This is a genomic window from Pseudomonas sp. RIT-PI-AD, from assembly GCF_025642785.1.
Taxonomy (GTDB): domain Bacteria; phylum Pseudomonadota; class Gammaproteobacteria; order Pseudomonadales; family Pseudomonadaceae; genus Pseudomonas_T.
Genome location: NZ_JANZKU010000015.1, coordinates 56,360 through 112,039, shown reverse-complemented (window position 1 = coordinate 112,039; position 55,680 = coordinate 56,360). Strand labels below are relative to the sequence as shown.

The following is a 55,680-nucleotide window of genomic DNA, read 5'->3' as shown; positions in this document are numbered from 1 at the left end:
CCACCAGCGGCCCTGGTAGAAACCGAGGGGCGCGTACTCGATCTTGTCCTTGAAGTCGGTGTGGAAGTAGGTCAGGCCGAATGCCCAGCCGTCGCGGTCGAAGGACACGCCGATTTCCTTGTTGGTGCTGATCTCCGGGGCGAGGTCGGGGTTGCCGGCCATCCAGCAACTGCCGGTGACGTAGCCCAGCGGGCGCAGCGAGCCGCAGCCGCGTCCGCGGGAGTTGGTCGCCGCGCCGGCACTGCCTTCCTTCAGGCTCGGCGCCCGGAACCCCTTGGAGACGCCGCCGCGCAGGGTCCAGTCGGGGTGCGGGTGGTAGACCAGGTAGGCCCGCGGGCTGTTGTGGCTGCCGTATTCATCGCTGTGGTCGAAGCGGTTTCCGAGGGTCAGCGCCAGGTTTTCCAGGAGGTAAAGCTCGTCCTCGACGAAGGCCGCCGAGTAGTCGCCTTCCAGGGAGGAGCCGGACACCGGGCGGCCCTGGTAGTCCACCGGGACGGTGCCGAGGGTATCGGTGTTGGTCAGCTCCTCGCGTTTCCACTGCCCGCCCAGGGTCAGGCGTTGCCCCACCAGCAGCTCGAAGGGAATGTTCAGGCTGCCCTCGAGGATCTTCTCGCGGGCCTCGGACTTGCCCTCGCCGATGTCGTTCTTGAAGGTGTTCAGGTAGGCGTCCAGCTTCGACGAGCCGAAGTCCCAGTCGCCGGTGTGGGACAGGACGAAGCTGTCGCGGGTCAGCTTCTCCGCGCCAAAGGCCGCCGCAGCGGTCTCTTCGTACTCGCCGAAGGTCTTCTTCGAGCTCCAGGAGCGCTCCACGCCGTGCACCGCCTCGAACGACAGGTTCTGCCGGTCGTCGAGCTTCCAGTCCAGCAGGGCATTGAGGCTCTGGTCCTTGGCGCCGCCCGCGCCGACGTCGTACAGGTATTCGCCGTTGGCATCGCGCGGCAGGTCGATTTCGTCGGAGGCGCGGCGCGTCACGTTGGCCCCCAGGCGCAGGCCCAGGCTGTCGGTCAGCGGCCCGGACAGCGTCGCGCCGGTCTGGGTGGTCTGGCCACGGTCGGAGTCCTCGGGGACCGTCAGGTTGGTGTTGATCGAGCCCGACCAAGTCTTGGCCACCTTGCGGGTGATGATGTTGATCACCCCGCCCATGGCGTCCGAGCCGTACAGCGAGGACATCGGGCCGCGCACGACTTCGATGCGCTCGATCATGTTCGGCGCGATCCAGTTCAGGTCCTGGCGGCCCAGGTCGCGGCGGTAGTGGGTGTCCGCCGAATTGCCGACCCGTTTGCCGTCCACCAGGATCAGCGTGTACTTGTCGTCCAGCCCGCGCAGCTTGATCTTCGATTGCTCGCCGACCGGCCCGAAGCCGCCGGTGACGCCGGGGATGCGGCGCAGCAGGGTATTCAGGTCGTAGACCGGCTGCCGCTCGATTTCTTCGCGGCCGATGACGCTGACGCTCGCGGGCGCATCCTTCACATCCACCCCGGCGCCGGAGGCGGTGAGGAAGATCGCGTCGAGTTCGACGGCGTCCTGGTTGTCGGCCTCGCGGTTCTCCCGCTCCTCGGCCAGGGCGGAGGGCGCGATGAACGCCGTGCAGGCGGTGAGGCACAGGGTGTTCAGGAGGGCAGGTGAAAACTTCATGCAATCAGTCCTTTGTGTCTCCGCCGCACGCGGAGGGAATGCTCAAGGGAGGCGGACTGTAATGCAAATAGTTATCATTTAAAAGCGCGCAATCCCGTGCCTGACCGCTCTAGCCCGCGGCCCGCGGGCAGAGGTGCGGAATCCGTTTCAGTGAAGGCATCGAGGATCGGCGCGACGCGAGACCACCCGCGCGCCTCGGCGGTCGGGCCGAAGCGGCCCAGGGAGGCGGGGAGTCCTCGACGAAAAGCGGTTCGTCGCCGAGGGCGACCAGGCGAGGGAAGGGCCCGGACGCCGCGAGGCGGCGTCCGCGGTGGCCGGTGCCTAGCGCAGGGCTTTCCAGCCTTTCGAGGTCATCACGGCCTTCGCCTGCTCGACCCGGGCGGCCAGGGTCGGCTCGTCCAGGGGACGGTTGGCCAGGGCCTCGAGTTTGCTCAGTTCGCCGTACAGACGATCGGCTTCCGGCAGCTCGAGGCTGGCGCGCGCGAGGCGCAGCCAGACCAGCAGGCGCTCGAGGCGCGGCAGTTGCTCGGCGAGGTCCTCCGGCTGCTGCTGGTAGCGCTTGAGCGGCAGCTCGGCGGCCTCCTCGGCCAGTTGCCGGGGCAACCATTTGCCGAGGGGCGCGCTGCCCTGGCGTTCGCCGCGCGGGGTGCGGCCGACGCACCAGCCGCGGTTCAGCAGCCAGCGCGAGGCGTCCAGGGAGAAACGGCCCCAGCGGGTGCCCTGCAATTCCTCGGCGAAATCCTTCGGCGCCTGCTGGCGCACCCGTTCGTCGTCCTGGCCGGCGCGCAGGCGCGGCCGCCAGTCGGCCAGCAGCGCATCCAGGGTTTCCCGCAGCCCGCGGCTGCTGGCGCGGGGCGCGGCCTGGCCGAGGCTGCCGAGCAGGGCGCGCAGGTCGATCAGTTGGCGCAGCCAGTCTTCCAGCAACTTCCAGTGGCCGTTGAAGCGGTACTGTTCGGCGAGCCGCTGGCTGCTGCCGAGCAACTGCCAGGCGAGGGCGGCGAAGACCGCGTCGAGGCTGTGCGCCGGGTCCACCTGCGGCAGCGGCAAGGCCAGGGCATAGCTGTCGGCGTCGAACAGCCGGTAGCCGCGCTCGGCCTTGCTGATGTCGCAGGGCATCAGCGGCAGGTCGGCGGCCAGCTCCGCGGCCAGTTCCAGCAGCGCGTCGGGCTCGCCCTGGCGCAACTCCAGCTCCAGCTCGCAGATTTCTTCCTCGCGGCCTTCGACCACCACCTTGCCCAGGTCCAGGGCCGCTTCGATCATCACCTTGGCCTTGCCGCGGCCCCAGGCGATGTCGGCGCGCTGGCGGACGAAGTCGGTGGTGAAGATCGGCTGCAGGCTGGACTTGTCCAGGTCGGCGAGGCTGGCCGGCCAGCAGTCGTCGGTGAGCTTGTCGAAGTCCAGGCCGTCGCTGTCCAGGTACCAGTCCCACTCGTTGCGTTCGGACAGCCCGGCCACGCTCTGGCCGCGGCTCTTCAATGTCTGGATGAACTGCTCGCCGTCGCGGCGCAGGCGCAGCGCGACCCTGGCCTTGGCCAGGTCCCGCGCGGGGGTGTCGAAATAGCGGTTGAACAGCGCGTGGGTCTGCCAGCCGGATTTGTTGCGCTTCTTCAGCGCCGGGTGGTCGCGCAGGGCGTCGAGGGTTTCGCGGCTGACGCGCAACTTGATTTCGGTTTCTTTCTGCATGGGCTGCTGCGCCTCTGTTGGCAGGCGAATGGGTGGCTGGGGTCCGGCAGTGGAAGCCGCGTCACGCGGACTTCCCGCGGAACCTAGGACTGACGTTGGTTGCGCGTGCTGATCGGCGGATGCCCCCGGGTGTTTTCCACCAGGGTAGAGACATGCCGTGAGATATGGATGTGCCCGGCCGGGATGTCTTTGTTGACGAAGGACGCGGCGGCGATGGCGACGTCGTCGCCGATGCGCAGATTGTCGCCGATGATGCAGCTGTTGGCGCCGACGGAAACGTTGTCGCCGATGACGATGGGGCCGCTGTCGTCGTGTTTCTGACCGATGGTGGTGTTCTGGAACACGCTGAAATTCCGCCCGATGATCGCTTTGCGGGTGATCACGATGCCCACCGGGTGGGGAATGAACAGCCCTTCGCCGATCTGCGCTTCCAGCGGGATCTCGATGCCGTAGCGTTCGCCCAGGCGGTCGTTGAGGCGGCGTGCGCGGCTGCGCCAGAAGCCGCCGCGGGCGAACAGGAAGAGCGAGAGGCGGTACCAGAACAGGTAGCGGTAGCGCGCGCGCTGGCGGTACTTGCGCCACAGGCGTTTCCAGGTGAAGCGCTTGTGCTCGCCGCCGATGAGCTCGATGTGCCAATAGCGTTTGAGTTGTGCGAACGTCATGATCGTTTGGGGTCGAAAAGAACCGCGTGACTATACAGGTTTGCCGGCCATGCCGGGCGGCGGCCAGGGTTCGGCCCCGCCGGGCCGGGCGCGGTTCCCTCGCCGCGCCCGGTGCCCCATGATGCCGCCTTGTCCCCGGAGGAAACGACGATGCCGTTGCCCACCCTCAAAGACCGCTTCGCCGCGCTGATCGCCGCGCCTTCGGTGAGCTGTACCCAGCCCGACCTGGACCAGAGCAACCGGCCGGTGATCGACCTGCTGGCCGGCTGGCTCGACGAACTGGGTTTCCGCTGCGAAATCCAGGCCGTGGCGCCCGGCAAGAGCAACCTGATCGCCACCTACGGGCAGGGCCCCGGCGGCCTGGTGCTGGCCGGGCATACCGACACCGTGCCCTTCGACGACGCGCTGTGGCGCAGCGATCCATTGCGCCTGCGCGAGGCCGACGGGCGCTGGTACGGGCTCGGCAGTTGCGACATGAAGGGCTTCTTCGCCCTGGTCATCGAGGCGGTGGGCGAACTGCTCGACCGGCCTTTCCGCCAGCCGCTGCTGATCCTCGCCACTTGCGACGAGGAGAGCTCGATGGCCGGCGCCCGCGCCCTGGCGCAAGCCGGGCGGCCGCTGGGGCGCGCCGCGGTGATCGGCGAACCCACCGGGTTGCGCCCGGTGCGCCTGCACAAGGGGGTGATGATGGAGCGCATCGACATCCTCGGCCAGAGCGGGCATTCCTCCGACCCGTCCCTCGGCCACAGCGCCATGGAGGCCATGCACGACGCCATCGGCGAGCTGCTGGCCCTGCGCGCGCAATGGCAACGCGACTACCGCAATCCGCAATTCGGCGTGCCGCAGCCGACCCTCAACCTCGGCTGCATCCACGGCGGCGACAACCCCAACCGCATCTGTGGCCAATGCGCCCTGGAGTTCGACCTGCGCCCGCTGCCGGGCATGGACCCGGAACCCCTGCGCGCGGCGATTCGCGACAAGCTGCGGCCGGTGGCCGAGCGGCATCGCGTGCGCATCGACTACAACCCGCTGTTCGCCAGCCTGCCGCCCTTCGAGCAGAGCGCCGATTGCGAGCTGGTGCGGCTCGCCGAGCGCCTTACCGGGCACCGCGCGGAAGCGGTGGCCTTCGGCACCGAAGCGCCGTATCTTCAGCAACTCGGTTGCGAGACGCTGGTGCTCGGCCCCGGCGACATCGCCTGCGCCCATCAGCCCGACGAGCACCTGGAGTTGGCGCGCATCGAGCCGAGCGTGCGCCTGCTGCGCCGATTGATCGAACATTACTGCCTGGAGCCGTGGACGGGCTGAAGCCGTCGCGACTTCGTTCGTCCGTTCTGAAAGCCCGCCTCGCGGGCACGTCCGCCGTACCGACCGACCCGAGGAGTTTCCGTAGATGTCCCTGCGACGACGATGAACGCGCCGCCCCCTGCGGCCGTCCCGCTTCCGCACCGGGAGCGGCGGTCCTGATCCGCCCCCTCGCCACCGTTCGACAGGCTCTCGGAACCATGCACGACTACGTCAACTGGCTACGCCACGCAACGCCCTACATCAACGCCCACCGCGACTGCACCTTCGTGGTGATGCTTCCCGGGGAGGGCGTCGCCCACCCGAACTTCGGCAACATCGTCCACGATCTGGTGCTGCTGCACAGCCTCGGCGTGCGCCTGGTGCTGGTCCACGGCTCGCGCCCGCAGATCGAGGCGCGCCTGGCCGCCCGCGGGCTGACCCCGCGGTTCCACCGCGACCTGCGGATCACCGACACCCCGACCCTGGAGTGCGTCATCGACGCGGTCGGGCAATTGCGCATCGCCATCGAGGCGCGCCTGTCGATGGACATGGCCGCCTCGCCGATGCAGGGCTCGCGGTTGCGGGTGTCCGGCGGCAACTTCGTCACCGCGCGGCCGATCGGCGTGCTCGACGGCATCGACTACCACCACACCGGCGAGGTGCGGCGGATCGACCGCAAGGGCGTCGGCCGGCTGCTGGACGAGCGCTCCATCGTGCTGCTCTCGCCCCTGGGCTATTCGCCCACCGGGGAAATCTTCAACCTCGCCTGCGAAGACGTCGCCACCCGCGCGGCCATCGACCTGGGCGCCGACAAACTGATCCTCTTCGGCGGCGAGCGCGGCCTGCTGGACGCCAACGGCAAGCTGGTGCGCGAACTGCGCCCGCAGCAGGTGCCGGCGCACCTGGCCCGGCTCGGCGGGCAGTACCAGGCGGAACTGCTCGACGCCGCGGCCCAGGCCTGCCGCGCCGGGGTCAAGCGCAGCCACATGGTCAGCTTCGCCGAGGATGGGTCGCTGCTCACCGAACTGTTCACCCGCGACGGCGGCGGCACCCTGGTGGACCAGGAGCAGTTCGAGCAACTGCGCGAGGCGAGCATCGAGGACGTCGGCGGCTTGATCGACCTGATCAGCCCGCTGGAGGAACAAGGCATCCTGGTGCGCCGTTCGCGGGATGTGCTGGAGCGGGAGATCGGCCAGTTCAGCATCGTCGAGCGCGACGGCCTGATCATCGCCTGCGCCGCGCTCTACCCCATCGCCGATTCGGATTGCGGCGAGCTGGCCTGCCTGGCGGTCAACCCGGACTACCGCCACGGCGGGCGCGGCGACGAATTGCTCGAACGCATCGAGGAGCGCGCCCGGGCCCTCGGCCTGAAAACCCTGTTCGTGCTCACCACCCGCACCGCCCACTGGTTCCGCGAACGTGGCTTCCAGCCCAGCGGCGTCGAACGCCTGCCCGCCGCCCGCGCGTCCCTCTACAACTTCCAGCGCAACTCGCAGATCTTCGAAAAGGCCCTGTGAAGGCCACGGGCGTCCCGATGGGCGCCCGCGGTTGTCCGGCTTCTTCGACGCCTCTAGAACGGTGCGTCCAGCCCTAGGGCAGGATGGCGAAGACCCGCGCCGGGAACCCGGTGCCGCGGGCGATTTTCGGGAAGCTCACCACGGCCAGGGCGCCGGCTTCGGGTACCTGGTCGAGGTTGGCCAGGAGCTCGATCTGGTAGTGGTCGGTGCCGAGCACGTAGGACTCCAGGGAGTAGTCGTCGCGGCTGGTGGCGATGCCCGGGTCGGTGTCGGTGGTTTCGTGGCCCGAGGCGGTGATCTTGCGGGTCTCGTAGAGGTAGACCAGGGCTTCCTTGCTCCAGCCGGGGTAGTGGGCCACGCCCTTGTCGTCGGCGTTCTGGATCTTCGCCTGGTCCGGCCAGCGCTTCGACCAGTCGCTGCGCAGCGCCACGAACGCGCCCTCGGGCACCGCGCCGTGCCGGGCTTCCCAGGCTTTGACGTCGGCCAGACTGATCACGTAGTCCGGGTTCTTTTCCACTTGGGCATGGATATCCAGCACCACCAGGGGCAGCAGCTGTTCCTTCACGTCGAGCTGCTCGATGCTGCGCAGCCCTTTGTGGAAGTGCACCGGCGGGTCGACGTGGGTGCCCCACTGCCCGACGTGGCTGTACAGCTCGACCTGGAAGCCGTCCTTGTCGATGGTGTAGAGCGTCTTGCGCTGGGCGTCCTCGAAACCCTTCCAGTGGGGGACTTGCTCGTCGTAGGTGTGGGTCAGGTCGACCCAGGTGTGCGTCTTCAGGCTGGCGTAGGTGTCCCACAGGCCGGGTTGCGCGGCGTTCGCCAGGAGCGGGAGGCTGGCCACGGCGGCGAGCAGGGCTTGGCTCAAACGATGGTACTGCATCTGCGTTTTCCCCATGATGGAAGGCGGTCGCGCCGGTCGGCGCCGAGCCACTCAGAACATAAATGGAGGAATGTCATGTCGTCTAAGCACTTGATCGAATATGCAAATGCCAGCCAGGAGGTTCGCGAGGTGTTCGACGACATCATGGCGACGCGCCAGGTGGAACAGGTGAACAATTTCTGGAAGGCCCTGGCGCGACATCCGCAAACCCTGCGGCGCACCTGGAGCAGCATCAAGGAGGTGATGGCGCCGGGCGCCCTGGATCCGCTGACCAAAGAGCTGATCTACCTGGCGGTGAGCGTCACCAACAACTGCGAATACTGCATGGCCTCCCATGGCGCCGCGGCGCGCAAGGTGGGCATGGACGAGGCGATGTTCGGCGAATTGCTGGCGGTGATCGGGATGGCCAACGAGACCAATCGTCTGGCCAATGGCTACCGGGTGCCGGTGGACGACGCGCTGCGGGACGCGGATTGAGGCGGGCTCAGCCCACCGCCTGGAGCTTGTCCTGTTGCTGTGCCTGGCCGTCGTCCCAACCGGCCTCCCAGGCGGCCGCCAAGACATCCGCGGGGTAGGGTTGCAGGCTGGCGGGCTGGCCGGTGAGGCCGGCCATGTAGCCCTGCTGGTACGCCTTGTTCAGGGTTTCCAGGCTCCAGTGGCGATCATTCTCGGTGACGACGGCCGGTGACGGCATAAGCGCGACTCGCAACGAAGGTTTCCCCATCCTAGCCGTCGGTTTTCCGTCATGGCAGGGCTGTCGTGTCGCCCGAGGGCATGGATTGTCGTTTTTGTGACACCGCTCTCGCCGGGGGCGAGAAGCCTTCGAGGAAAGGGCACCGGAAGCGCGGAGGAGGGTCGTGGCGTACGAGGCCGCCGCGGACGTCGTCCGCGGCGGCCCGCCGATCAGACGCTGAGCAGGCCGAGGATGCTGGCCTGGTAGGCGGCGACGAAGGTGTCGAAGTCGCCGCTCGACGCGGCTTCCAGTTCGGCCTGCTCGGTCAGCGATTGGCTCGCCATGGCGTCGAAGTGCGCCTGTTCCGCGGCGCTCATCGGCTTGCTGCGGAAGTACTCGGCGTGGGCGCGGCTCTGGCGCAGGGCGAACTGGACGAAGCTCTCGCCACTGGCGCGCAGGTCCGCCAGCACCCGGGCCGACGGCGTCAGCTCGGGGTTCTCCAGCTTCGCCCACTGGGCGGCCAGAGCGCTGCGGTGACTGTCGCCGCCCTGCACCTGGTCGAGCAGCTCGGACAGGGCGCCGATCCGCTCCAGCAACTCGCCGGCCCAGGCATGCAGTTCGAGCGCTTGCCCGCCCCGTTGCAGGCGCAGCCCCGGACGCCGGCCTTCCTTGACCACGCGCTGGAAATTGTCGGTGCTGGCGCGGCATTCGTCGCCGGCCATCGGCGGGCTGTCCTGCAACGCGCAGTACAGCAGGAAGGCGTCGAGGAAGCGCGCCTCGGCCAGGTCGATGCCCAGCGGCAGGTAGGGGTCGATGTCCAGGCAGCGGACCTCCACGTACTGCACGCCGCGGGAGAGCAGCGCCTGCAGCGGACGTTCGCCGGTGTAGGTGACGCGCTTGGGGCGGATGCTCGAGTAGTACTCGTTTTCGATCTGGATGATGTTGGTGTTCAACTGCACCCACTCGCCGTTGCGCTGGGTGCCGATGGCCGCGTAGGGCGGGTAGGGCGTGGAGACTGCCTGGCGCAGGCTGTCGAGGTAGCTGTCGAGGCTGTTGTAGCAGGGCGTCAGGCCGGCCTGGGCGTTGTTCTGGTAGCCCAGGTCGCTCATCCGCAGGCTGGTGGCCCAGGGCAGGAACAGGGTGTCGGCATCCAGGCTGTCGAGCTGGTGCGGGCGGCCGCGCAGGAAGTTGCCGTCCAGCGCCGGCGCGGCGCCGAACAGGTACATCAGCAGCCAGCTGTAGCGGCGGAAATTGCGGATCATCGCGATGTAGCGCGCGGACTGGTAGTCGCGCGGGCTCTGGGTATCGCCTTCGAGGCCCTGCAGCAGCGGCCACACCGCCTCGGGCAGGGAGAAGTTGTAGTGGATGCCGGCGATGCACTGCATGGTCTTGCCGTAGCGCACCGCCAGGCCACGCCGGTAGACGTGCTTCAGCCGGCCGATGTTGGAGTCGCCGTAGCGGGCGATGGGGATCACTTCCTCGGGCGGCAGCCGGCCCGGCATCGACGGGCTCCACAGGTACTCGCCGTCGAGCTTGCTGTAGGCGTAGCGATGCACCTTCTCCAGCTCGTCGAGGGTCTGCGCGGCGTCGACGTGGGTGGGCGTGATGAACTCCACCAGGGCTTCGGAGTAGTCGGTGGTGATCTGCGGGTGGGTCAGGGCCGAGCCCAGCGCGCGCGGATGATCGGTGAGCGCCAGTTCGCCCTGGGGGTCGACGCGCAGGCACTCGCGTTCGATACCGTGCAGACACTGGCCGAGCAGCGACAGGTTGGCGCGCTCGCCCAGGACAGCCAGGCGGCGAGAGAGAAGATCGCTCAAAATTGGAATTCCTTCACGCGTCGATCGCCTCACTATGGGGGTGGATCGGACGCTCTACAAGGTCGAGGACGCAAATGCGTTGTCGCTTCGTCCCGGGTGGGAAAAGGCTTACACCAGACGCCTCGCCCTGAGAAGTCGGGCGGGCGCCGCGTTCCGGGCGAACCGGCGGACTCTCGGCAAGGCGGGCCCGCCAGGGGCCCGCCCGCGGCTCACTTCTTCTTGATCTGCTTAGCGTTGGCGAACAACGAGGCCATCGCTCCGCTGGCCGGCGCCGCGGCGGCGCGCGGTGCGGGTGCGGCGCGGGGGGCCGATTGGCGCGAGCCGCCACGGGGCCCCTCGACCTTCTCGCCGGGGGTGTCGCCCATGCGCATGGACAGGCCGACGCGGTTGCGCGGGATGTCCACCTCCATGATCTTGACCTTGACGATGTCGCCGGCCTTGACCACTTCGTAGGGGTCCTTGACGAATTTTTCCGAGAGCGCCGAGATGTGCACCAGGCCGTCCTGGTGCACGCCGATGTCGACGAAGGCACCGAAGTTGGTGACGTTGGTCACCACGCCTTCCAGCACCATGCCGGGCTTGAGGTCCTTGAGCGTCTCGACGCCGTCCTGGAATTCGGCGGTCTTGAACTCCGGGCGTGGGTCGCGGCCGGGCTTGTCCAGTTCCTTGAGGATGTCGGTGACGGTCGGCAGGCCGAAGCGCTCGTCGGTGAAGGCCATGGGGTCGAGGCGCTTGAGGAAGGCCGAGTCGCCGATCAGCGAGCGGATGTCGCGGCCGGTGTCGGCGGCGATACGCTGCACCAGGGGGTAGGTCTCCGGGTGCACCGCCGAGGCGTCCAGCGGATTCTCGCCGTTCATCACGCGCAGAAAGCCGGCGGCCTGTTCGAAGGTCTTCTCGCCGAGGCGCGCGACCTGCTTCAGGTCGGCGCGGGTCTTGAAGGCGCCATGGGCGTCGCGGTGGGCGACGATGTTCTGCGCCAGGGTCGCGTTGAGCCCGGAGATCCGCGCCAGCAGCGCCGCCGAAGCGGTGTTGACGTCGACGCCGACGGCGTTCACGCAGTCCTCCACCACCGCGTCCAGGGAGCGCGCCAGTTTCAGCTGCGACACGTCGTGCTGGTACTGGCCGACGCCGATGGATTTCGGGTCGATCTTCACCAGCTCGGCGAGCGGGTCCTGCAGGCGCCGGGCGATGCTCACCGCGCCGCGCAGGGACACGTCGAGGTCGGGGAACTCCCTGGCCGCCAGCTCCGAGGCGGAATACACCGAGGCGCCGGCCTCGCTGACCATCACCTTGGTCAGCTTGAGTCCGGGCAGCTTGCGGATCAGGTCGGCGGCCAGCTTGTCGGTCTCGCGGCTGGCGGTGCCGTTGCCGATGGAAATCAGGTCCACCGCGTGCTTGGCGCACAGCTTGGCAAGCACCGCGAGGGTGCCGTCCCAGTCGTTGCGCGGCGCGTGGGGATAGACGGTGGCGGTGTCGAGCACCTTGCCGGTGGCGTCGACCACCGCCACCTTGCAGCCGGTGCGCAGGCCCGGGTCGAGGGCCAGGGTGGCGCGCGGACCGGCCGGGGCGGCCAGCAGCAGGTCGTGCAGGTTGCGGGCGAACACGGTGATCGCCTCGTTCTCGGCCTTTTCCCGCAGTTCGCCGAACAGGTCGGTTTCCAGGTGGGTGTAGAGCTTCACCTTCCAGGTCCAGCGCACCACCTCGCCCAGCCATTTGTCCGCGGCACGGCCCTGGTTGGCGATGCCGAAGCGCTCGCCGATCATCGCCTCGCAGGGGTGCATGCTGCCCGGCAGCTCGTCGCCGACCTTCAGCGCGGCGCTGAGCACGCCCTCGTTGCGCCCGCGGAAGATCGCCAGGGCGCGGTGGGACGGCGCGTTGCGCAGCGGTTCGTCGTGTTCGAAGTAGTCGCTGAACTTGGCGCCTTCCTGTTCCTTGCCGGGCACCAGGCGCGCGGCGAGGGTGGCGTTGTCCTTGAGGAAGCCGCGCAACCGGGCGAGCAGGTCGGCGTCCTCGGCGAAGCGTTCCATGAGGATGTACTTGGCACCTTCGAGCACGGCCTTGGCATCGGCGAAGCCTTTTTCCGCGTCGACGAAGCGCGCGGCCTCGGCTTCCGGGTCCCGTGTCGGGTCGCCGAACAGCGCGTCGGCCAGTTCGCCGAGGCCGGCCTCCAGGGCGATCTGGCCCTTGGTGCGGCGCTTCTGCTTGTACGGCAGGTAGAGGTCTTCCAGGCGGGTCTTGGTGTCGGCCAGGTTGATCTCGCGGGTCAGCTCCGCGGTCAGCTTGCCCTGTTCCTCGATGCTGGCGAGGATCGCCGCGCGGCGCTCGTCCAGTTCGCGCAGGTAGCGCAGGCGCTCTTCGAGGTGGCGCAGTTGGGTATCGTCGAGGCTGCCGGTGACTTCCTTGCGGTAACGGGCGATGAAGGGCACGGTCGAGCCTTCGTCGAGCAGGGCCACGGCGGCGGCGACCTGTTGCGGGCGGACGCCCAGCTCTTCGGCGATACGGGTATTGATGCTGTTCATGAACCACCTGACGGATTGAAAAACAGGCCGGGCCTGGCGCAAAAAGGGCGGCATTATAACCATGCCCGGCGGCCCCCGCAGGACGCCCGCCCCCGACCTCGGGCCGGCGGGTGCTCCCGGAGGGGAAAAATCTGCTAACAATGGGCGTCGCGGCGCCGGCCGGCACCTGGGTCATAATGCCGCCCTGTCCTGTCTGGGAGATCCCATGAGCACCACCGCATTGCCTGCCGAGGGCGAAAAGATCCTGGTCGTCGACGACGACGCGCGGCTGCGCCGCCTGCTCGAACGCTTCCTCGAAGAACAGGGCTACCGCGTGCGCGCGGTGGAGAACGTCGAGCAGATGGATCGCCTGCTGTCCCGCGAGCTTTTCCACCTGCTGGTGCTCGACCTGATGCTCCCCGGCGAGGACGGCATGTCCGCCTGCCGCCGCCTGCGCACGGCGAACAACCAACTGCCGATCATCATGCTCACCGCCAAGGGCGACGAATCCAGCCGCATCCAGGGCCTGGAGCTGGGCGCCGACGACTACCTGGCCAAGCCGTTCAACCCGCGCGAGTTGCTGGCGCGGATCAAGGCGGTGCTGCGCCGCCAGGCGCCGGTGGTGCCGGGCGCGCCGGCCAGCCATGACGAAACCGTGCGTTTCGGCGACTACGAGCTGTTCCTGGCCACCCGCGAACTGAAGCGCGGCGACGACGTGCACATGCTCACCACCGGCGAGTTCGCCGTGCTCAAGGCGCTGGTACAGCACGCCCGCGAGCCCCTGACCCGCGACAAGCTGATGAACCTGGCCCGCGGCCGCGAATGGGACGCTCTGGAGCGCTCCATCGACGTGCAGATTTCCCGCCTGCGCCGGCTGATCGAGCCGGACCCGTCGAAGCCGCGCTACATCCAGACGGTCTGGGGCGTGGGCTACGTCTTCGTGCCGGACGGCAACAAGTGAAGCCGGCGCCCGCGCCGGAGGCCGCGCGCTGATCCGCCAGGCCCGGTTCTCCTCTCGCCGCCCCGTCAGCCGCAGCGCTGAAAGGCGCCGCCGGCGGTGCCAGGCTGGGCATCGCGGCTGTTCCTCCCGCGTTCCCACTTCGGCTTCGATCCCATGAAAACCCCCGTCTGGTTCCCGCAAAGCTTCTTCGCCCGCACCCTCTGGCTGGTGCTGGCGGTCGTGCTGTTTTCCAAGGCGCTGACCCTGGTCTACCTGATGATGAACGAGGACGTGCTGGTGGACCGCCAGTACAGCCATGGCGCGGCGCTGACCCTGCGTGCCTACTGGGCGGCGGATGCCGACGACCGCGACCACGTGGCCCGCGCCGCCGGCCTCAACCGGGTGCCGCGTACCCAGGTGCCGCCGGGCGAGCAGCATTGGCCCTACAGCGAAATCTTCCTGCGCCAGATGCAGGCCGAGCTGGGGCCGGAGACCGAGGTGCGGGTGCGGGTGCAGAGCCCGCCGTCGCTCTGGGTGCACGCGCCCAACCTGGGCAGCGACTGGGTGCAGGTGCCGCTCTATCCGCACCCCTTGCGCGGGCAGAAAATCTGGAGCGTGCTTGGCTGGTTCCTCGGCATCGGTTTGCTGTCCACCGCGGCGGCCTGGATCTTCGTGCGCCAGCTCAACGCGCCGCTCAAGCGCCTGGTGTTCGCCGCCCGCCAGCTCGGCCAGGGACGCAGCGTGCGCCTGCCGGTGAGCGAGACGCCGAGCGAACTGACCGAGGTGTACCGCGCCTTCAACCAGATGGCCGAGGACGTGGAGCAGGCGGCCCGCGAGCGCGAATTGATGCTCGCCGGGGTGTCCCACGACCTGCGCACGCCGCTGACCCGCCTGCGCCTGTCCCTGGAGCTGATGCGCGAGGACAGCGAGCTGACCGAGGACATGGTGCGCGACATCGAGGACATGGACGCCATCCTCGATCAGTTCCTCGCCTTCATCCGCGACGGCCGCGACGAGCGCGTCGAGGAACTGGACCTGGCCGAGCTGGTGCGCGAGGTGGCCGCGCCCTACAACCAGCAGGAAGAACACGTGCACCTGTACCTGGAGCCGCTGCCGCCGTTCCCGCTGCGGCGGGTGTCGATCAAGCGCCTGCTGGTCAACCTGATCGAGAACGCCCTGCGCCATGGCGGCGGCGGTGTCGAGGTGGCGGCCTTCATCGCCGGCGACAGCTCCGCGCCCTACATCGTGCTCAGCGTGCTCGACCGTGGCCAGGGTATCGACCCGGCGGAGCTGGGCGACATCTTCAACCCCTTCATACGCGGCGACCGCGCTCGTGGCGGCAAGGGCACCGGCCTCGGCCTGGCCATCGTCAAGCGCATCGCCGCCCTGCACGGCGGCAGCGTCGAACTGCGCAACCGTGCCGGCGGTGGCCTGGAGGCCCGCGTCTGCTTGCCCCTCGGCCTGCTGCTGCCGCGCGACGCGGTTTGAGGGCCGGGCTCAGACAAGGGAAGCCGCATGCCTGACCTAGCGCTCGGTGCCTGCCACCTGCGTCGGCGGGGCGCCGGGCCCCTCAGCCTCTCAGCACGCCGTCTTCCAGCGTGACCGTACGGCCATAGGGCCAGGCCAGGTTCAGCGCGGTATGCCCGCTGGGCAGGCCGTCGTAGAGCGGGACGCCCAGCGGACGCAGGTATTCGCCGACGATCTCTTCCAGGCTGTGGACCACGCCCTTGCGCGGGCAGTCGTTGAAGGTGCCCAGGCAAACCGCGCCGAGCCGCTCGGCATCGAGGCTGTCGAGCAGTTGCCAGAGGCTGCGCTCCAGGCGGTAGTAGGGTTCGCCGACATCTTCCAGCAGCAGGATCGCGCCATCCGGCGCCTGCATGCGCGCCACGGTGCCGGCGACGCTGGCCAGGGCGGTGAGGTTGCCGCCGACGAGCGGGCCGCGTACTGCATGGGTCGGGCCGGCCAGGTGCCGCGCGGGCAGTTCGCAGCGGTGCCCGGCCAGCAACTGGCCGAGGCTGGCCAGGGAGGCTTGGCGCGCGGCCTGCTCGGCGGCATCCGCCAGCGGCGATTGGCCCAGGACGGTGGCGACCGGACCGTGGATGGCCGGCAGGCCGTGGCGGTGAAAGGCGTCGAGCAGGATGGAGATGTCGGAAAAGCCGATCAGCGGCCTCGGGCTGGCCTGGCGCAGCCGCACCCAGTCCAGCCCCGGCAACAGCTGCGCGCAGCCGTAGCCGCCGCGCAGGCACCAGACCGCGCTCACCTGCGGGTCGGCGAAGGCTTCGTAGAGATCGTCGTGGCGCTGCTCCACGGTACCCGCCAGGTAGCGGTGGCGGGCGCGGGCATGGCGCCCCAGGTGATAGTCGATGCCGGCCGCCTGCAAGGCCGCGAGAGTCGCCTCGAGGACGTCGTCGGCGATCGCCGAGGCGGGGGCGATCAGCGCCAGCCGGCCCGGCAGGGGGAAGTCGAAGCCGCTCATCCCTTGCCCTTGGTGCGAGTGAGGCCGTGCTCGGCGTTCTTTTCCAGGTACTCGATGACCAGCCCGGCGACGTCCTTGCTGGTGGTTTCCTCGATGCCTTCCAGGCCGGGCGAGGAGTTCACTTCCATCACCAGCGGGCCATGGTTGGAACGCAGGATGTCGACCCCGGCCACCGACAGGCCCATCACCTTGGCCGCGCGAAGCGCCGTCATGCGTTCCTCGGGGGTGATCTTGATCAGGCTGGCGGTGCCGCCGCGGTGCAGGTTGGAGCGGAATTCGCCGGGCTTGGCCTGGCGCTTCATCGCCGCGATCACCTTGTCGCCGACCACGAAGCAGCGGATGTCGGCGCCGCCGGCTTCCTTGATGTACTCCTGGACCATGATGTCCTGCTTCAGGCCCATGAAGGCCTCGATCACCGATTCGGCGGCTTTTTCCGTCTCGCAGAGCACCACGCCGATGCCCTGGGTGCCTTCCAGCACCTTGATCACCAGCGGCGCGCCGTTGACCATGCGGATCAGGTCCGGTACGTCGTCCGGGGAGTGGGCGAAGCCGGTGACCGGCAGCCCGATGCCCTTGCGCGACAGCAGTTGCAGCGAACGCAGCTTGTCCCGCGAGCGGCTGATCGCCACCGACTCGTTGAGCGGGAACACCCCCATCATCTCGAACTGGCGCAGCACCGCGCAGCCGTAGAAGGTGACCGAGGCGCCGATCCGTGGGATCACCGCGTCGAAGCCTTCCAGCGGGCGGCCGCGATAGTGGATCTGCGGCTTGTGGCTGGCGATGTTCATATAGGCACGCAGGGTGTCTATCACCACCATTTCATGCCCGCGTGCCTGGCCGGCTTCCACCAGGCGTCGAGTCGAATACAGGCGCGGATTGCGCGACAACACGGCGATTTTCATTGGCCACCTGGCAAGGTATCGAAGGCCGGCAGAACCGGCTTGTCTTGAACGTAGGACAGCGCGGGGTTGACCATCAGATGGCCGTCCACCAGCGCCTTGGAGCCGATCAATACGCGGTAGCGCATGTTCTTGCGGCAGGTCAGGGTGAATTCGATCGGCCACACCCGGTCGCCGAGGACCATGGTGGTGCGGATCACGTAGCGGGTCTGGGCGTGGCCGTTGGAGCTCTTGATGGTCTTCATCGAGACCATCGGCGCCTCGCAGCGATGGCGCCGCTGCACCAGGGTGCCGAAATGCGCGGTGAAGCGTACCCAGCGCTCGCCGTCGCGCTCGAACGGCTGGATGTCGCTGGCGTGCAACGTGGAGGTGCTGGCGCCGGTGTCGATCTTCGCGCGCAGACCGACCATGCCGAGCTGCGGCAGGGCGATCCATTCGCGCAGGCCGATCACGTTGAGCTGGGCGAGGACGTTCACGCGGGGGTTCCCGCGCCGTGCGGGTTCGCCACGCCGGAGCGGGCGCCGCATGGGCTGGCGATGGCGGACAAGCGGTTCTCCTTGCGCAGTGCGTCCGACGGGCGCGTCGTGCCGGCATTCTAGTCCTGGCGTATGACAAGCGCACCCGCGCCGAGGTGCGGGGAATTTTCGCGGGCGTGGGCAGGGGTTACCATCGGCCCGGTAAACAGCGGGCGACGCGAACTGCGCCACAGGGCGCAACGGAGGAAGGCTTGGCTACGAGCGAACGTGACGAGGACAGGGTCCGCCTGGACAAGTGGCTGTGGGCGGCCCGGCTGTACAAGACCCGGGCCTTGGCCAAGGCGGCCATCGAGGGCGGCAAGGTGCATCAGCGCGGCGAGCGCTGCAAGCCCAGCCGCGAGCCGCGGGTGGGCGAGGAGTACGTGGTGCGCACCGGTTTCGACGAGCGCACCCTGGTGGTCCGCGCCCTGTCCGGGGTGCGCCGCGGCGCGCCGGAGGCCCAGGCGCTCTACGAGGAGACCGAGGAGAGCCGGGTGCGCCGCGAGGCCACGGCGGAGTTACGCAAGGCCGGCGCCCTGGGCATGCAGACCGATGGCCGGCCGAGCAAGAAGCAGCGCCGGGACATCAGCCGCTTCCGCGACGCATTCTGATATCCCGGCTCAGGGACGCCCGGTTAAGGGACAATCGGCCAGGGATGCCCGCTCAGGGGCGACCGGCGAGGAGCGCCCGGCCCGCGTAGGGTGGAAAACCGCGAAGCGTTTTCCGCCGCCCCGGCCACCCGACACGCTCAAGGCAAGCGCACGACGCTCAGGCGATTCAGCAGCGGCACCCGCGCGAGTGCGCGGAACACCGGCGCGGTCAGGCGCATCAGGCGTTCGCTGGCCCAGGCGGCGAAGGGTGTGTACATCGACCAGGCGAGGGCCGGCAGGGCCATCGCCAGGCCGCCGATGTAGTCGTCGGACGCCCAGTGGGCGCCGGCCACCAGCCGCGGGAACATGAACAGCAGAGCCAGGCCGCCGATCACCAACCCTTGCCAGGCGGTGCGCACGAAGCAGCCGAGGAACAGCGCCCAGATCATCAGCACCGAGGCGTGGTCGCCGGGAAAGCTGCTGCCGGAGCGGTCCTTGAGCTCGTAGCGACGCTCCCATTCGGGGAAGAAGTCCGACAGGTGGACCGCGCCGTCGAGCTGCTCGCTGGGGCTGGCGTGCTGCCAGCCGAGGTGTTTCGCCAGCTTGGAGAACAGCACGCGGATCACCAGCAGCAGGATCAGCGTGGCGATGAAGCCAAAGGTCGCCGCCCGCGCCTGCACCGCCGGATACAGCCAGTCGCCGCGGATCAGCAGGGACAGCAGGATCAGCCCGACCAGGATGTCGAACGGCCGCAGGCTGGCGACCGCCCAGACGTGACGCCACAGCGCATTGTCCGCCAGGGGCGCGTTGAGCAGGTGGAACAACCTCGTATCGAACCCGAAGAACGCGGCGCGAACCGGCTCGAACAGCCAGAGGCCAAGCAGTACCAGGGCGATGGCATGACACAGCAGAAAGCGCGTCCAGCGCCATTCGGCTTGGAACAGGTGTGCTTTATCCATAAAATCCAGGATTCTCTTACGACGGGGGTGATGGCGCGCTTTATAGCGAGCGTCCATCCCTTTGTCATCCTTGCGAGTCTTCCCATGCCCGTCACCGATCACACGCAACGCTTCCTTTTCGACGACACCGACGTTCGCGGCGAGCTGGTCGTGCTCGGCGAGAGCTACGGTCACGTGCTGGCCAAGCACCCCTATCCGGAACCGGTGGCGCAGCTGCTCGGCGAAATGCTCGCGGCCGCGGCGCTGCTGGTGGGCACCCTGAAGTTCGACGGCCTGCTGATCCTCCAGGCGCGTTCCGCGGGCGCGGTGCCGCTGCTGATGGTCGAGTGCGCCAGCGACGGCGACGTGCGCGGCATCGCCCGCTACCACGACGAACAGATCACCCCGGGCGCCGGGCTGCGCCAGCTGATGCCGGAAGGCGTGCTGACCCTGACCGTGGAGCCGCGCGACGGCCAGCGCTACCAGGGCATCGTCGGCCTCGAGGGCGAGACCCTGGCGGAGAGCCTGTCGGTGTACTTCGCCCATTCCGAACAATTGCCGACGCGCTTCTGGCTGAGCGCCGACGGGCGCCGGGCACGCGGCCTGCTGGTGCAGGCGTTGCCGGCCGACCGCCTGAAGGACCCCGAGGCGCGCGCGGCCAGCTGGCAGCACCTGACCACCCTGGCCGATACCCTCACCGCCGAAGAACTGCTCGGCCTGGACAACCCGACCCTGCTGTATCGCCTGTACCACGAGGAGGCGGTGCGCCTGTTCGACCCGCGTCCGCTACGCTTCCGCTGCAGTTGTTCCCGCGAACGTTCCGCAGGGGCGTTGGTGAGCCTGGGCCGGGAAGACGCCGAGCGGCTGGTGCAGGAGCAGCACGGCGAGGTGGTGATCGATTGCCAGTTCTGCAACCAGCGCTATCGCTTCGACGCCGCCGACGTGGCCCAGCTGTTCGCCGGTGGCGGCAGCGGGGCGCCGTCCGGGACCCGTCATTGATCCGGATGACGCATCGCGTACGTGACCGTTCGCGTATATTCGGTCACGTTTCCACCCCGCTGACCGGAGGTTCCTACCCACAGCGGGCTTTTCTGGCATAATCGCGCGCACTTTTTTCGTCGTGGCGAGCACCCCGTGCCCGCTACAAACCGTCTGCAGCACTCGGCTCCGGCCGATGGGGAGTCTCGATGACGCAAGCCACTACCGTCTACACCGATATCAGCATCGCCCAGCTGGTGGAAGAAGCCATTCGCCGCGGCGAAGGCGAACTCGCCGCCAACGGCTCGCTGGTCGTCAGGACCGGCCATCGCACCGGTCGTTCGCCGGTCGACCGCTTCATCGTCGAAGAGCCTTCCACCCGCGAATCCATCGCCTGGGGCCCAATCAACCGGCCTTTCCCGGCGGACAAGTTCGACGCCCTCTGGGAGCGCGTCGAGGCCTACCTCGGCGAGCGCGAGACCTTCGTCTCCCACGTTCACGTGGGGTCCGATCCAGAGCACTACCTGCCGGTCAAGATGACCACCGAGACCGCCTGGCACAACCTGTTCGGCCGCTGCCTGTTCATCAACCCGGAAAAATTCAACCCGGCCAGCCGCCGCGAGTGGCAGATCCTCAACGCGCCCTGGTTCGTCTGCGAGCCCGAGCGTGACGGCACCCATTCCGACGGCACGGTGATCCTCAACTTCGCGCAGAAGAAAGTGCTGCTGGCCGGCATGCGCTACGCCGGTGAAATGAAGAAAGCCATGTTCGGCGTGCAGAACTACCTGCTGCCGGAGAAGGACGTGCTGCCGATGCACTGCGCCGCCAACATGGGCGAAGACGGCGACGTCACCCTGTTCTTCGGCCTGTCCGGCACCGGCAAGACCACCCTGTCCGCCGACGAGAGCCGCTACCTGATCGGCGACGACGAGCACGGCTGGGGCGTCGACGTGGTGTTCAACATCGAGGGCGGCTGCTACGCCAAGTGCATCGACCTGACCGAGAAGAACGAGCCGGTGATCTGGCGCGCCATCCAGTTCGGCGCGGTGCTGGAGAACGTCGTGCTCGACCCGCAGACCCGTCTGCCCGACTACACCGACGCCAGCCTGACCCAGAACAGCCGCGCCTGCTACCCGCGCGAATTCATCGCCAAGCGCGCCGAGCTGAACCTCGGCGGCGAGCCGAACGCGGTGATCTTCCTCACCTGCGACCTCACCGGGGTGTTGCCGCCGGTGTCGATCCTCAACAACGAGCAGGCGGCCTACCACTTCCTGTCCGGCTACACCGCGCTGGTCGGGTCCACCGAAATGGGTTCCGGCAGCGGCATCAAGTCGACCTTCTCCACCTGCTTCGGCGCGCCCTTCTTCCCCCGCGCGCCGCGCGAGTACGCCGAGCTGCTGATCAAGCGGATCGACGGCTTCGGCTCCAAGGTCTACCTGGTCAACACCGGCTGGACCGGCGGCGGCTACGGTGTCGGCAAGCGCTTCAGCATCCCCACCACCCGTGGCGTGATCGCGGCGATCCAGAGCGGCGCGCTGATCGGCGCGGAGACCGAGCACCTGGACATCATCAACCTGGACGTGCCGAAGGCCGTGCCGGGCGTCGATACCGTCCTGCTCAACCCGCGCAACACCTGGGCCGACCCGGCCGCCTACGACGAGGCGGCGAAAGGCCTGGCCAAGCAGTTCATCGAGAACTTCAAGAAGTTCGACGTGACCGACGCCATCAAGAACGCCGGCCCGCATCTCTAAGCGGTCACCGCGCCACGACGAAGCCGCCTCCGGGCGGCTTCGTCTTTTTCGCGCTACGGACATGCGCACCCGCCAGGGATGCGCCGAGGAGGGATTCCATGATCGAGCAGACCCTCGCCGAGGTCTTCGGCTACGCCGGTTTCCGCCCCGGCCAGGATGCGGCGATCCGCGCCGTGCTCGCCGGCCGCTCGGCGGCGGCGATCTTCCCCACCGGCTCGGGCAAGTCGCTCTGCTACCAGTTGCCGGCGCTGCTGCTGCCGCACCTGACGCTGGTGATCTCGCCGTTGCTGGCACTGATGCAGGACCAATTGGCCTTCCTCCACCAGCACGGCATCGCCGCCGCCAGCATCGATTCGGCGCAGAGCCGCGAGGCCACCGCAGAGACCATGGCGCGGGCCAAGGCCGGCGAGCTGAAGATCTTGATGATCTCGGTGGAGCGCCTGAAGAACGAACGCTTCCGCCATTTCATCGCTCAGGTGCCGATCTCCCTGTTGGTGATCGACGAGGCCCACTGCATCTCCGAGTGGGGCCACAACTTCCGCCCGGACTACCTCAAGCTGCCCGACTACCAGCGCCAGTTCGGCATTCCCCAGGCGCTGTTGCTGACCGCCACCGCGACGCCGCCGGTGATCGCCGACATGCGTGCGAAGTTCGCCATCGCCGCCGAGGACGTGGTCACCACCGGTTTCTACCGGCCCAACCTGAGCCTGCTGGTGGAGCCGGTGAGCGGCGCCGACAAGCGCGCCCGCCTGGTGGACTGGCTGGCCGCCCGCGACGGCCAGCCGAGCATCGTCTACGTCACCCAGCAGAAGACCGCCGAGCAGATCGCCGAACACCTGTCGCGGCAAGGCATCGGCGCCAGCGCCTACCACGCCGGCATGGCCCACGAGCAGCGCGAGGCCATCCAGCGCCAGTTCATGGCCGGGCGGATCGGTTGCATCGTCGCCACCATCGCCTTCGGCATGGGCATCGACAAGGCCGATATCCGCAACGTGGTGCATTTCGACCTGCCCAAGTCCATCGAGAACTACAGCCAGGAGATCGGCCGCGCCGGGCGCGACGGCAAGCCTTCCGAGTGCCTGGTGCTGGCCAACCGCGACAGCCTCAACCTGCTGGAGAACTTCGTCTACGGCGATACGCCCGAGCGCACCGGTATCCGCCGGGTGCTCGACGAGCTCGCCCAGGCCGAGGGCGGGCAATGGGAGCTGATGCTCAACGCGCTGTCCGAGCAGAGCGACATCCGCCCGTTGCCGCTGAAGACCCTGCTGGTGCAACTCGAGTTGCGCGGCATCATCGCGCCGCGCTACGCCTATTTCGCCGAGTACCGCTTCAAGTACCTGTTGGAGCCCCAGGCCTTGCTGGACAAGTTCGACGGCGAGCGGCGCCAGTTCGTCGAGGCCATCGTCGCCACCTCGGCGCGGGCGCGGACCTGGTGCACGGTGGATTTCGACGCCCTGCACCGCGAGCATCGCGCCGAGCGCGGGCGGGTGGTGAAGGCGCTGGACTGGTTCGCGGAGAAGCGCTGGATCGAGCTGGAAAGCAAGCAGATGACCGAGGTCTACGCGCTGCTCGACGCCGCGTTCGACGCCGAAGCGCTGAGCGCCGACCTGCACGGCTACTTTCGCCGCCAGGAAGCCAGCGAGGTGGCGCGGATACACGCCATGCTCGAACTCTTCGCCAGCGATAGCTGCCTGAGCCGGCGCCTGGCCCTGTATTTCGGCGACGAACAGGTGCCGCCGCGCTGCGGGCATTGCTCGGTGTGCCAGGGGCGCGTCGCCCGCCTGCCGGAGCCGCCGCCCCTGCCGGCGCTGGCAGGAACGGAGTTGGCCGGCCTGTGCGGGGAGTTCGTCTCCCGCTATGAGCGCCTCAAGGGCGTCGGCCCCGGCAGCGAATGCCTGACACGCTTCCTCTGCGGCATCAGCGTGCCGGCGTTCACCCGCCTCAAGGCGCGCGGCCTGCCGGGCTACGCCGCCCTGGAAGCCCATCCCTACGCGGCGGTGCGGGCCTGGGTCGAGGCCCAGCTCTCCGCCTGAGCGCCGCTGCTACAGCGTCCGCCGAGGGCTATCGCGCCGGCCACGGATTCGGCTTCTGTGGCCGTGCCCAGGGCGGTGCGTCCATCCGGCTAGGGCTGTTGCCAGGCGCAGAAGCAGCCCTGGGCCAGGGTGTTGGCGGCATTCACCGGGCGGTCGGCGAGCAGGGCCTGGAGCACCGGTTCGATGAAGCTGTTGGCCGAGGTGCAGATGGCGCCCTGGCTGTAGGGGCCGAAGTACGCCAGGCGGCCGCTGCGGTCCCAGATCGCCACCGCCGGGCTGGCTGGCAGCCCTTCCATGCCCGGCAGGCGGTCCAGGGCGACCAGCGCCTTCAGGTTCGCCGGCAACCGGCCGTGGCTGCCGGGTCGTTGCACCGCATAGAAGGCCACGCCTTGGGGCGCGAAGCCTTCGATCAGCTCGGCGAGGTGCTGCTGGTTGCCGACGTTGCACGGGCAGGCCGGGTCCCAGAAATGCACCACGCGTATCGGCCCGGGCCCGGCGAGTCGTTCCGGCAGGCGCAGCGCATCGCCGCTGAACAGCGTGGCGCGGGTATCGAAGGCGCGGATGTAGCGGCTTTGGTACCAGGCCCAGGCGCTGTAGAACGCGACCAGGCCGCTCAGGAGGAGCAGGGCGGCGAGCAGGGTCTTGCGGCGAGGAGGCATGGGGGCGGACTATCGGCTGGGGTGCGCTAGCTTGCCATGCCGACGCGCCGCGCAGAACATCGGCGACCGCCCGCGGGTCTATCCCCGGGCAACACCGCCCGCCACCGCGATGGAAACCCGATGCCCGAGCCCTTCCAGCCAGACGAACTGCGCAGCCTGTTGCGCCCCTTGGCCACGGCCGCCGACGAGCTGGCGCAGAATCACCGCTACCGGACCTTCTATGGCCTGGACTTCGCCGAGCGCCACCCCGGCGTGCGGACCCGCCTGGGGCATTTCGTCGTGAAGGACTTCCGCCTCGCGGTGCAGCTGTGGACGCCGCCGCAGCCGCGCGCCAGCCTGTTGTTGCTGCACGGCTACTACGACCACATGGGCTTGTACCGCCACGTGATCGACTGGGCGCTGGGACGCGGCTTCGCCGTGCTGGCCTGCGACCTGCCGGGGCACGGCCTGTCCAGCGGCGTGCGCGCCAGCATCGAGGATTTCGCCGACTACCAGGCGACCCTCGCCGGCCTGCTCGCCGAGGCCGAGGCATTGAACCTGCCGGCCCCCTGGCACCTGTGCGGGCAAAGCACCGGCGGTGCGATCCTGCTGGACCACCTGCTGACCGGTGCGCCGGACCCGCGCCTGGGCGAAACCGTGCTGCTGGCGCCGCTGGTGCGGCCGCGCGCCTGGAACTGGTCGCGGCTCAGCTACCGCCTGTTGCGGCCCTTCGTCGAATCCATCCCGCGGCGCTTCAGCGTCAATTCCGGCGACGCCGCCTTCATCGACTTCGTCCACCGCGAGGACCCGCTGCAACCGCAGACCCTGCCGACCGCCTGGGTCGGCGCGTTGTCGCGCTGGATCCCGCGCATCGAGGCGGCGCCACGCTCGGCGCGACGGCCGCTGATCGTCCAGGGCGACGCCGACATGACCGTCGACTGGCAGCACAACCTCGGCGTGCTGCGGGACAAGTTCGACCGCCCCGAGGTGTTGATCCTGCCGCAGGCGCAGCACCACCTGGCCAACGAAGTGGAGGCGATCCGCCGGCGCTACTTCGCCTTCCTCGACGAACGCATCGACTGATCCAAGGGAGCGCCGGGGCCGCGAGCGGGATGCCCCTGAATCCGCGCATCCAGTGGCGCGCCCGGGCCGAGGCGCATGCTACAGGAAGGGCTGCCGGACGCTCCGCCCGGACAGGCCCTCCGGGCGTTCGCGGCAGTGGCGCCGATCCCGGGCTCGCCGGATGCCGTTGCGGCGCTGCGGAAGCGTTCCAGGGTCTGTACGAAAGCCAGCGAGCGCAGGCACTTTTCGTACAGAACCTAGGGCGCGTTGTCGGACGCCAGCCCGGCGCGCAGGGCGGCGAGGGCGGCCTGGTAATAGGCCTTGCCTTCCGGCGACTCGGCGAAGGCGGCGAACTCCTCCAGCTCCGGATCGGACAGCTCGCGATAGACGTGCAGCAGGGTGTTGTCCAAGTCGTTGCCGATCTGCTCCATCAGGCGTTGCCGCTGGCCGTCCATCAGGCCGCGGGCGTCGTTGTTGCCGAGCAGGCCGGGGAGCATCTGGCTGAGGCTGTCCGCGGCCACCCCGGCGAGGGCCAGGCTGACTTCGGCGCCGGCCTCGCGAACCGGCAACGCCTGCGCCAGGTGACGGATCAGCAGGCGCCGGGTGGCGTCGGCCTGGAGGCGCGGCAGGCCGTCGGCGTGCTGCGCCAACTGTTCGGGGCGGGTGGCCAGGGTCTCGGCGGCCACCACCTTGCGCCCCAGCGGCGACTGGAAGAAGGCCAGGGCCGCGCGGGGTTCGCCGAGGTCGGCGGCCAGTCGTTCGCGGGCGCGGCGATCCATGGCCTGGGCTTCGAAACGGCGATTGCTGTTGTCCACCAGCGCTTGGTACAGGGCTGGCGGCAGGCTGTTCTGGTAGCGCTTCTGGGCGGCGCCGAGGGCGCTCTGGAAATGCTCGCGCTGTTCCACCCAACCGCTGGCGCGGTAGAGGTCATCATGGGCATCGGCGAAGACCGCGGGACTGATCAGCAACACGAACAGGGCAAACAAAACGCGCATACACACTCCTGTGGAACCCGCCGCCGAAGCGGGCGACGGCGCGGGACGATGGGGCATTCCAGCGCGCCTGGCGGCGATATTCTCCGGGGCCGTCGCGAAGTTGTCGAGGCGCCGCAGCCGCGCTGATAGACTCGCGCGATGACACCCTTCGCCGACACGCCGCTGCTTTCGCGCATCGCCGACGACCTCGCCGAGCGCGGCTGGTCGCGGCAACATGCCTTCCTGCCAGAGGCTCTGACCCTCGAACTGGCGCACGAGTGCCGCCAGCGCGCCGCGCGTGGCGCGCTGGAGCCGGCGGCGGTCGGCCGGGGCGACGCCCAGCACGTTCGCGAAGGGGTGCGCGGCGACCTCATCCAATGGCTGGAACCGGGGCAGTCGGCGGCCTGCGACCGCTACCTGGCGCACATGGAGACCCTGCGCCAGGGGTTGAACCAGACACTGTTCCTCGGCCTGGAGGACTTCGAAAGCCATTTCGCCCTGTATCCGCCCGGTGCTTTCTACGAGAAGCACCTGGACCGTTTTCGCGACGATGACCGGCGCACGCTGTCCGCGGCCCTCTACCTCAACCCGGGCTGGCAGCCGCAAGATGGCGGCGCCCTGCGCTTGTACCTCGACGAGGGCGAACACGAGGTGCTGCCCGAGGCCGGCTGCCTGGTGCTGTTCCTCTCCGCGAGCCTGCCCCACGAAGTGCTGCCGGCCCACCGCGAGCGTCTGTCGTTGACCGGCTGGTTCCGCCGCCGCGGCGAGTCGCTCCTGTGAGCGACTCCCTGCCCCTCGGCACGGGCTCGCCGCCGCTGGCCGCTTCGACGAACCTGGAGCCAACCGCGGTGGCAGGCCTGCCGAAAGTGCTCGTCAGCCGCTGCCTGCTTGGCCAGCCGGTGCGTTACGACGGCGGTTGCCAGGGTCCGTTCGACCTGTTGCAGCGCTGGCAGGCGCAGGGTCGCGTGGTGCCGGTCTGCCCGGAAGTGGCGGGCGGCCTGCCCACCCCGCGGGCGCCGGCGGAGATCCCCGGCGGGCAGGGCGAGGCGGTGCTCGACGGCCGGCGACCGGTGCTCACCGACGACGGCGAGGACGTCACCGCGGCCTTTCTCGAAGGCGCCGCGATCGCCCTGGCGCTGGCCGCGCGTCACGGCATCCGCGTCGCCGTGCTCAAGGCGCGCAGCCCGTCCTGCGGCAACCGGGAAACCTACGACGGCAGCTTCAGCGGCACCCGTGTCGCCGGGGCCGGCGTCACCGCCGCGCAGCTCCAGCGTGCCGGCGTCCAGGTATTCAACGAACGGGAACTGGACCAGGCCGCCGCCGCCCTGGCGCGGTTGGAGCGCCAGCTGCCGCCCGCCTAGGCGTTCATCGCGGGCCGCTTTGCCCGGTCCGCGGGCGTTCGTCCTTCCTGGCGATGCCTACACCGCCTTCCCCGGGATTTCGGGCCGGCCGCTTTGCCGCAGGCGGAGACGCCGCCGGGCCTCCCGTGGGCTGGGTCGCGAGGCGACGGCGCGCTCATGCCTCGCCCCTGGCGCGTGCCGAAGACCTCGGCGCTTGCGCCGCAGCGCAACCGGTGGAGGCCGTCGTCGCCTGGTCCGGCCCGTTTTCGTCCGCCCACGAAAAAGGGAGGCCGAAGCCTCCCTTGTTCAGTGCACCGGTCCGGGCGTCAGAACAGCACGCGGCTGCGGATGGTGCCGTTGACCTGATGCAGCTTCTCCAGCGCCAGGTCGGAGTACTCGGCGTCCACGTCGATCACCACGTAGCCGACGTTCTCGCTGGTCTGCAGGAACTGGCCGGAGATGTTGATGCCGTTCTCCGCGAAGACCTTGTTGATCTCGCTCATCACGCCGGGAATGTTCCGGTGGATGTGCAGCAGACGGTGCTTGCCCGGGTGCGCCGGCAGCGCCACTTCGGGGAAGTTGACCGAGGACACCGAGGTGCCGTTGTCGCTGTACTTGACCAGCTTCTCGGCGACCTCCAGGCCGATGTTGGCCTGGGCCTCGGCGGTCGAGCCGCCGATGTGCGGGGTGAGGATCACGTTGTCCAGGCCACGCAGCGGGCTCTCGAATTCCTCGTCGTTGGAGCGCGGCTCCACCGGAAACACATCGATGGCGGCGCCGATCAGGTGCTTGTCCTTGATCGCCTCGGCCAGGGCGTCCAGGCGCACCACGGTACCGCGGGCGGCGTTGATCAGGATGCCGCCCTTCTTCATCGCACGGATTTCGGCTTCGCCGATCATCCACTGGGTGGAGGGCAGCTCGGGGACGTGCAGCGACACGATGTCGGCCAGGCCGAGCAGCTCTTTCAGGGTGGTGACCTGGGTGGCGTTGCCCAGCGGCAGCTTGGTCAGCGGGTCGTAGAAGAACACCTGCATGCCGAGGCCCTCGGCCAGCACCGACAACTGGGTACCGATCGAGCCGTAGCCGACGATGCCGAGCTTCTTGCCGCGGATCTCGAAGGAGTTGGCCGCGCTCTTGATCCAGCCGCCACGGTGGCAGGAGGCGTTCTTCTCGGGGATGCCGCGCAGCAGCAGGATGGCTTCGGCGAGCACAAGCTCGGCCACCGAGCGGGTATTGGAATAGGGGGCGTTGAACACCGCGATGCCGCGCTCGCGGGCGGCGCCCAGGTCGACCTGGTTGGTGCCGATGCAGAAACAGCCCACCGCGACCAGTTTCTTCGCGCTGTTGAAGACGTCCTCGGTCAGCTGGGTGCGGGAGCGGATGCCGATGAAATGGGCTTCGGCGATCTTTTCCTTGAGCTGGTCTTCGGGCAGCGAGCCGGTCAGGTACTCGATGTTGGAGTAGCCGGCGGCCTTGATGGTGTCCACGGCGTTCTGATGGACGCCTTCCAGAAGAAGGAACTTGATCTTGCTCTTGTCGAGAGACGTCTTGCTCATCTGCGTACCTGTGATCCCAATAGAAATGGCAGGGCGATGGGCAGCGCGGGAGGCTGCCCGGGCCGGCGTGGGCCGGCTCCCGGATCGGGCGGACGCGCGATTCGCGGGGGGGCGTTATGCTAGCATGTTCTCCTTTTTCCATGCTCGGTTGCGACCTGAAGCGTTCTCAGGGCGACCATGAATGTTTCGAGAGTTCTACAGATGACCGACATCGCCCTGATCGAAGAGCTGCAGACCCTGCTGGAGCCGGGGAAAGTCCTCACCGACGCCGCTTCGCTGGACGCCTATGGCAAGGACTGGACCAAGCATTTCGCCCCCGCGCCGCTGGCCATCGCCTTTCCCAGGAGCATCGAGCAGGTCCAGGCCATCGTGCGCTGGGCCAACCAGCGCAAGGTCGCGCTGGTGCCCTCCGGCGGCCGTACCGGGCTGTCCGCCGCAGCGGTGGCGGCCAACGGCGAGGTGGTGGTGGCCTTCGACTACATGAACCGCATCCTCGAGTTCAACGCCTTCGACCGCACCGCGCGCTGCCAGGCCGGGGTGGTAACCAAGCAGTTGCAGAACTTCGCCGAAGAGCACGGCCTGTACTACCCGGTGGACTTCGCGTCCTCCGGCTCCAGCCAGCTCGGCGGCAACATCGGCACCAACGCCGGCGGGATCAAGGTGATCCGCTACGGCATGACCCGCAACTGGGTCGCCGGGCTGAAGGTGGTCACCGGCCAGGGCGACCTGCTGGAACTGAACAAGGACCTGATCAAGAACGCCACCGGCTACGACATGCGCCAGTTGTTCATCGGCGCCGAGGGCACCCTGGGCTTCGTCGTCGAAGCCACCATGCGCCTGGATCGCGCGCCGAAGAACCTCACCGCGATGGTCCTCGGCACCCCGGACTTCGACGCCATCATGCCGGTGCTGCACGCCTTCCAGGGCAAGCTCGACCTGACCGCCTTCGAGTTCTTCTCGGACAAGGCGCTGGCCAAGGTGCTGGCGCGCGGCGACGTGCCGACGCCCTTCGACACCCAGTGCCCCTTCTATGCGCTGCTGGAGTTCGAGGCCAGCACCGAGGAGGTGGCCAACGAGGCGCTGGCCACCTTCGAGCATTGCGTGGAACAGGGCTGGGTGCTCGACGGGGTGATGAGCCAGAGCGAGCAGCAGTTGCAGAACCTGTGGAAGCTGCGCGAGTACATCTCCGAGACCATCTCCCACTGGACGCCCTACAAGAACGACATCTCGGTCACCGTGTCGCGGGTGCCGGCGTTCCTCAAGGACATCGACGCCATCGTCGCGGCCAACTACCCGGACTTCGAAGTGGTCTGGTTCGGCCACATCGGCGACGGCAACCTGCACCTGAACATCCTCAAGCCGGACGACTTGTCGAAGGATGAGTTCTTCGCCAAGTGCGCCACGGTGAACAAATGGGTGTTCGAGACGGTGGAGAAGTACGAGGGCTCGATTTCCGCCGAGCACGGTGTCGGCATGACCAAGCGCGATTACCTCGGCTATAGCCGTTCGGCGGCCGAGATCGGCTACATGAAGGCGCTGAAGGCGGTGTTCGACCCCAACGGCATCATGAACCCCGGCAAGATCTTCGCCGTCTGAGCCCGGGCGCCCGCTTCTTCGCGGGCCGGGCGCCCTCGGCCGCCTCGCTTCACTGTCGCGTCATTTCGCTCCAGGAGTCGCCATGAGCTACCAGCACCAATACACCGACGGCACCCCCATCCATTTCCCCCTGGGCAAGGTGGTGTGCATCGGCCGCAACTACGCCGAGCACGCCAGGGAACTGAACAACCCGGTGCCGAGCGAGCCGCTGCTGTTCATCAAACCCGGCAGTTGCGCGGTGCCCCTGGAAGGCGGTTTCGCCATTCCCCGGGATCGCGGCTCGGTGCACTACGAGGCGGAAATCGCCGTGCTGATCGGCAAGCCGCTGTCCCGCGAGCCGGGCGACGAGGAAATCCGAGACGCGATTTCCGGCTTCGCTCCGGCCCTCGACCTGACCCTGCGCGACGTGCAGGCCCGGCTCAAGGAAAAGGGCCTGCCCTGGGAAATCGCCAAATCCTTCGACGGCGCCTGCGTGCTCGCCCCCTTCGTGCCCGGCGACGCGGTGGCCGACCTGGGCGACATCGGCATCCGCCTGAGCATCGCTGGCGAGGTCCGCCAGGACGGCAACAGCCGCGACATGCTCAACCCGATCCTGCCGCTGGTCCGACACATCTGCGGGCATTTCAGCCTGCAACCGGGCGACGTGCTCCTCACCGGAACTCCGTCCGGGGTCGGCCCGCTGCGGGTCGGCGACGAATTGTCGCTGGAACTGGTCGGTCACTCGCGCTTCGACAGCCGCGTCCTCTGAGCCCGCGACCGCGGTTATTTACCTTGGCACCTCCCGCCGGCATAGGTAGGCTGGGGGCTTCGCTCCCGGGAGACGCCCGATGCGCCTGCCTTTCTCTCTACCCCGTGCCCGCTGGCTGGTAGCGGGTTTCGCCCTGGCCCTCACCGCCGGGGTGGTCAAGTCGCAGCACCTGGATGACCGCCTGCTGTTCCTGATCAAGGAAAACAGCCTCACCCAGGGGCAGCGGGACGCCAGTATCTGGCTGCCGGGCTATCACGCCGTGATCCAGGGCAAGTCGCTGAGCGGCCTGGAACACGACGAGACCTCCGACCTCACCTACAACCCCCTCAGCGGCACGCTGTACACCGTCACCGGCAAGAAGCCGCTGCTGGTGGAGCTGTCCCGCGAGGGCGAAGTGCTGCGCAGCATTCCGCTGATCGGCTTTTCCAACCCGGAAGGGGTGGCGATGATGGAGGACGGCAACCTGGCGATCACCGACGAGCGCCGGCGCACCCTGTCGCTGGTGCGGGTGAATGCGCTAACCACGGAAATCAACGCCGCCGACGCCACCGAGTACGACCTGGGATTCCCCGAGTCCCGCAACAAGGGCTTCGAGGCGATCGCCTGGGACCCCGCACAGGGTCGCCTGCTGCTGGGCAAGGAGCGCGAGCCACGGGCGCTCTACAGCTGGGACAGCGATGGCCGTGGCCAGGTGTTCGGCAACATGCGCGAGCTGCCCAGCGGCGGTTTGCAGATGCGCAACGTCTCGGCCATGAGCATCGACCCGCGGACCCGCCACACCCTGGTGCTCTCGGCGCAGTCGAACCTGCTGCTGGAGCTGGACGAGCGCGGCGATCCGGTCAGCTTCATCAGCCTGATCGGCGGCCTCAACGGCCTGCGCCAGGGCATCCCGCGCGCCGAGGGCGTGGCCATGGACGAGGCCGGCGACATCTACATGGTCAGCGAGCCGAACCTGTTCTACGTGTTCCGCAAGGACTCCCCGGCGAACACCACGGCGGCCGACAAACTGGCCGTGGTCCCCGCCGGCTGAGCCGGCCCGGCGTCGGCGACCGGGGCCGCGGCTTCGCGGTGGTGGCCGACGAGGTGCGCGCTGGCCCAGCGCACCGCCGAATCCACCGCGGAGATCGACGCCTTGCTCGGCAAGCCGACCAGCAGTGCCCTGCAGGCGGCCGGCGAAATGCAGCAGAGCCTGGCGCAGTCCGAGGCGTCGGTGCGCGACACCGGCGAGGTGCGCGAAGCGTCCGCCGGCATCCACGAGGCGGTCACGGTGATCAGGGACATGAACAACCCGATCGCCACCGCCGCCGAGGAACAGCATCGGGTGGCCGAGGAGATCAATCGCCATATTGCCAAAATCCATGGCGGCGCCACCCACATCAGCGAAATCTCCGCGACCGCCAAGTCCATTAGCCGCACCCTCGCCGGTGTGGCCGACGAGCTGCACCGCCTGGCGGGTGCGCTTCCGGACCCGCGGAGGCGCGGCTTCCCGCGCCCGCCCGCCCGGGCGGCCAGGTCAGACGAAGTCGTAGGTGCTGAACAGGCGCGTCCAGTCCTGGCCATCGAACAGGCAGGCGCCATGGGGGCCGGCGGTCAACAGGTGCTCGCCGTCCGGGCTGACGTCCAGGCGTCCGCTGACCATGGCGCTGGGCGCCTGGGTATCCACCTCGCCCAGGGGCACCAGTTCCTTGCCGCTCAGGGTATACAGGCCTTCCTGCGCGCCCAGGTACAGCCGGCCCTTGAACCAGGCGGCGTCGACCGGTTGATGGCCCCAGGCGAGGTCGGCTTGTGCGACTTTCTGCCAGCGGCTTTCCCGGCCGGCCCAGACGCAGCCTTTGGCATCGCTGATGTACACCTTGCCGTCGCCGGCGCAACAGACGGTTTCCAGCTGGGCGTTGGTCGGGAACGGGCAGTTCTGCCAGCGCTTACCGTCGAAGCGCCAGACGTCGCCGGACCCTCCGACGGCGTACAGGTCGTCGGCGGCGAAGGCGGACAGGTCCTTGAAGCCCAGGGTCATCCAGTAATCGTCGTTGTCGGCGGCATCGGCGGGTAATTCGAGGCCCGAGCCGTCCGCATTCAACCGGGTCCAGCGTTCGAAGCCTTCGCGCCGGTAGAGACTCCGGTAGGTGCCCAGCCCATACAGCGTGCCGGCCGCGCGCACCAGCTTCTGGACGACGATGCGGCCACCGCTCGGCGAGGCGGTGTCCGCCTGGGTATCCAGGGGGCTTTCCACGCCTTTCTGCCTGGCGTTGGCCGAATAGACAGTGTTACGGGTATCGACCGCCACATACTCCGCCGGCGAAGTGCTGCAGGCGATGGAGGTGAAGCCGAAGTTGCCGCTGGTGAACACGCCGAAGCGTTTCTCCATCGGCGCGTCGGTGGCCATCGTGATGAAGCGCGTGCGCGGCCGCGAATCCCGCGAGTCCTGTTCTTCCACCAGGACGAAACCGTAGCCCTTGCTCCGGTAGATGGCGCAGTCGTAGAGCGTGAAGCCGCGTACGAAGTGTTCCCATGTCGCTTTGTCGAAGACGTTTGCCATCGCGAATCTCCTTACATCGGTGTATCGCTCGTATCGGATACGTCGGGGCCCTGTCCGGGGTTTCCGGAATGCGGCGTCACCTCGGCGGTATCGAGCGGCCCACACTTATGAACCTTTCCGTAGTATTCGTTCAGTTGGGCCTTCAGGCAGTCGGCGTCGCAGTGGAAAGCGGTGGCGATCAACTGGGACAGCTTGTCCCGGGCCTGGGTGTAGGGCATGTCGGACTTGCCGAGGTACTCGTTGAGCGCCACCTCGGTGCCCTTGTGGGCCATCCCGTGGCTGCCGTTGGAGGCCCGGTTGGTGGTGCCTTCGAGGCAGATGGTGGGCGCGTCGCCGTGCTTGTACTTCTCCCAGCAGGCGCGGTTGCCGCCCTGCTTCATCTCTTCCTTGCCGGTCTTGGGGTGGGTCTGCGACACGTACTCGTGGAACATCGCGTCCGGGAGCAGGTGGTGACCGGTCTGGCCGGGGCAGCAGCCATTGCCCTTGGCGCTCTTGTCGCTGTCCTTGTAGGGAATGAGCATGCATTTGCGCGCCCGCAGGCAGGGGTTGGCGAAGGCGATGGCGGCCTGGGCGCTGGCCATGGCGTCCTCGAGGCCGCCGGGGCTGAGGATTTTCTTCAATTCGTCGAGCCTGCCCTGGATGACCGCGAGGGCTTTTTCCAGTCGCGCGAAACGTTGGGCCAGGTCGCCGGTGATGGCCGCCGCGGCGACCTGACCGAGCACCTTGCCCAGGCCCTGGTAGAGGCTCATGCGCCCGAGGACGCTCGCCAGCACCGGGAAGCGCGAGGCAGCGGTGCGCTGGGCCGCCTTTTCCGCGGCATTGTCCAGGGTGGCCTGCCCATGCCGCTTCACGTAGTCGTCGGCGAAGGTCTTCATCTCGGCGAGGCTTTTGTTCAGCAAGCCGTCCTGTTCGCCGATCAGGGCGTCCACCTGGGACTGGATCTGCTGCTTGAAATCCTCGGTGTTGGTTGTGCCGTCCTTGCGCTTGCCGCCGGGCTTGATCCATAGCCCGGTGCAGTGGTCGCTCATCCACTGGTTGGACGCATTGGCCTTGTAGCTGCCGCGGGACCGGCCCACGCCGTCGATCGCGGTGATGGCCGACTTGAACGTGCCCTCCAGCCCGAGCATGGCGCTGCCCGGCTGGTTTTGCTGGCGATTGAGCTTGGCGTCCTTGAGGGAGTCCGCGCCGTCCTGCTTGCCCTGCGGGGTGTCGCAGGCGTGCTGGATGCGCTCGATGTCTTTCTTGCACGGCACCTGCTTGGCGGGCGTGTCCAGGTAGAAAAAGACCGCGGTGTTCGCCGGCGTCTTGCCTGCGGGGCGTTTGTTGCCGCCGGGTTTGCCGCCGTCGCCGTCCGCCTTGCGCTTGGTACCCTGGCTTCCCCCTGTGCCCGCTGTCCCTGGAGCCATCTTCTGTCGTTCCTTCGTGGTGGCGGCGTTGAGCGAAACGGTGCCGGTGCCCGCCTTTCCGTTCCGGCTGCGCATCCTTCACAAAGCCTGGAGGCGCCGCAATGCGCATCCTCGGGATTTGCCAAACGCGTCGCGGTGCCGTCCGACCGACGGACAGGCGTCGTGCCGAGCGGACGAGGCGCTCAAGCACGGGGCTTCGGGCGGAGAGGCGCGCGCGGCCGGCGTCGAGCCGCGGGGGAGGGCCTGGCGCGCGTCAGCGCCGGTACAGGCTCGGCGACTGGCCGCTCCAGCGCCGGAAGGCATGGCGGAAGCTGGCGGTTTCGCTGTAGCCGAGTTGCTCGGCGATCAGGTAGATCGGCAGGTCGGTATCCGCCAGCAGGCGCCGTGCCTTGTCGTAGCGGACTTCGTCGAGCAGGCGCTGGTAGCTGGTGTCGAGCCGTTGCAGGTGTCGGCGCAGGGTGCGCTCGGAGCGATGCAGGCGTCGCGCGACGCAATGCAGGGCGCTGGATTCGCGCAGGTGGCCGTCGAGATGGCGGCGAATCTGTTCGAGCATGTCGTGCTTGCCGGACAGCCGCGCATCCAGCTCCAGGCATTGCCGCGGGCCAGAGTGGCAGGTGAGCGGATCGGCCAGGGGCAAAGGTCGTTCGAGCAGCGCGGCATCGAAGCAGAGGGCCGCGGCCGGCGCCTCGAAAACCACCGGGCAGCCAAGCTTCTCGGCATAGAGGCTGGCGTGCCCGGGCGCGGCGAAGGGCAGCAGCAGGCGACACGGCTTGACCGCTTCGCCGAGCAGGTCGCGGACCAGGGTGAGCAGCGCGGTCAGGCAGAGTTCGGTGGTGAAGACGGCCAGCGCGGGGGCGTCGCGGTAGCGGCTGGCGACCAGCCGCGCTTCGTCGCCGTGGCGTTCCAGGGCCAGGTGGAAAGAGCTGCCGAGCAGCGCCGGGCGCGCCAGCGCCAGGCACAGGGCGTCGCGCAGGGTGCGGCTGGCGAGCAAGGTGTGGCCGAGGATGCCTTGGGCCGAGACGTGCATGCCCAGGCCGAGGGACAGCCCGAGAGCCGGGTCGCGGGTGCACTCCAGGGCGTTGGCGAAGACGCGCAGTTCCTGGGTGTGGCGGATGAGCTTGTCCGGGGTGTCCAGGTCGGCGCGGGCCAGGCCGCTGTCGGCCAGCAGGCGTTCGTAGGGCACGCCGCGGGCGGCGAGGGTGTCCATCGCCAGGGCGACGGTGTGCAAGGTGGTGAGCCTGCGTTCTTCCGGTAGCGTGGCCTGATCCATGGAGCGTCCCCTTTGGTAACGCGCCTGGACGTCCGCGAGCTCGCGACGGCAGCGATCCGCTGCGGGGAACCGGCGCGTTCACCCTGTTCGACCGGCTCCGCGGTGGGGCCTGGGCGTCAGCCGCGCCGCGAGGTGCGCGCCCGACTCGCCTGCCGACCGGGAGCATTAAGCCTGGATTCAGCGAAATCGTGCTATTTCTGGCGGCCTTCGTGTTCCCGAGCCTGTCGCATGCGCCGATTCCTTACGCTGAAAATCCTGTCTTTGACGCTGGTGATGGCCTGCGTGCTGCTGGCGGCGGTGGCCGCCCAGCATTTCCGCCTGTACGAGCGTGGCTGGTTCGTTTTGCAAGAATGGCGCCATGCCGGCGAGTGGCGCGAGCGTTCGGTGTGGCTGCCGGATTACCGAGTGACGGTGGAGGCCCGGGAGATCGTCGGCCTGGACGCGGACATCTCGGCGCTGACCTACGATCCGCAGCGGCGCAGCCTGTTCAGCGTGACCAACCGGCGCCCGGAACTGCTGGAGCTGTCCCTCGACGGCCGCCTGCTACGGCGCATCGAGCTGGTGGGCTTCGGCGACCCGGAAGCCGTCGAGTACATCGCCCCGGGCGTCTACGTGATCACCGACGAGCGCCAGCAACGGCTGATAAAGGTGCACCTGGACGATGCCACCACGCGCCTGGATGCGGCGGCCGGGGAGCAGTTGTCGTTGGGCATCGACCGCAACGGCAACAAGGGCTTCGAGGGGCTGGCCTACGATGCTGCCGGCCAGCGGCTGTTCGTCGCCAAGGAGCGCGACCCGGTGCGCATCTACGAGATCCAAGGGTTTCCCAGCACTGCGCAGCAGCCTTATTCGGTGAAGGTGCTGGACGATCCGAAACGCGACGCGCGGCTGTTCGTGCGCGACCTGTCCAGCCTGGACTACGACGCGCGCAGCGGCCACCTGCTGGCGCTGTCGGACGAGTCGCGGCTGATCCTGGAACTGAACGCCAAGGGCCGTCCGGTCAGCAGCCTGTCGCTGCTGCGCGGCATGCAGGGCCTGCGGCGCAGCGTGCCCCAGGCCGAGGGCATGGCGATGGACGACGAGGGCACGCTCTACCTGGTCAGCGAGCCGAACCTGTTCTATGTGTTTCGCAAGCCGGGCGACTGAGCCGGCACCTGCGCGGCACCGCCGAGGGGCGCGCATCCGTTGCGGGCAGCGCCGCTGGCCGTCGAGGATGCGTGGAGACCGGGCTGGAAGGAACGCAACGGCCCGGCCTTTCGGCGCGGGCCGCCGCCGCGTCCCCTAGGGACGCGGGTGGTGCTTCAGAACTGCCACTGCGCGCCCAGGGAGTAGGCGGCCTGGCTGCCCTCGTCGTGGGCGAAGCGGCTGTTGGCCTCGACGAACACGCCGAGCTGCGGGGTGATCGCCAGCAGCGCACCGAGCTGGGCGCGGCCGAAGCTCTTGTCGACGCCGCCGAGGTCGGCGACCCGCGCGCGGTCGTCGGCGCGGCTGGTGAGGTCCAGGTCGTCCAGGCGGCCGTCGCCCAGTTCCTTGACCCAGCGCAGGTTGCCGTAGGGTTGCAGGCTCATGGCATTGGGCAGCGCCAGGGCGCCGCGGATACGCCAGCCGAGGCTCGCTTCCAGGGAGTCGAAGCGTTGCGCCTCGTAGCCCAGGGCGGTACGCCGCCGTTCGTCTTCATGGAAGCCGTCGATGCGGTAGTGGCTGTAGTCCAGGCTGGCGAAGGGGCCGCTTTTCAGTTCGCCGAAGCTGAAGTCGTAGCCACCCAGCACTCGGGCGCCCCAGGTGAAGGCATCGGTGTCGCCCTCGAAGCGCTGGTCGAGCAGCAGCGGGCCGCCGTTGGCGCGCAGTTGCAGGGCGCGCTTGGTGTCGAAACCGGTGTGGCCGATGCTCGCCTCGCCGGCCAGCCATTGCGGGCCGCCGTCGTTGAGCAGGGCATAGACCGCGGCCTGCCAGGTGTCGCTGTCCACCTTGCCGCCATGCTCGAGGCGATCGCGGCCGTTCAGGTAGCTGAGGCTGCCGCCGAGCGCCAGGCTGGACGTGAGCTGGTAGTCGCCCAGCGCGTGCAGGCCGTAGCGGCGCGCCTCGGGGCTGGCCTCGGTGTCGAAACCGTTGTCCGGGGCGTACTCGCCGTCCACGCCGATCTCGCCGTCGAAGCGGCCGACCTCGCGGCTGGCGGCTTGCAGGGTCAGCCAGCGGCGGTCGTGCAGGCGGGTCAGGGCCAGGTGCTGGCGTTGCAGGTTGTCCTGCAGATCCCGCGCCAGGGCGCCGCCGGAGGCGGTGGAGGCGAGCAGGTCGGCGTTGGTCAGCTCCAGCACCAGGCGGGTGAGCAGCAGCGAGTAGTCGCGCAGGCGCTGGTCGATGCGTTCCTGGCCGAAGGCGTTGGTCAGGACCGCCTGGTTGTCCTTGTCCGGATCGTGCCAAGTGGCGCCGCCGGGGATCGCCGGGTTGTCGGTCTGCTCGTAGCCGTCCAGCTCGCCCAGTTCCCAGTTGGTCGCTTCGACGAACAGCACCGGGACGTTGAGGTTCTCGAAGGACGAGCCGTCGCTGCAGCAACCGGTGCCGGCCGGGTACTCTTCGTTGAGGCCGGGGTTGGTGTGCAGGTCGATGCCCAGCTCCCGCGCCAGGCTGAAGGTGTGCTCGCGCAGGGCGGCCAGGGCCGGGTTGGCGACGCTGTTCTGCCCGGCGTGGGCGTACATCATGTCGCCGGTGATCAGGCTGTCCAGGTTGATCATGCCCAGCAGGTTGGCGCGCTGGCTGTCGTTGAGGGAGGCGACGTAGGCCTGCGAACCGCGCAGGCCCTCCTCCTCGGCACCGAAGCCGACCACCGACAGGCCGTGCTCCAGCTTGATCCCGCTCAGGTTACGGGCGATCTCGGTGAGCACCGCGGCGCCCGAGCCGTTGTCGTCCAGCCCTTGCAGGGCGGGGCGGCCGTAGTAGGTGTCGAAGTGCGCGCCCACCACCAGGTACTGGTCGCTGGTGCCGGGCGCATAGGCCAGGACGTTCTGCGCCGCGCGGCGCTCGCCATTGCTGGCGGTCCAGTTGAAGTCCTGGCGGGCGAAGGCATAGCCGTTGCCCATCTGCGCCTGCATCAGGTCTGCCGCGCCGGCGAAGTTGGCCGTGCCGCGATAACGCCCGGGGTAATCGTTGATCAGCCGGTCCAGGGTGGTCCCGGCGTGCTCGCCATAATCGTAGGCGAAGCCCGGGGCGGACAGCAGCGCGCTGCCGAGGCTGATGGCGATGGCTAAAGGCTTTATCACTCACACTCTCCTTGAGTTCGGTTCGTTCACCAAGGCGCAGCCGTGTGCAGGATACGGACCGTCACCGACTCCGGCGGCGTGGAGTGACGCCTGGGCTTAAGCGTGGGTCGCGAGGATGTAAGAAGCGTGGGCCCCGGGCCGATACTTATCGGCTCGCGCGGCGTTCGCGCGGCGAAAGACCGTACGCTTGTTCCAAAAGGTGACGCGCGCCGGGACGGCGCCGCAAAAGGGGGCGCCCATCCGCCGCGGCGGATGGCCTGCAGCGGTCGCGGCGATGGGCGGGCGGGGGTCAGCGCGTCAGGCTGCGCACGCCGTCGGCGGTGCCCAGCAGCAGCAGATCGGCCGGGCGCGCGGCGAACAGGCCATTGGTGACCACCCCGACGATCGCGTTGATCTGCGCTTCCAGCCCCTGGGGATCGACGATGTTCAGGTTGTGCACGTCGAGGATGACGTTGCCGTTGTCGGTCAACACACCCTCGCGGTACACCGGGTCGCCGCCCAGCTTCACCAGTTGCCGGGCGACGTGGCTGCGTGCCATGGGGATCACTTCCACCGGCAGCGGGAAGCCGCCGAGCACCGGTACCAGCTTGCTGGCGTCGGCGATGCAGACGAAGGTCCGCGCCACCGCGGCGACGATCTTCTCGCGGGTCAGCGCGGCGCCGCCGCCCTTGATCAGGTGCAGGCGCTCGTCGCTTTCGTCGGCGCCGTCCACGTAGAACTCCAGTTCGCCGACGCCGTTGAGGTCGTAGACCGGGATGCCGTGGGCCTTCAGACGCTGGGCGGTGGCTTCCGAGCTGGCCACCGCGCCGTCGAACTCGATCTTGTGGCGGGCCAGGGCGTCGATGAAGAAGTTCGCCGTGGAGCCGGTGCCGACGCCGACGATGCTCTTCGCATCGAGGCGCGGGCGGATGTGGTCGACGGCGGCCTGGGCCACCGCCTGTTTGAGCTGATCCTGGGTCATGGCGGTCCGCCTGCTGGAAAAGCGCCCAGTATACCGGCGCGTGGCCCGGGCGGATCGGCGGCCGATGAATCCACGGCGGTCGGCGTATCGGCGCGCGGCCGTATGCGGTGGCCCGGGGCCGAGGCGGCGGGGTAAACTCCCGGCTTCCACCCAGCCGCCAGCGATCAGCCCGATGCTCGAACAGTACGTCAAGATGATCCTCACCTCGCGCGTCTACGACGTGGCGGTGGAAACTCCCTTGCAGCCGGCCCGCCGGCTGTCCGAGCGGCTGGGCAACCAGATCTTGCTCAAGCGCGAGGACCTGCAGCCGGTGTTCTCCTTCAAGGTCCGCGGCGCCTACAACAAGCTGGCGCAGTTGACCGCCGAGGAACTCGGCCGCGGCGTGGTCACCGCCTCTGCCGGCAACCACGCCCAGGGCCTGGCCCTGGCGGCGCGGGAACTGGGGATCAAGGCCACCATCGTGATGCCGCGCACCACGCCGGAACTGAAGGTCCAGGGCGTGCGGGCCCGCGGCGGCAAAGTGGTATTGCACGGCGACGCCTTCCCCGAGGCCCTGGCCCATTCGCTGAAACTGGTGGAAGAGAAGGGCTACGCCTACATCCACCCCTACGACGACCCCTACGTGATCGCCGGCCAGGGCACCGTGGCCATGGAGATCCTCCGCCAGCACCAGGGCTCGCTGGACGCGATCTTCGTCCCGGTGGGCGGCGGCGGGCTGATCGCCGGCATCGCCGCCTACGTGAAGTACCTGCGCCCCGGCACCCAGGTGATCGGCGTCGAGCCGGACGACTCCAACTGCCTGCAACAGGCCCTGGCCGCCGGCGAGCGGGTGGTGCTGCCGCAGGTCGGGCTGTTCGCCGACGGCGTCGCGGTGGCGCAGATCGGCCACCACCCCTTCGAGATCTGCCGTCACTACGTCGACGAGGTGATCACCGTCAGCACCGACGAAATCTGCGCGGCGATCAAGGACATCTACGACGACACCCGCTCCATCACCGAGCCCGCCGGCGCTCTGGCGGTGGCCGGGATCAAGAAATACGTGGAGCGCGAGGGCGTCGCCGCGCAGACCCTGGTGGCCATCGATTCCGGCGCCAACGTGAACTTCGACCGCCTGCGCCACGTGGCCGAGCGGGCCGAGCTGGGCGAGAAGCGCGAGGCGATCATCGCCGTGACCATCCCCGAGCGTCCCGGCAGCTTCAAGGCCTTCTGCGAGGCCATCGGCAAGCGCCAGATCACCGAATTCAACTACCGCTACCACGCCGACAAGCAGGCGCACATCTTCGTCGGCGTGCAGACCCACCCCGAGCACGACCCGCGCCTGGCGCTGGTGGAAAGCCTGCGCGGCCAGGGCTTCCCGGTGCTCGACCTGACCGACAACGAGCTGGCCAAGCTGCACATCCGTCACATGGTCGGCGGCCACGCGGCGCGGGTGAGCGACGAGATGGTCCTGCGCTTCGAATTCCCCGAGCGGCCCGGCGCGCTGTTCAACTTTCTCGACAAGCTCGGCGGGCGCTGGAACATCACCCTGTTCCACTACCGCAACCACGGCGCCGCCGACGGCCGCGTGGTGGCCGGCCTGCAGGTGCCGGAAGACGAGCGTCATCTGGTGCCCGCGGCGCTGGAGAAGATCGGCTACCCCTACTGGGACGAAACCGATAACCCGGCCTATCGGCTGTTCCTCGGCTGACGGGGCGAGGTGCCCATGCGCATTCATTCCCGTCCGGGCTCGATCCGCACGCCCGCGGCGGGCCGCCTAGGGGAGTCACTCTTCTGAGCCAGTTGAACATCCTGCTGGTAGGCGCCAGCGGTTTCATCGGCAGCCACCTGCTCGAAGCCCTCAGCGCTGCCGGCCACCGCGTGATCGCCACATCGCGCAGTGGCTGGGGCCCGTTGCTGCCGGAGGTGGAATGGCTGCCCCTGGACCTGGCGCGGCTGGCGGACGAGCCGGACTATTTCGCCTGGCCGGACGCGGTAGACCTGGTGATCAATGCCACCGGCCTGTTCAGCGCCGATGCCGAGGCGATGGCGCGCGCCCAGGATCGCGGCCCGCGGGCACTGTTCAAGCGCGCCGCCCTGCACGGCGCCGGCGTGTTGCAGATTTCCGCGCTGGGCGCCGGCAGCCAGCCCGAGGTGCCCTTCCTCGCCAGCAAGGCGGCCGCCGACGATTACCTGCTCGGCCTGGGCATCCCCGCCGTGGTGCTGCGCCCGTCGCTGGTGATCGGCCCCGGTGGCGCCAGCAGCGTCTGGCTGACGCGGCTGTCGCCCTGGCCGCTGATCCCGCTGCTGGATCGCCAGGCGCGGACCCGCCCGTTGCACGTGGCCGACCTCGCCGCCGCCGTGCTGGCCTTGTTGCGGCACTGGCCGGATAGCGGCGTGCTGCCTCTGGTGGGCGCCGAATCCATGACCCAGGGCGATCTGCTCGACCGCCTGCGCGTCGCCCAGGGCTGGGCGCCGGGTCGTTACCTGCAGGTGCCGGCGCCGCTGGCCCGCCTGGGCGCCTGGCTCGGCGACCGTTGCGGCTGGCGCGCCTTGAACAGTCAGTTGCTGCGCCTGGCGCGCACCGACAACCTGGCCTCCGCCGAGCCCCTGGGCAAGGCCTGCGGCTATCGCGCGGCCTTCCTCAGCAGCCGCCTGCGCGACTGGCCGAAGCGCGCCGACAGCCTGGCCGCCGTCGGGCGACCCCTGCTGCTGGGCAGCCTGGCGGCGGTCTGGCTGGGCACCGCGCTGGTCTGCCTCGGGCCCGGGCGCGAATGGGGCGTGCGCATCATGGCCGAGCTGGGCGTGGCCGCCGGCCCGGGAGCATGGGCGGTGATCGCCGGCGCGGTGCTGGATGGGCTGCTCGGCGTCGGGATGTTGCTGCGCCGTTGGCGGCGGCCGGTGCTGCTCGCACAGATGGCGCTGATGCTCGGCTATACCCTGGCGATCGGCATCCTGCTGCCGCATTACTGGTTCGACCCTTACATGGCGGTCGGCAAGAACCTGGTGCTGCTGGCCGCCAGCGCCTGGCTGTACGGGCTGGAGCCCTCCGCACGGAACACCCCGAAATGAGCCTGTACCTGTTTCTGAAAACCCTGCACATCCTCTCCTCGACGCTGCTGTTCGGCACCGGCCTGGGCTCGGCCTACTACGCCCTGCGGGCCTGGCGCAGCGGTCAGGTGCAGGTGATCGCCACCACCTTCCGCCACCTGGTCACCGCCGACTGGCTGTTCATCGCCACCACCGCGGTGTTCCAGCCGCTCAGCGGTCTGGGCCTGGCAAAAGTGGCGGGCTGGCCGCTGAACCAGTTCTGGTTGCTGTGCAGCCTCGGCCTGTTCGTCTTCGCCGGGCTCTGCTGGCTGCCGGTGCTGTGGCTGCAGGTGCGCGTGCGCGACATGGCGGAAACGGCGCTGCGCGAGGGCACGCCGATCGCGCCGCGCGCCCAGCGCTACATGAAGGTCTGGTTCGTCCTCGGCTGGCCGGCCTTCGTCGCCTTCGTCGCGATCTTCTTCCTGATGGTGGCCAAGCCGCTCTGACGTCCCGCGCCTCAGCGCAGGGAAATGATCGGCCAGCCGCGGCGCTCGGCCTCGGCGCGCAGGGTCGGGTCGGGGTCCACCGCCACCGGGCGGGTCACCCGCTCCAGCAGCGGCAGGTCGTTCATCGAGTCGCTGTAGAAGGCGCTGTCCTTCAGGTCGAGGTCGTTTTCCCGCAACCAGCGTTCGAGCCGGGTGACCTTGCCCTCGCGGAAGCAGGGCACGTCGACGGTGCGCCCGGTGTAGCGTCCGTCGGCCATTTCGCATTCGGTGGCGAGCAGGGTTTCCACCCCCAGGCGGCGGGCGATCGGCTCGGTGACGAAGCGGTTGGTGGCGGTGATGATCACCACCCGCTCGCCGGCGTCGCGGTGGCGTGCCAACAGCTCCACGCCCTTGGCCAGGATGATCGGCTCGATGCACTCGGCCATGAACTCGGCGTGCCAGCGGTCGAGCTGGGCCCTCTCGGTACGGCCGAGGATCTCCAGGCTGAAATTCAGGTAGTCGGCGATGTTCAGGCGGCCGTCCAGGTAGTCCTGGTAGAAGGCATCGTTGCGCGCCTTGTAGGTGACGCCGTCGAGGATGCCGCGGGCGCACAGCCAGTCGCCCCAGGCGTGGTCGCTGTCGCCCGCCAGCAGGGTATTGTCGAGATCGAAGAGAGCCAGACGCACGGTGTACCTCGCAAACGCGGAAAAGCGCCCAGCATAAAGCCCCACCGCCTATCCGGCCACCGCAGCAAGCTCCGTGCCGGATACCCGGCGGGCGCATGCGGGGGCGCTTCCGGCGCCCCTTCGTTTTGTGGAACAATGCGGGAACATGCGTTTGCGAGGTTGTCCGCCGTGATCGATTCCGATGGTTTTCGCCCGAATGTCGGCATCATTCTCGCCAATGAGGTTGGCCAGGTGATGTGGGCTCGCCGTATCAATCAGGACGCTTGGCAATTCCCCCAGGGCGGCATCAATCCACGGGAAACGCCGGAAGAGGCCCTGTACCGCGAATTGAACGAAGAAGTGGGCCTGGAACAGCAGGATGTGAAAATTCTCGCGTGCACCCGGGGCTGGTTGCGTTATCGTCTGCCGCAACGCCTGGTGCGCACCCATAGCCAACCGCTGTGCATCGGGCAAAAACAGAAGTGGTTCCTCCTGCGGTTGCAATCCGCCGAGGATCGGGTCCGGATGGATGTGACCGGCAAGCCGGAATTCGACGGCTGGCGCTGGGTCAGCTACTGGTATCCGTTGGGACAGGTGGTGACCTTCAAACGCGAGGTCTACCGCCGCGCCCTCAAGGAACTCGCTCCGCGCCTCTTGGCGCACGACTGACCGGAGTCAGCATGCTCAACACGCTGCGCAAGATCGTCCAGGAAGTGAACTCCGCCAAGGATCTGAAGGCGGCGCTGACGATCATCGTGCAGCGGGTGCGGGAGTCCATGGGCAGCCAGGTCTGCTCGGTCTACCTGCTGGACCCGGAGACCAACCGTTTCGTGCTGATGGCCACCGAGGGCTTGAACAAGCGCTCGATCGGCAAGGTCAGCATGGCGCCCAACGAAGGCCTGGTCGGCCTGGTCGGCACCCGCGAGGAGCCGCTCAACCTGGAGAACGCCGCCGACCACCCGCGCTACCGCTATTTCGCCGAGACCGGGGAGGAACGCTACGCCTCCTTTCTCGGCGCGCCGATCATCCACCATCGGCGGGTGATGGGCGTGTTGGTGGTGCAACAGAAGGAGCGCCGCCAGTTCGACGAGGGCGAGGAAGCCTTCCTGGTCACCATGAGCGCCCAGCTCGCCGGGGTGATCGCCCATGCCGAGGCCACCGGCTCGATCCGGGGCTTGGGCAAGCAGGGCAAGGGCATCCAGGAGACCCGTTTCGTCGGCGTGCCCGGCGCGCCCGGCGCGGCGGTGGGCAAAGCGGTGGTGGTCCTGCCGCCGGCCGACCTGGAAGTGGTGCCGGACAAACCGGTGGACGACATCGACGCCGAGGTCGAGCGCTTCAAGCAGGCGCTGGAATCGGTGCGCGCCGACATGCGCTCGCTGTCGAGCAAGCTCGCCAGCCAGTTGCGTCCGGAAGAGCGCGCACTGTTCGACGTCTACCTGATGATGCTCGACGACGCCTCCATCGGCCTGGAGGTCAAGCGGGTGATCCGCGGCGGGCAGTGGGCCCAGGGCGCGCTGCGCCAGGTGGTGATGGAGCACGTCAAGCGCTTCGAACTGATGGACGACGCCTACCTGCGCGAGCGTGCCTCCGACGTCAAGGACCTCGGCCGGCGCCTGCTCGCCTACCTGCAGGAAGAGCGCAAGCAGAACCTGGTCTACCAGGACAACACCATCCTGGTCAGCGAGGAATTGTCCCCGGCGATGCTCGGAGAAGTGCCCGAGGGCAAGCTGGTGGGCCTGGTCTCGGTGCTCGGCTCGGGCAACTCCCACGTGGCGATCCTCGCCCGCGCCATGGGCATCCCCACGGTGATGGGGCTGGTCGACCTGCCCTACTCGAAGATGGACGGTATCGACCTGATCGTCGACGGCTACCACGGCGAGGTGTTCACCAATCCCAGCGACGTGCTGCGCCAGCAGTACGCCGAGTTGGTGGAAGAGGAACGGCAACTGTCCCAGGGGCTCGATGCCCTGCGCCTGCTGCCCTGCGAAACCCTCGACGGCCGGCGCATGCCACTGTGGGTCAACACCGGCCTGCTGGCCGATGTGACCCGTGCCCAGGAGCGCGGTGCCGAGGGCGTCGGCCTGTACCGCACCGAAGTGCCGTTCATGATCAACGAGCGCTTTCCCAGCGAGAAGGAGCAACTGTCGATCTACCGCGAGCAACTGGCGGCTTTCCACCCGCTGCCGGTGACCATGCGCACCCTCGACATCGGCGGCGACAAGTCGCTGTCCTACTTCCCGATCAAGGAAGACAACCCTTTCCTCGGCTGGCGCGGCATCCGCGTGACCCTCGACCACCCGGAAATCTTCCTGGTCCAGGTGCGCGCCATGCTCAAGGCCAGCGAGGGCCTGAACAACCTGCGCATCCTGCTGCCGATGATTTCCGGCGTGCAGGAGCTGGAGGAGTCCCTGCACCTGATCCACCGCGCCTGGGGCGAGGTGCGCGACGAGGGCGTGGACATCCCGATGCCGCCGGTGGGGGTGATGATCGAGATTCCCGCGGCGGTCTACCAGACCCGGGAACTGGCGCGGCAGGTGGATTTCGTCTCGGTGGGCTCCAACGACCTGACCCAGTACCTGCTGGCGGTGGACCGCAACAACCCGCGGGTGGCCGATCTCTACGACTACCTGCACCCGGCGGTGCTGCAAGCGCTCAAGCGAGTGGTCGAGGACGCCCATGCCGAGGGCAAGCCGGCGAGTATCTGCGGCGAGATGGCCGGCGATCCGGCGGCGGCGGTGCTGCTGCTGGCGATGGGGTTCGACAGCCTGTCGATGAACGCCACCAACCTGCCCAAGGTGAAATGGCTGTTGCGCCAGGTCACCCTGAGCAAGGCCCGCGAGCTGCTCGACCAATTGCTGACGATCGACCATCCCCAGGTCATCCACAGCGCGCTGAACCTGGCCCTGCGCAACCTCGGCCTGGGTCGGGTGATCAACCCGGCGGCCATCGTCCAGGCCTAGGCGACAGCCCCCGCGACGCGGGGGCTTTCCGTTTCAGGGATTCAGGCGTACCTCACCCAGCAGCGAACCGTAGGGCCCGTAGCTGCGCTCCACCAGTTCGCGGGTGCCGTCGGCATCGACGATCAGCGAGGTACTGGCGCGGGTGCCGTAGTTGCGCGAGGCGATGAAGATGCTCGACAGCAGGCGCTCGGTGGTGGAACCGATGCCGGTGTCCGGCAGCAGCGCCTCCGCGGCCTGCTCGGAGTCGTGCAGCAGCGCCAGCAATTGCTCCGCATCCGGCGCCGCCAGGGTGCTTTCCAGGGCCGCCTTGCCGCGCAACGACTTCGGCCAGGGCGTGTCCAGGTCGGCGTTGGACAGCGCGTAGAGGCCCGCCGGCAACTGGCGCGGCTGACCTTCGCGGGAGCTGAAGAACCAGAGCTCCCGGCTATCGCCCAGCAGCAGGTTGAAGCCCGAGTAGTCGCCGGCGCGGTTGGCCAGTTCGTCGAGGAAGGCCGCCGGGGGGCGTGGGTCGGCGAGGAACTGCACCGACAGCTCGCCACGGGAGCGGCCGAAGGGCGGCTGGCGGGGATCGCGGATGTTGGTCAGGGCGGCGAAACGGCCGTCGGGGCCGACACCGAGCCAGGTGCCGCCGGCGAGTTCGTCGCGGCCGGCATAGAGGCCGGGGACGTCCTTCCAGGCGTGCAGGGGGAGGGTGGGGCGGTCGTAGAATTCGTCACGGTTGGCGGCCATCACCAGCGGGTGCGCATGGCCGGGACGCCAGGCGAGGAGAATCAGGCACATAGGACTTCCTTGAATATGCGACAGCCCACAGGCTATGAGTTTGCTGCATAAGGCACAAGCCATTCGCTATAAGTCCGGCCGCGTGGACTGTCGATTGGCCACTATTGTCCCCTCGACCCGCTCATCTGTGCCCCATTCGGGCATCCACCTGTGGCTGTGGCCTCGCCGACGTTTTCCGCTACCATGCCGCTTTGTTTTCGGGGGTGGACGATGGAATTCCTGCTCTACATGGTGCTGGGTGCCTGTGCCGGCGTGCTGGCCGGGCTGTTCGGCGTGGGCGGCGGCCTGATCATCGTGCCGGTCCTCGTCTACAGCTTCACCGCGCAGGGCTTCGATCCGGACATCCTCACCCACCTGGCGGTGGGCACCTCCCTCGCCACCATCATCTTCACTTCGATCAACTCGGTCATGGAGCACCAGCGCAAGGGCGCCGTTCGCTGGCCGGTCTTCGCCTGGATGACCGGTGGCATCCTGGTCGGCGCCTGGCTCGGCGGACTCACCGCGGCGGCCATCCAGGGGCCGCTGCTGCAAAAGATCATCGGTGTGTTCGCCATCCTGATCGCCTGCCAGATGGCCCTGGACATCAAGCCCAAGGCCAGCCGCCAGGTCCCTGGCAAGCCCGGTCTGATCGCGGCCGGCGGGGTGATCGGCTGGGCCTCGGCGATCTTCGGTATCGGCGGCGGCTCGCTCACCGTGCCCTTCCTCACCTGGCGCAGCGTGCCGATCCAACAGGCGGTGGCGACTTCCTCCGCCTGCGGCCTGCCCATCGCGGTGTCCAGCGCGATCAGTTTCATGGTCATCGGCTGGCATGAGCCGCGCCTGCCGAGCTGGAGCCTGGGCTTCGTCTATCTACCGGCGATGGCGGGTATCGCCCTCACCAGCATGTTCTTCGCCCGCTTCGGCGCGCGCCTGGCCCACAGGTTGCCGCCACGGGTGCTGAAGCGCCTGTTCGCCCTGCTGCTGTTCGGCGTGGGCTTGAGTTTTCTCGTTTAAGGAGTCGTGATGCTGGCTTATCCCCAGATCGACCCGGTGGCGCTTGCCCTGGGTCCAGTGAAAATCCATTGGTACGGGCTGATGTACCTGATCGGCATCGGCGGCGCCTGGTGGCTGGCTTCGCGCCGGCTGCACCGCTTCGACCCGACCTGGACCAAGGAAAAGCTCTCCGACCTGGTGTTCTGGGTGGCGATGGGCGTGATCGTCGGCGGCCGCCTCGGCTACGTGCTGTTCTACGACCTGCCGGCCTACCTGGCCAACCCGATGCTGATCCTGGAGGTCTGGAAGGGCGGCATGTCCTTCCACGGCGGGTTGATCGGCGTGATGCTGGCCACCTGGTGGTTCGGCCGGCGCAACGGCAAGAGCTTCTTCGAGCTGATGGACTTCATCGCGCCGCTGGTGCCGATCGGCCTGGGCGCCGGGCGCATCGGCAACTTCATCAACGCCGAGCTCTGGGGCAAGCCCACCGACCTGCCCTGGGCGATGATCTTCCCGCCGTTCAGCGATCCCGCGCAGTTGCCGCGACATCCGTCGCAGCTCTACCAGTTCGCCCTGGAGGGCGTGGCGCTGTTCGCCATCCTCTGGTTCTACTCGCGCAAGCCGCGGCCGACCATGGCGGTGTCCGGCATGTTCGCCCTGTGCTACGGCCTGTTCCGCTTCATCGTCGAGTTCGTCCGCGTCCCGGACGCCCAGCTCGGCTACCTGGCCTTCGGCTGGCTGACCATGGGCCAGGTGCTGTGCCTGCCGATGGTCCTCGGCGGCCTGGCGCTCATCGCCCTGGCCTACCGCCGCGCGCCGAACGCCTCGGTCGCCTGAGGCGGAGTATCGCCGCCGCCCGGCGCCTTCGGGCGGCGGGCGCTTCGTCGCCAGGCGGCGCCTCCGCTTGAGCCGAGGCCGGGGCGGCTCTTACCATGGCACGCATTCCGCCGCCCGCCTCCGCGGCGCCACCCCGAGTCTTCGATGAAACAGTACCTCGACCTGATGCGCCACGTGCGCGAGCACGGCACCTTCAAGAGCGACCGCACCGGCACCGGCACCTGGAGCGTGTTCGGCTACCAGATGCGCTTCGACCTGGGCGCCGGCTTCCCGCTGGTGACCACCAAGAAATGCCACCTCAAATCCATCATCCACGAGCTGTTGTGGTTCCTGAAGGGCGACACCAACGTCAAGTACCTGCAGGACAACGGCGTGCGCATCTGGGACGAGTGGGCCGACGAAAACGGCGACCTCGGGCCGGTCTACGGCTACCAGTGGCGCAACTGGCCGGCCCCCAACGGCGGCTCGATCGACCAGATCGCCAAGCTGGTGCAGATGCTCAAGGCCAATCCGGACTCGCGCCGGTTGATCGTGTCCGCCTGGAACCCGGCGCTGGTGGACGACATGGCCTTGCCGCCATGCCACGCGCTGTTCCAGTTCTACGTCGCCGACGGCAAGCTCAGTTGCCAGCTCTACCAGCGCTCGGCGGACATCTTCCTCGGCGTGCCCTTCAACATCGCCAGCTACGCCTTGTTGACCCTGATGCTGGCCCAGGTCTGCGACCTGGCGCCGGGGGATTTCATCTGGACCGGCGGTGACTGTCACCTGTACGCCAACCACCTGGAGCAGGCCGACCTGCAACTGAGCCGCGAACCGCTGCCACTGCCGACCATGCGGCTCAACCCCGCGGTGAAGGATCTGTTCGACTTCCGCTTCGAGGACTTCGAGCTGGTCGGCTACGAGGCCCATCCGCACATCAAGGCGCCGGTCGCGGTCTGAACCGGCCGCTTCCCGCGAACCCGACGCCTTCAACTCGACAGGCGCTCGCCGAGGTAGTCGATCAGCACCCGTAGCTTTGGCGGCAGGTGCCGGTTCGGGCGCCAGAGCAGCCAGGCGGCGCCTTGGTAGGAGCCGCGGTAGCGCCAGTCCGGCAGCACCTCGACCAGCCGGCCGGCGGCCAGGGCCGCGGCGGCGGTGAAGTCGGGCAGGCAGGTTAGGCCGAAACCCTCCTCGGCCAGCAGCAGCCGCGCCTCGCTGTGGTTGCTGGCGTAGCGCCCGCCGATCGCCACCCCCTCCTGTTCGTCGCCGCGGCTGAAATGCCAGAAGCGATCGTCGGCCCGTTCGTCCAGGGCCATGCAACTGTGGCGCGCGAGGTCTTGCGGGTGCTTCGGCATGCCCGCCCGGCGCAGGTAGTCGGGGCTGGCGCAAAGCGACTGGCGCACTTGCAGCAGGGGGCGGCCGGCCAGGCCTTCCGGCGGCCGCTCGGTGACCTGCAGGCAAAGGTCGAAGCCGTCCTCGATCAGGTTCGGGTGGCGATCGTCCAAGCGCAGCTTGAGGTCGATCTGCGGGTAGCGGCGGAGGAATTCCGGCACCAGCGGGTTGATCACGAAGCGCCCGAGCGCCTTGGGCACGCTCATCCGTATGCTGCCGCGGGGCGTGCCTTGCAGCCGCTCGCCGATGTCCAGCGCGGCCTGGGCGGCGTCGAGCATGTGCCGGCCGTGGGCGACGATTTCCTCGCCGGCCTGGGTCAGGCGCAAGCGGCGGGTGGTGCGTTCGAGCAGGCGCAGCTCCAGCAGGCGCTCCAGCCGCGCCACCTGCCGGCTCGTCGCCGACGCGGTGCTGCCGGCCTGGCGCGCGGCGGCGGAAAAGCTGCCGGCATCCACCACCCTGACGAAGGTCGCCAGCAGCGGCAGCAGGCTCATCGGGATATTCGTGCCCATGGGGAACAGGTCCTGTGCGGTGTCGCTGGATTATCGCGGGGGGTGAATCAATCGACAATGCGCATCCGGCCGCTCCTCGCGGCGAATCCCAGGCGGACTGACGATGAAAGACATATGGAAAGCGGACCTGGCGCTGCTGGCGGTGGCGGCGATCTGGGGCAGCAGCTACGGCGTGGCCAAGCAGGCGCTGCTGTTCTACCCAGTGCTGGGGTTCCTTGCGGTACGCTTCGGCCTGACCTTCCTCCTGTTGCTGCCGCAGTTGCGCGGCGTCGGCCGGCGCGCCTGGCTCGCCGGGCTGCCCACCGGCGGCATGCTGCTGGCGATCTACCTTTGCGAGACCTTCGGCGTGGCGCTCACCAGCGCCAGCAACGCCGCCTTCCTCATCAGCCTGTGCGTGCTGTTCACCCCCTTCGTCGAGTGGGGGTTGTTGGACCAGCGGCCGTCGCCGGTCATCCTGCTGGCCAGCGCCCTGTGCCTCCTCGGGGTCTGGCTGCTTACCGGGGGGCTGACGCTGCATTTCGGTCTGGGCGATGGGTTGATGCTCGGGGCCGCGGTGCTGCGCGCCCTGCAGGTCTGCCTCATCCGCCGGATGAACCTGACCCGCGCGGTGCCGGCGCTGGCCTTGACCGCCGTGCAGAGCGGCGCGGTGGCCAGCGGTTGCCTGGCGCTGGCGCTCGTCGCGCCGGGCCCCTGGCCAGCCCTGCCGACGGGGCCGGCATTCTGGGGCGGAACCCTGTACCTGATACTGTTCGCCACCCTTTTCGCGTTCTTCGTCCAGAACCATGCCCTGCGCCATTCCAGCGCCACCCGGGTGGGCCTGCTGATGGGCTCGGAGCCGCTGTTCGGCGCGCTGTTCGCCGCCTGGTGGCTGGGCGAGCGGCTGACCCCGCAGGGTTGGATCGGCGGCGCGCTGATCCTGATCGCCACCCTGTGGGCGACCCTGGCACCCCGCTGGCGCCGCCGGGCGGTGGCGCTGGAGGCCGGTTGAGCGGCGCTCAGGGGGCCGGTGGCCCGGTCTCGACCAGCAGGCTGGCCGCCAGCGCCTCCAGGTGTGTCCGCCGCTCGGGTTGCTCGGGCTTCGCGCCGGGGTTGAGGGACGACCACTCCGGATGCGCGCGCGCATTGCGCAGGGCATCCGGCAGGCGACCGCTGCGCCAGCCCTCTTCCTGCGGCAAGGTCAGCCGCACGGCCTCGAAGGCGGCGTGACCGCGAGCCGCCAGGGCCTGTAGCAATTGGCCCTGGCGCAGCGCCAGCAGGCGCAGCACCGCATCGTCCAGGGTCAGCTCGCGCTGGCCCTTGAGCTTGCCCAGCAGGCGATTGCCGTAGTGCCGGGCGGTTTGCGCGCCGCCGCCGGCGAGCGCGCCGATCAGTGTCGCGGCGCCCAGCGTGAGGCCGCCCACCAGCAGGTCGATCCCGACACCGGCCGCCGCGCCGGCCGCTACACCGCCGCCCAGTTGCACGCCGAGCCGACGCAGGGTTTCCGGGTTGAACAGGTCGTCGCCCCAGCGGCCGTCGAGCAACGGCAGGTCGCCGGCCTCGGCGTCGTCGGCGCGAAAGGCGTAGAGCTGCAACAGCGCCTCGACGCAGCGCTGTTCGCGCTGGCGCACCCGCCGGTGCAGGTCGCGCACGGCGGCGCGTTCGAGGTCCGGTTGGGCGACGACGCTGCGGCGACAGGCCGCGGCGTCCAGTAGCAGGTCGGCGATCAGCCGCGCGCCGGCCTGGCGGCGCGAGACCTGTTGCGCCTCGTGGTCGGCGATCAGGCGCTCCAGTTGCGGGCGAGCCTTTTCCAGCAGCAGGGCGAGGCTCTCGTAGAGCCGCCGCTCACCGTCCAGCGGCGGCGCCACGCTGTCGAACTTCACCAGGGCGTGCAGGCCGAGACGGGCCAGGGCTTCGCGCCAGTCCGCCTCGCGGTGGGACGCGGCGGCGACGAAGTTCAGCACCGGCAGCAGCGGCCGGCCGCACATCGCCAGCACCGCCAGCTCGTCGCGGTACTTGGCCAGCACCGGCTCGCGGGCGTCGATGACGTAGAGGCCGGCGTCGGAGGCGAGCAACTGGCGGATCACCTTGGCCTCCTGCTCGAAACGGCCGCGGGCTTCGTTGCCCTCCAGCAGGCGTGCCAGCCTGGACGGGCCGTCGAGGCGCTCGCCGGGGCGTTCCAGGGCGTCGAGGTGGTCGCGCAGGGCGATGGCGTCCTCCAGGCCGGGCGTGTCGTACAGCTCCAGCAGCGCCTCACCGTCCACCGACAGCCGCGCGCCCTCGACGTGGCGTGTGGTGCTGGGGCGATGGGACACCTCGCCGAAGCCGCGGTCGCGGGTGAGGGTGCGCAACAGTGAGGTCTTGCCGACGTTGGTGTGGCCGACCACCGCCAGGGTCAGGGCTTCAGTCATGGCCGCGCTCCAGCCAGTCCAGCGGCGATGGCGTGGCATGGGCCAGGCCGAGGCGCTCCAGGGCGAGGTGCCAGTCGCCCAGGCGCTGGCTGTCGAGCGCCTCGCCGGGCGGCGGTTGCAGCAACCAGACGCGGGTGGCCCCGGCGCAGCGGGCCAGTTCGCCGAGCAGCGCCAGGGTGCCGCGGTCGGGCGAGCGCCGTGGGTCGCAGGCGATCACCAGGCGCGCCGGCGGGTAACGGGTGAGCTGCTCCAGCAGGCGGCGGCGCTGGGTACCGTCGTCGAGGACCCCGGCGTCGGCTACCCCGTCGGGCAGCGGTGGTGGCCAGGCACGGCGATCATCCAGCTCCACCGCCACCAGCAAGGCGCCGGCGCTGCCCGCGCCCGACGCCGGAGCCGGGGGTTCGCTGAGGCGTTCGGGGGCCGGGTCGCGGATGCCGAGCCGTTCGCTGGCGGGCATCAGGCGCTCGCGCAACAGGCTATAACCGGGTTCTTGCAGGTCCAGGGCGAGACGCGCGCGGGCCTGGCGCCCACGCAGCAGGCACAGGCCGCCGAGCAGCAGGCGCGGCAGCACCCCGTAGACCGTCAGGACCCCTAC

Annotated in this window: 50 protein-coding genes (2 of these 50 only partly in view); 25 read left to right on the top strand and 25 right to left on the bottom strand. The window is 68.7% G+C overall.

Annotated features, from left to right (window positions below; translation table 11 throughout):
• The 3 genes from OGL92_RS14540 to OGL92_RS14530 form a co-directional block, all read right to left on the bottom strand.
• Positions 1-1,635: the 5' portion of a TonB-dependent receptor gene (locus OGL92_RS14540; protein WP_263144594.1), read on the bottom strand. Its footprint begins 426 nt before the window's first position; only the first 1,635 of its 2,061 coding nucleotides appear in the window; the start codon lies at positions 1,633-1,635; its stop codon lies beyond the left edge, outside the window.
• A 321-nt stretch (positions 1,636-1,956) separates the two neighbouring features.
• The gene (locus OGL92_RS14535; RefSeq protein ID WP_263144591.1) at positions 1,957-3,318 is read right to left on the bottom strand and encodes an inorganic triphosphatase; all 1,362 of its coding nucleotides are present in this window, start codon (positions 3,316-3,318) and stop codon (positions 1,957-1,959) included.
• Between the two features lie 83 nt (positions 3,319-3,401).
• Positions 3,402-3,980 carry a serine acetyltransferase gene (locus tag OGL92_RS14530; RefSeq protein WP_263144589.1) on the bottom strand — a complete coding sequence of 193 codons (579 nt, stop codon included), beginning with the start codon at positions 3,978-3,980 and terminating at the stop codon, positions 3,402-3,404.
• Between the two features lie 150 nt (positions 3,981-4,130).
• Here OGL92_RS14530 and argE point away from each other — a divergent pair, with 150 nt between their 5' ends.
• On the top strand, positions 4,131-5,285 hold the full coding sequence (gene argE / locus OGL92_RS14525; protein ID WP_263144586.1) for an acetylornithine deacetylase: 1,155 nt from the start codon (positions 4,131-4,133) through the stop codon (positions 5,283-5,285).
• A 197-nt stretch (positions 5,286-5,482) separates the two neighbouring features.
• On the top strand, positions 5,483-6,781 hold the full coding sequence (gene argA / locus OGL92_RS14520) for an amino-acid N-acetyltransferase (RefSeq protein ID WP_263144583.1): 1,299 nt from the start codon (positions 5,483-5,485) through the stop codon (positions 6,779-6,781).
• A gap of 73 nt (positions 6,782-6,854) precedes the next feature.
• On the opposite strand, the gene OGL92_RS14515 is transcribed toward argA, so the two are convergent.
• Positions 6,855-7,661, bottom strand: coding sequence for a cyclase family protein (locus OGL92_RS14515; protein ID WP_263144581.1), 807 nt, complete (start codon positions 7,659-7,661; stop codon positions 6,855-6,857).
• Positions 7,662-7,736: 75 nt separating this feature from the next.
• On the opposite strand from OGL92_RS14515, the gene OGL92_RS14510 reads away from it, so the two are divergent.
• The gene (locus tag OGL92_RS14510; RefSeq protein WP_263144579.1) at positions 7,737-8,138 is read left to right on the top strand and encodes a carboxymuconolactone decarboxylase family protein; all 402 of its coding nucleotides are present in this window, start codon (positions 7,737-7,739) and stop codon (positions 8,136-8,138) included.
• 7 nt (positions 8,139-8,145) lie between these two features.
• On the opposite strand, the gene OGL92_RS14505 is transcribed toward OGL92_RS14510, so the two are convergent.
• The 3 genes from OGL92_RS14505 to OGL92_RS14495 form a co-directional block, all read right to left on the bottom strand.
• Positions 8,146-8,355 carry a ribosome modulation factor gene (locus OGL92_RS14505; protein ID WP_263144578.1) on the bottom strand — a complete coding sequence of 70 codons (210 nt, stop codon included), beginning with the start codon at positions 8,353-8,355 and terminating at the stop codon, positions 8,146-8,148.
• Between the two features lie 209 nt (positions 8,356-8,564).
• Positions 8,565-10,151, bottom strand: coding sequence for a glutamate--cysteine ligase (gene gshA / locus OGL92_RS14500; RefSeq protein ID WP_263144576.1), 1,587 nt, complete (start codon positions 10,149-10,151; stop codon positions 8,565-8,567).
• 209 nt (positions 10,152-10,360) lie between these two features.
• Complete coding sequence (locus OGL92_RS14495) at positions 10,361-12,670, bottom strand: Tex family protein (RefSeq protein WP_263144574.1); 2,310 nt, start codon at positions 12,668-12,670, stop codon at positions 10,361-10,363.
• Positions 12,671-12,875: 205 nt separating this feature from the next.
• On the opposite strand from OGL92_RS14495, the gene ompR reads away from it, so the two are divergent.
• Positions 12,876-13,610 carry a two-component system response regulator OmpR gene (ompR, locus tag OGL92_RS14490; RefSeq protein ID WP_263144572.1) on the top strand — a complete coding sequence of 245 codons (735 nt, stop codon included), beginning with the start codon at positions 12,876-12,878 and terminating at the stop codon, positions 13,608-13,610.
• Between the two features lie 153 nt (positions 13,611-13,763).
• Positions 13,764-15,077: an ATP-binding protein gene (locus OGL92_RS14485; protein WP_263144571.1), complete on the top strand. Its 1,314-nt coding sequence runs from the start codon at positions 13,764-13,766 to the stop codon at positions 15,075-15,077.
• A gap of 82 nt (positions 15,078-15,159) precedes the next feature.
• On the opposite strand, the gene OGL92_RS14480 is transcribed toward OGL92_RS14485, so the two are convergent.
• From OGL92_RS14480 to OGL92_RS14470, 3 genes are read right to left on the bottom strand one after another with little or no spacing between them, the layout of a single operon-like run.
• The gene (locus tag OGL92_RS14480) at positions 15,160-16,065 is read right to left on the bottom strand and encodes an LD-carboxypeptidase (protein ID WP_263144569.1); all 906 of its coding nucleotides are present in this window, start codon (positions 16,063-16,065) and stop codon (positions 15,160-15,162) included.
• Positions 16,062-16,967 (bottom strand): 30S ribosomal protein S6--L-glutamate ligase, encoded by a 906-nt coding sequence (gene rimK, locus OGL92_RS14475; RefSeq protein ID WP_263144568.1) that lies wholly within the window; start codon positions 16,965-16,967, stop codon positions 16,062-16,064. Before rimK ends, OGL92_RS14480 begins: the two co-directional genes overlap by 4 nt.
• Positions 16,964-17,407: an ATP-dependent zinc protease gene (locus tag OGL92_RS14470; RefSeq protein WP_263144607.1), complete on the bottom strand. Its 444-nt coding sequence runs from the start codon at positions 17,405-17,407 to the stop codon at positions 16,964-16,966. Before OGL92_RS14470 ends, rimK begins: the two co-directional genes overlap by 4 nt.
• Positions 17,408-17,691: 284 nt before the next feature.
• Here OGL92_RS14470 and OGL92_RS14465 point away from each other — a divergent pair, with 284 nt between their 5' ends.
• Entirely contained in the window at positions 17,692-18,090 is a 399-nt protein-coding gene (locus tag OGL92_RS14465) for a S4 domain-containing protein (RefSeq protein ID WP_263144566.1), read from the top strand.
• A gap of 137 nt (positions 18,091-18,227) precedes the next feature.
• Here OGL92_RS14465 and OGL92_RS14460 read toward each other — a convergent pair whose 3' ends face one another.
• Entirely contained in the window at positions 18,228-19,028 is an 801-nt protein-coding gene (locus OGL92_RS14460; RefSeq protein WP_263144564.1) for a phosphatase PAP2 family protein, read from the bottom strand.
• Between the two features lie 84 nt (positions 19,029-19,112).
• Between OGL92_RS14460 and hslO the strand changes: the two genes are divergently transcribed.
• The 3 genes from hslO to OGL92_RS14445 all read left to right on the top strand — a co-directional run bounded on the left by hslO (position 19,113) and on the right by OGL92_RS14445 (position 23,769).
• Positions 19,113-20,006: an Hsp33 family molecular chaperone HslO gene (hslO, locus tag OGL92_RS14455; protein WP_263144562.1), complete on the top strand. Its 894-nt coding sequence runs from the start codon at positions 19,113-19,115 to the stop codon at positions 20,004-20,006.
• A gap of 188 nt (positions 20,007-20,194) precedes the next feature.
• Positions 20,195-21,736, top strand: coding sequence for a phosphoenolpyruvate carboxykinase (locus OGL92_RS14450; protein WP_263144561.1), 1,542 nt, complete (start codon positions 20,195-20,197; stop codon positions 21,734-21,736).
• Between the two features lie 98 nt (positions 21,737-21,834).
• Positions 21,835-23,769 carry an ATP-dependent DNA helicase RecQ gene (locus OGL92_RS14445; protein WP_263144559.1) on the top strand — a complete coding sequence of 645 codons (1,935 nt, stop codon included), beginning with the start codon at positions 21,835-21,837 and terminating at the stop codon, positions 23,767-23,769.
• 89 nt (positions 23,770-23,858) lie between these two features.
• On the opposite strand, the gene OGL92_RS14440 is transcribed toward OGL92_RS14445, so the two are convergent.
• Entirely contained in the window at positions 23,859-24,428 is a 570-nt protein-coding gene (locus OGL92_RS14440; RefSeq protein WP_263144556.1) for a DUF6436 domain-containing protein, read from the bottom strand.
• Between the two features lie 120 nt (positions 24,429-24,548).
• Here OGL92_RS14440 and OGL92_RS14435 point away from each other — a divergent pair, with 120 nt between their 5' ends.
• Positions 24,549-25,490, top strand: a complete 942-nt coding sequence (locus OGL92_RS14435) for an alpha/beta hydrolase (protein WP_263144554.1) — start codon at positions 24,549-24,551, stop codon at positions 25,488-25,490.
• 236 nt (positions 25,491-25,726) lie between these two features.
• Here the strand turns inward: OGL92_RS14435 and OGL92_RS14430 are convergent, their stop codons facing one another.
• Positions 25,727-26,464 carry a DUF2059 domain-containing protein gene (locus OGL92_RS14430; protein WP_263144552.1) on the bottom strand — a complete coding sequence of 246 codons (738 nt, stop codon included), beginning with the start codon at positions 26,462-26,464 and terminating at the stop codon, positions 25,727-25,729.
• Between the two features lie 138 nt (positions 26,465-26,602).
• Between OGL92_RS14430 and OGL92_RS14425 the strand changes: the two genes are divergently transcribed.
• Both OGL92_RS14425 and OGL92_RS14420 read left to right on the top strand, forming a co-directional pair.
• Entirely contained in the window at positions 26,603-27,223 is a 621-nt protein-coding gene (locus OGL92_RS14425; RefSeq protein WP_263144549.1) for a 2OG-Fe(II) oxygenase, read from the top strand.
• A gap of 77 nt (positions 27,224-27,300) precedes the next feature.
• Positions 27,301-27,804, top strand: a complete 504-nt coding sequence (locus tag OGL92_RS14420; RefSeq protein WP_263144605.1) for a DUF523 domain-containing protein — start codon at positions 27,301-27,303, stop codon at positions 27,802-27,804.
• Between the two features lie 305 nt (positions 27,805-28,109).
• Here the strand turns inward: OGL92_RS14420 and serA are convergent, their stop codons facing one another.
• Positions 28,110-29,339, bottom strand: a complete 1,230-nt coding sequence (gene serA, locus OGL92_RS14415) for a phosphoglycerate dehydrogenase (protein ID WP_263144547.1) — start codon at positions 29,337-29,339, stop codon at positions 28,110-28,112.
• A 201-nt stretch (positions 29,340-29,540) separates the two neighbouring features.
• On the opposite strand from serA, the gene OGL92_RS14410 reads away from it, so the two are divergent.
• The 3 genes from OGL92_RS14410 (at position 29,541) to OGL92_RS14400 (ending at position 32,713) form a co-directional block, all read left to right on the top strand.
• On the top strand, positions 29,541-30,935 hold the full coding sequence (locus OGL92_RS14410) for an FAD-binding oxidoreductase (protein WP_263144545.1): 1,395 nt from the start codon (positions 29,541-29,543) through the stop codon (positions 30,933-30,935).
• Between the two features lie 82 nt (positions 30,936-31,017).
• A complete protein-coding gene (locus OGL92_RS14405) occupies positions 31,018-31,683 on the top strand; it encodes a fumarylacetoacetate hydrolase family protein (protein WP_263144543.1) in 666 nt (221 codons plus the stop codon).
• A 79-nt stretch (positions 31,684-31,762) separates the two neighbouring features.
• Positions 31,763-32,713, top strand: a complete 951-nt coding sequence (locus tag OGL92_RS14400) for an SdiA-regulated domain-containing protein (protein ID WP_263144540.1) — start codon at positions 31,763-31,765, stop codon at positions 32,711-32,713.
• Here the strand turns inward: OGL92_RS14400 and OGL92_RS14395 are convergent.
• The 4 genes from OGL92_RS14395 to OGL92_RS14380 all read right to left on the bottom strand — a co-directional run bounded on the left by OGL92_RS14395 (position 32,641) and on the right by OGL92_RS14380 (position 36,895).
• Complete coding sequence (locus OGL92_RS14395) at positions 32,641-33,090, bottom strand: hypothetical protein (protein ID WP_263144539.1); 450 nt, start codon at positions 33,088-33,090, stop codon at positions 32,641-32,643. The genes OGL92_RS14400 and OGL92_RS14395 overlap by 73 nt on opposite strands.
• A gap of 106 nt (positions 33,091-33,196) precedes the next feature.
• The gene (locus OGL92_RS14390) at positions 33,197-34,219 is read right to left on the bottom strand and encodes a hypothetical protein (protein ID WP_263144538.1); all 1,023 of its coding nucleotides are present in this window, start codon (positions 34,217-34,219) and stop codon (positions 33,197-33,199) included.
• A gap of 11 nt (positions 34,220-34,230) precedes the next feature.
• Positions 34,231-35,625, bottom strand: a complete 1,395-nt coding sequence (locus OGL92_RS14385) for an HNH/endonuclease VII fold toxin-2 domain-containing protein (RefSeq protein ID WP_263144536.1) — start codon at positions 35,623-35,625, stop codon at positions 34,231-34,233.
• Between the two features lie 253 nt (positions 35,626-35,878).
• Entirely contained in the window at positions 35,879-36,895 is a 1,017-nt protein-coding gene (locus OGL92_RS14380; RefSeq protein ID WP_263144534.1) for an AraC family transcriptional regulator, read from the bottom strand.
• Positions 36,896-37,123: 228 nt separating this feature from the next.
• On the opposite strand from OGL92_RS14380, the gene OGL92_RS14375 reads away from it, so the two are divergent.
• Positions 37,124-38,041 (top strand): SdiA-regulated domain-containing protein, encoded by a 918-nt coding sequence (locus tag OGL92_RS14375; protein WP_263144531.1) that lies wholly within the window; start codon positions 37,124-37,126, stop codon positions 38,039-38,041.
• Between the two features lie 155 nt (positions 38,042-38,196).
• Here OGL92_RS14375 and OGL92_RS14370 read toward each other — a convergent pair whose 3' ends face one another.
• Entirely contained in the window at positions 38,197-40,152 is a 1,956-nt protein-coding gene (locus OGL92_RS14370) for an autotransporter domain-containing protein (protein WP_263144528.1), read from the bottom strand.
• A 289-nt stretch (positions 40,153-40,441) separates the two neighbouring features.
• Positions 40,442-41,113 (bottom strand): ribose-5-phosphate isomerase RpiA, encoded by a 672-nt coding sequence (gene rpiA, locus OGL92_RS14365; protein WP_263144526.1) that lies wholly within the window; start codon positions 41,111-41,113, stop codon positions 40,442-40,444.
• 172 nt (positions 41,114-41,285) lie between these two features.
• Here rpiA and ilvA point away from each other — a divergent pair, with 172 nt between their 5' ends.
• The 3 genes from ilvA to OGL92_RS14350 all read left to right on the top strand — a co-directional run bounded on the left by ilvA (position 41,286) and on the right by OGL92_RS14350 (position 44,625).
• A complete protein-coding gene (gene ilvA, locus OGL92_RS14360) occupies positions 41,286-42,800 on the top strand; it encodes a threonine ammonia-lyase, biosynthetic (protein ID WP_263144523.1) in 1,515 nt (504 codons plus the stop codon).
• 92 nt (positions 42,801-42,892) lie between these two features.
• Positions 42,893-44,161, top strand: coding sequence for an SDR family oxidoreductase (locus OGL92_RS14355; RefSeq protein WP_263144521.1), 1,269 nt, complete (start codon positions 42,893-42,895; stop codon positions 44,159-44,161).
• Positions 44,158-44,625, top strand: coding sequence for a DUF2269 domain-containing protein (locus OGL92_RS14350; RefSeq protein WP_263144519.1), 468 nt, complete (start codon positions 44,158-44,160; stop codon positions 44,623-44,625). The genes OGL92_RS14355 and OGL92_RS14350 overlap by 4 nt, the downstream gene beginning before the upstream one ends.
• 11 nt (positions 44,626-44,636) lie before the next feature.
• Here OGL92_RS14350 and OGL92_RS14345 read toward each other — a convergent pair whose 3' ends face one another.
• Positions 44,637-45,290: an HAD family hydrolase gene (locus tag OGL92_RS14345; RefSeq protein ID WP_263144517.1), complete on the bottom strand. Its 654-nt coding sequence runs from the start codon at positions 45,288-45,290 to the stop codon at positions 44,637-44,639.
• A gap of 168 nt (positions 45,291-45,458) precedes the next feature.
• Here OGL92_RS14345 and OGL92_RS14340 point away from each other — a divergent pair, with 168 nt between their 5' ends.
• Together OGL92_RS14340 and ptsP are read left to right on the top strand one after the other, a co-directional pair.
• Positions 45,459-45,938 (top strand): RNA pyrophosphohydrolase, encoded by a 480-nt coding sequence (locus OGL92_RS14340; RefSeq protein WP_143490252.1) that lies wholly within the window; start codon positions 45,459-45,461, stop codon positions 45,936-45,938.
• 11 nt (positions 45,939-45,949) lie between these two features.
• Positions 45,950-48,229: a phosphoenolpyruvate--protein phosphotransferase gene (ptsP, locus tag OGL92_RS14335; RefSeq protein WP_263144511.1), complete on the top strand. Its 2,280-nt coding sequence runs from the start codon at positions 45,950-45,952 to the stop codon at positions 48,227-48,229.
• Positions 48,230-48,262: 33 nt separating this feature from the next.
• Here the strand turns inward: ptsP and OGL92_RS14330 are convergent, their stop codons facing one another.
• Entirely contained in the window at positions 48,263-49,009 is a 747-nt protein-coding gene (locus tag OGL92_RS14330) for an NRDE family protein (RefSeq protein ID WP_263144508.1), read from the bottom strand.
• A gap of 210 nt (positions 49,010-49,219) precedes the next feature.
• Between OGL92_RS14330 and OGL92_RS14325 the strand changes: the two genes are divergently transcribed.
• The 3 genes from OGL92_RS14325 to OGL92_RS14315 all read left to right on the top strand — a co-directional run bounded on the left by OGL92_RS14325 (position 49,220) and on the right by OGL92_RS14315 (position 51,757).
• Entirely contained in the window at positions 49,220-50,002 is a 783-nt protein-coding gene (locus OGL92_RS14325) for a sulfite exporter TauE/SafE family protein (protein ID WP_263144505.1), read from the top strand.
• A gap of 9 nt (positions 50,003-50,011) precedes the next feature.
• Positions 50,012-50,818 (top strand): prolipoprotein diacylglyceryl transferase, encoded by an 807-nt coding sequence (lgt, locus tag OGL92_RS14320; protein WP_263144503.1) that lies wholly within the window; start codon positions 50,012-50,014, stop codon positions 50,816-50,818.
• Between the two features lie 144 nt (positions 50,819-50,962).
• Positions 50,963-51,757, top strand: a complete 795-nt coding sequence (locus OGL92_RS14315; protein WP_263144502.1) for a thymidylate synthase — start codon at positions 50,963-50,965, stop codon at positions 51,755-51,757.
• A 29-nt stretch (positions 51,758-51,786) separates the two neighbouring features.
• Here the strand turns inward: OGL92_RS14315 and OGL92_RS14310 are convergent, their stop codons facing one another.
• The gene (locus OGL92_RS14310) at positions 51,787-52,698 is read right to left on the bottom strand and encodes a substrate binding domain-containing protein (RefSeq protein ID WP_263144500.1); all 912 of its coding nucleotides are present in this window, start codon (positions 52,696-52,698) and stop codon (positions 51,787-51,789) included.
• 103 nt (positions 52,699-52,801) lie between these two features.
• Here OGL92_RS14310 and OGL92_RS14305 point away from each other — a divergent pair, with 103 nt between their 5' ends.
• Positions 52,802-53,686 carry an EamA family transporter gene (locus OGL92_RS14305; protein WP_263144499.1) on the top strand — a complete coding sequence of 295 codons (885 nt, stop codon included), beginning with the start codon at positions 52,802-52,804 and terminating at the stop codon, positions 53,684-53,686.
• Positions 53,687-53,693: 7 nt separating this feature from the next.
• On the opposite strand, the gene OGL92_RS14300 is transcribed toward OGL92_RS14305, so the two are convergent.
• A complete protein-coding gene (locus OGL92_RS14300) occupies positions 53,694-55,085 on the bottom strand; it encodes a GTPase/DUF3482 domain-containing protein (RefSeq protein ID WP_263144496.1) in 1,392 nt (463 codons plus the stop codon).
• Positions 55,078-55,680, bottom strand: partial view of a DUF2868 domain-containing protein gene (locus OGL92_RS14295; protein ID WP_263144495.1) — the 3' portion only. 783 nt of this gene lie beyond the right edge of the window; only the last 603 of its 1,386 coding nucleotides appear in the window; its start codon lies beyond the right edge, outside the window; the stop codon is at positions 55,078-55,080. The genes OGL92_RS14300 and OGL92_RS14295 overlap by 8 nt, the downstream gene beginning before the upstream one ends.

What these genes read in the sequence shown, in the direction of transcription:
- OGL92_RS14535 (WP_263144591.1), bottom strand. Translation starts at nt 3,318, where the DNA reads ATGCAGAAAGAAACCGAAATCAAGTTGCGCGTCAGCCGCGAAACCCTC.
- OGL92_RS14530 (WP_263144589.1), bottom strand. Translation starts at nt 3,980, where the DNA reads ATGACGTTCGCACAACTCAAACGCTATTGGCACATCGAGCTCATCGGC.
- argE (WP_263144586.1), top strand. Translation starts at nt 4,131, where the DNA reads ATGCCGTTGCCCACCCTCAAAGACCGCTTCGCCGCGCTGATCGCCGCG.
- argA (WP_263144583.1), top strand. Translation starts at nt 5,483, where the DNA reads ATGCACGACTACGTCAACTGGCTACGCCACGCAACGCCCTACATCAAC.
- OGL92_RS14515 (WP_263144581.1), bottom strand. Translation starts at nt 7,661, where the DNA reads ATGCAGTACCATCGTTTGAGCCAAGCCCTGCTCGCCGCCGTGGCCAGC.
- OGL92_RS14510 (WP_263144579.1), top strand. Translation starts at nt 7,737, where the DNA reads ATGTCGTCTAAGCACTTGATCGAATATGCAAATGCCAGCCAGGAGGTT.
- OGL92_RS14505 (WP_263144578.1), bottom strand. Translation starts at nt 8,355, where the DNA reads ATGCCGTCACCGGCCGTCGTCACCGAGAATGATCGCCACTGGAGCCTG.
- OGL92_RS14495 (WP_263144574.1), bottom strand. Translation starts at nt 12,670, where the DNA reads ATGAACAGCATCAATACCCGTATCGCCGAAGAGCTGGGCGTCCGCCCG.
- ompR (WP_263144572.1), top strand. Translation starts at nt 12,876, where the DNA reads ATGAGCACCACCGCATTGCCTGCCGAGGGCGAAAAGATCCTGGTCGTC.
- OGL92_RS14485 (WP_263144571.1), top strand. Translation starts at nt 13,764, where the DNA reads ATGAAAACCCCCGTCTGGTTCCCGCAAAGCTTCTTCGCCCGCACCCTC.
- OGL92_RS14480 (WP_263144569.1), bottom strand. Translation starts at nt 16,065, where the DNA reads ATGAGCGGCTTCGACTTCCCCCTGCCGGGCCGGCTGGCGCTGATCGCC.
- rimK (WP_263144568.1), bottom strand. Translation starts at nt 16,967, where the DNA reads ATGAAAATCGCCGTGTTGTCGCGCAATCCGCGCCTGTATTCGACTCGA.
- OGL92_RS14460 (WP_263144564.1), bottom strand. Translation starts at nt 19,028, where the DNA reads ATGGATAAAGCACACCTGTTCCAAGCCGAATGGCGCTGGACGCGCTTT.
- hslO (WP_263144562.1), top strand. Translation starts at nt 19,113, where the DNA reads ATGCCCGTCACCGATCACACGCAACGCTTCCTTTTCGACGACACCGAC.
- OGL92_RS14450 (WP_263144561.1), top strand. Translation starts at nt 20,195, where the DNA reads ATGACGCAAGCCACTACCGTCTACACCGATATCAGCATCGCCCAGCTG.
- OGL92_RS14445 (WP_263144559.1), top strand. Translation starts at nt 21,835, where the DNA reads ATGATCGAGCAGACCCTCGCCGAGGTCTTCGGCTACGCCGGTTTCCGC.
- OGL92_RS14440 (WP_263144556.1), bottom strand. Translation starts at nt 24,428, where the DNA reads ATGCCTCCTCGCCGCAAGACCCTGCTCGCCGCCCTGCTCCTCCTGAGC.
- OGL92_RS14435 (WP_263144554.1), top strand. Translation starts at nt 24,549, where the DNA reads ATGCCCGAGCCCTTCCAGCCAGACGAACTGCGCAGCCTGTTGCGCCCC.
- OGL92_RS14430 (WP_263144552.1), bottom strand. Translation starts at nt 26,464, where the DNA reads ATGCGCGTTTTGTTTGCCCTGTTCGTGTTGCTGATCAGTCCCGCGGTC.
- OGL92_RS14425 (WP_263144549.1), top strand. Translation starts at nt 26,603, where the DNA reads ATGACACCCTTCGCCGACACGCCGCTGCTTTCGCGCATCGCCGACGAC.
- serA (WP_263144547.1), bottom strand. Translation starts at nt 29,339, where the DNA reads ATGAGCAAGACGTCTCTCGACAAGAGCAAGATCAAGTTCCTTCTTCTG.
- OGL92_RS14410 (WP_263144545.1), top strand. Translation starts at nt 29,541, where the DNA reads ATGACCGACATCGCCCTGATCGAAGAGCTGCAGACCCTGCTGGAGCCG.
- OGL92_RS14405 (WP_263144543.1), top strand. Translation starts at nt 31,018, where the DNA reads ATGAGCTACCAGCACCAATACACCGACGGCACCCCCATCCATTTCCCC.
- OGL92_RS14400 (WP_263144540.1), top strand. Translation starts at nt 31,763, where the DNA reads ATGCGCCTGCCTTTCTCTCTACCCCGTGCCCGCTGGCTGGTAGCGGGT.
- OGL92_RS14395 (WP_263144539.1), bottom strand. Translation starts at nt 33,090, where the DNA reads ATGGACTTGGCGGTCGCGGAGATTTCGCTGATGTGGGTGGCGCCGCCA.
- OGL92_RS14390 (WP_263144538.1), bottom strand. Translation starts at nt 34,219, where the DNA reads ATGGCAAACGTCTTCGACAAAGCGACATGGGAACACTTCGTACGCGGC.
- OGL92_RS14385 (WP_263144536.1), bottom strand. Translation starts at nt 35,625, where the DNA reads ATGGCTCCAGGGACAGCGGGCACAGGGGGAAGCCAGGGTACCAAGCGC.
- OGL92_RS14380 (WP_263144534.1), bottom strand. Translation starts at nt 36,895, where the DNA reads ATGGATCAGGCCACGCTACCGGAAGAACGCAGGCTCACCACCTTGCAC.
- OGL92_RS14375 (WP_263144531.1), top strand. Translation starts at nt 37,124, where the DNA reads ATGCGCCGATTCCTTACGCTGAAAATCCTGTCTTTGACGCTGGTGATG.
- rpiA (WP_263144526.1), bottom strand. Translation starts at nt 41,113, where the DNA reads ATGACCCAGGATCAGCTCAAACAGGCGGTGGCCCAGGCCGCCGTCGAC.
- ilvA (WP_263144523.1), top strand. Translation starts at nt 41,286, where the DNA reads ATGCTCGAACAGTACGTCAAGATGATCCTCACCTCGCGCGTCTACGAC.
- OGL92_RS14350 (WP_263144519.1), top strand. Translation starts at nt 44,158, where the DNA reads ATGAGCCTGTACCTGTTTCTGAAAACCCTGCACATCCTCTCCTCGACG.
- ptsP (WP_263144511.1), top strand. Translation starts at nt 45,950, where the DNA reads ATGCTCAACACGCTGCGCAAGATCGTCCAGGAAGTGAACTCCGCCAAG.
- OGL92_RS14330 (WP_263144508.1), bottom strand. Translation starts at nt 49,009, where the DNA reads ATGTGCCTGATTCTCCTCGCCTGGCGTCCCGGCCATGCGCACCCGCTG.
- OGL92_RS14325 (WP_263144505.1), top strand. Translation starts at nt 49,220, where the DNA reads ATGGAATTCCTGCTCTACATGGTGCTGGGTGCCTGTGCCGGCGTGCTG.
- lgt (WP_263144503.1), top strand. Translation starts at nt 50,012, where the DNA reads ATGCTGGCTTATCCCCAGATCGACCCGGTGGCGCTTGCCCTGGGTCCA.
- OGL92_RS14315 (WP_263144502.1), top strand. Translation starts at nt 50,963, where the DNA reads ATGAAACAGTACCTCGACCTGATGCGCCACGTGCGCGAGCACGGCACC.
- OGL92_RS14310 (WP_263144500.1), bottom strand. Translation starts at nt 52,698, where the DNA reads ATGGGCACGAATATCCCGATGAGCCTGCTGCCGCTGCTGGCGACCTTC.
- OGL92_RS14305 (WP_263144499.1), top strand. Translation starts at nt 52,802, where the DNA reads ATGAAAGACATATGGAAAGCGGACCTGGCGCTGCTGGCGGTGGCGGCG.
- OGL92_RS14300 (WP_263144496.1), bottom strand. Translation starts at nt 55,085, where the DNA reads ATGACTGAAGCCCTGACCCTGGCGGTGGTCGGCCACACCAACGTCGGC.